Genomic DNA, 44,733 nt, shown 5'->3' on the forward strand with positions numbered 1-44,733 from the left:
TACAATTTCCATATGGCTATCGAGTCGGTGCAAGTTTTTTCTAATCAGCACCTTAATGGTTCGATAGCTTTCTTGTCTATTCCGTCAACTAAAAATTGTCCGGAGTATTGTTAATAGTTACTGGTGTTTTATACTGGGATTGTCTTTGATAGGTGTAGTATTCGTTAAACCACTCGTCACGTTGCTCTGCTGATTGCAGAAAGTTGTTTAGTCCAATGTGGTAATCAAGGTTTAACTGCTTGTAGAAATCAATTATAGTTTTATCCCAGCTGATACCATACTCTACCTGCACATCACGGTTAAAGAAAAGTTTGGGTTTATATCCTGCAATGATTAACTGCCTAGTCAACTTTTGCACGATGTCTGTAGAATTACCTTCAAATAAGCACAACCGACTACCTAACTTTTGCAGATTTGAGTTGAGATTTTCCAAGCTTTTCATCACACAGCAGATGGTCAATTAGAGTCATTTGCTCATCCATTTCACCACCCAGGAGCAAGATAATGTTGAACTCTCGGTCAATGTGATATTTTTTCTGTAACACTTATTGTCTGCCTTACGATTGAGTACATTTTTCCCTATCTCAATCACTGTAAGGCTTTGGGTTTCGCACTCCTGACTAGTCTAAACTAGAAATAACCGCATCTGTGACTGCAACAAATTGAATTTTTCTTTAGTCTTTTGAACAGTCGTTTGATTTTTTAAGAAGGTATCTACTATGAATCGAATTCTCAAACGCGCATTTCTACCCAGTTTCATGGCTGCCAGTTTAACTGGAATCTCCTTAGTTCCTCTTCAACCAGCAGCAGCTAACGACCGGATTTTAGGAGATGCAGCCCTTGGTGCTGGTACTTGTGTAGTAACTGGAGCTGCTAGAAGACGCGGTACTGTTTTACGCAATGCTGCTAAGTGTGCTGCGGCTGGTGCTGCCGTCAATTTGGTTGGACGTAAGAAAAAACGTAACTTAGGTAGAGATGCCGCAGTCGGTGCAGCAACTAGCGCCGGGGTTCGTGCTATTCTTGGCGGGCGCGAAGATGTGGCTGGCGATTTATTAGATGGCGCAGCAGCAGGTGCAACTATTAATATATTGAGGAGATAAACTCTCAATTCGTAATCTCTAATTCCGACTTTAGAGTTTACGAATTTATCTTGCAACTTCTCTAGCAGAATTAGAGAAGTTGCTCCCACTAGATAGGTAGTTAGAAACCGCATCTAGACAAAGAAAACTCAGGGAGGTGGGTTTCAAAAGCCTAAAGTTAGACCTCGTATTAGTGTCTGAAGGAAAAGAGGCTCCAGTTGCAAAGATTCTGAATTATGGCAAGCTTCAGTATCAAAAGAAAAAGCGTCAGGCACAAAGTGCTAGACCAGTAGTAAAAGAAGTTCGGTTTGGTTTGAATATAGGTATAGCTGATTATAAGTTACGTATTGAACAAGCAGTTGGGTGGTTGAGTAAAGGCGATTCGATGAAGTTTGCCGTTCGTTTACGAGATCGGGAACATCAATATCGTGAGCAAGCTGGAGAATTATTAGATCGGGTTGTAACTGATCTCAACTCTGTAGGAAAAGTTCAATCACTTGATAAGCGTTCACTAATTGCTTTAATCATTCCTGCCTAAATTACTTTTTAAGAGATATCTTAACTCTAGAAGTGTGATCGCTCTTGACTGCTGGCGAGTAACACTACTGTAATTAAACACTTTTAGTGTAAGTCTACTGCACAAACAGTGTCTTATCGCTGCTTTTTTTATCTGAAGGTTCTTTTTTAAATTTCTTTTATAAATAGTTTCTCACTAATGGGAATATAAATTACAAATTCTGTTCCTTTTCCTAAAACAGAATTAACTTCAATTCTACCACCATGTATTTCTTCCACAATTTGTTGTGCGATCGCTAGTCCTAATCCTGTGCCTTTTCCCACTGCTTTTGTAGTAAATAAATGGTCAAATATGCGTGTTTTGACATCTTCGTTTATTCCTGTACCATTATCAGCAATTGATATTTTTAAGGTATTATTTTCAATGATAGCTCTCACTCTAATTTTATGTGGATTTAGCTTAAAATGCTCAAAGCTCCGACCTCTACTTGACTCATCTAAAGCATCAATAGCATTAGCTAAAATATTCATAAATACCTGATTTAACTGTCCAGGAAAACACTCGATTGGTTGTAAATTATCGTATTCAGTTACAACTATAATTTCTGGACGTTGCTCATTCGCTTTCAGGCGATGTTTGAGAATTAAAATTGTACTATCAATGCCTTCATTGATGTTAAATGGCACTTTATAATCTTTATCGCCCCGGGAGAAAGTTCTTAAGCTGGTGCTGATATTTTTTAATCGCTCAGAAGCTATAACCATTGCGTCAACCATGTTTGGTATGTCTTCTAAGTTATAGTCTAAGTCAATTTCTTCAGCATGTTCGAGAATTTCTACTTCTGGATTCGGTAGAGCTTTTTGATATAATTTTAAGTGTTCAGTCATATCAGCCAAGATAGGTTTAGCTTGTTGGAGGCTAGTCGAAATAAAGCCGAGGGGATTGTTCATTTCGTGAGCTACTCCAGCAACTAAGTTACCAAGTGCAGACATTTTTTCATGTTGTATCATTTGCAGTTGGGCTTGTTGCAGTTCTTGCAGAGCATTTTCCAGTTCTTGAGATTTTTGCTTAATGGCAGCTTCAGCACGTTTGCGTTCACGAAGTGCAGCTTGCTGTTCGCTAATATCAATTAAAATTCCATCCCATACCATTTCACCATCCTCGCCGCGTTCTGGCTGAGAAGCAGCTTTTACCCATTTGATATTCCCATTGGGTGTAACAATGCGCCACTCATGCTGAAATGGGGTAAGATTTTGTGCTGACTCAACAACTGCCTGAAATGCCTCTGCTCCATCGTCGGGATGTTCAAAATCACGCAGGCTACATTTCCCTGACAAGAAATCTTCTGCTGGGACTTCGTAAAGAGTTTGACACCCAGAACTGACATAGGGTACAGAAGCTGAACCATCGGCTTTAATTCGGATCTGATAAATCATGCCAGGAACATTATCTGCTAGTTTCTGAAAGCGGGCTTCACTGAGCCGTAATTTTTCTAGAGATTGTTCTAACTGTTGAGTATAAATTTGTGCATCTTCATAAAGACGGGCATTTTCTAGAGAAATGGCCGCTTGGGTACAAAGAAAGTTGAGAATGAGGATGCGATCGCTTGTAAACACACTACTAGTAGAACGATTCTTTAAATACAAAATTCCAATTAAGCGTCCTTGATTGAGAATTGGCAAGCACAACAAACTTTTTGGTTGTCGTTGACTTAAATATTCATCAATTACAGGTAAATTGGTTTTGAGTTCGTCAATCATCACAATTTCTTCGGTGTTTTTGACGTACTGTATCAACTTAAGTGGTAAGTTGGGGTTGCCCTCTAAAGGTTCGGCACAAAGTTCTGTATTTTCGGGTGTAGCAATGGCTCTTACCAACCATTTTCCTTGAGTATTAGGTAAGATTAAAGCACAACGTTCGCCCCCAGAATGTTGTAGAATAATCTGTGTTAATCTGTGCAGTAGTTCGTCTAGTTGAATCGTGCCGGAAATGGCTTGGGAGGCTTTGAGGATAGCAGCAAAATCAAAGCTACTAATGTCAGTGCTAGAAGAACGACCCAAAAGAGTGGAATTATGAACCGAGAGCGGGTGACTTACACTGCTCGATATCGTTTCCAGCATGTGCAGTGATTGTACTCTCTGCTGGAGAATAACGCGTACTAAATCGGGATAGCGGTTTTCCAAATCCTCGGTTTTGGCTTTTGCGCCCCAACGAGCGTAACAGTAGTACGCCTCCTGCATATAGCCTGCTGCCACCTTCTGTTTGCCCCAACTTAGATAAAATTTAGCAGCCAGTTCATTGCTGAGTGCTTCATCTTGCACATAACCATGTGTTTTGGCTTGGGCAATAGCTAAATCGTAATGTTCCATCGCCTCAGTAAATTGACCAAGCACTCGATAGCGTTCTGCTGCTACAAGTTGCCAACGATGTTGATGATTGAATGGGGCATGAGTAGCCCAAATTTGTAGTTTTTCTTGATGGGCATTGATTCGCTCTAAAATGGCTGATTGTTCTTGGGCATTAACATCGGTGTAGCGTGCTAGATGAATTAAAGCATCATAAAAAACTCGGACAACTACCACGAAGTAGCCAGTTACAGCATTACTATACTGTTCTGCTAAGGCTGCTTGTTGTGAGGCTGCTTCGTATTCTCCGAACAAATAACAGAGAACAGCTTGATTGAGATGAAGATAGAATAACCCCGTGCGATTGCTGGCAGCTTGGAAGCTGGGTAAGATTTGGGCAGCATTGAAGACTTTGCCCTCTAAACAATAGGGAACTTCCGCTTCTCCTAATAAATTGAGAATCGCTTGCTGGTAGCATTCATAATATTTTATCGTTGCTTCTTGTTTGGCTTGGCTGATGACTTGCCGATAAGTCTCCATTTCTTCAGCCAAATCATTTAATTCTCGACCACTCCAATAGCTACACTGACTATATGACACTAAGTTCAACGCCATACATACCCAATCTCCGGTTTCTAAGCCGCTCTGATAAGCTTCTAACAAAGATGGGATACTGTGATTTAATGGTTCTTTCCAATGCCGAATAAAACTGTTGACAATAAAGTAAGCTCTGCTTTTAAAAGCGTTAATCTGGTGTTGTTCTAGTAACTTTAATGAAAGCTGTCCAAACTCATACCCAGCATCAATATCTCCAATAAAACCACAAAGAGTCACTCCATAGTCTGCATAAGAAAAGATAGCAATAGATGAATTGCCAAACTGGATAGCCATCTCCACTTGCTTAGATGTAAGTAATGGTAACAGTGTCGGTTTACCAATGTACGCAGAGGAAACCAGTGTAGTCATTATTTGCATGGCTGCAAGTTGATGCGGATCGCTCATTGCAGGCAAATCCAGCAAACTTAAGGGTGCGCGCCCCATCCATAGTTGTCTTGTCTGTTGGACTGCTGCGCTAATATCTGCCATCATTGGCTGTTCGGGAAATTCCACACCGAGTAATTTCAACACTTGCAATCCAGTCTCAATTACTTTAGCAAATTGACCTTGAGACCGAAATGCCGTCATTCGGGTTTCATAGACTTTAATAGTATCAAGTAAAGAACTAGCAGATTGCAACACAACATCACCCCATCCTGCCAGCTTGTCAAAGTCTGTATTGAGGCAGGCAGCTTCTAAACGCTCATTATGCAGATTCAGAGTTAATCTGTAATGTTCTGTCCAGCCATCAAAGGGCAGTAAGTCAATACCTTGAGTACAATATTTGACAGCAGCATTATAGGCGATCGCTGCTTTGGCTTTGCACCCCGCTAGCAAATTCAGTTGTGCTAACTCTAGTTTTTTGTCAAGCTGAGTTATCAAATCAATGCCTTTATTCAAGTGATTGACAATTTCAAAGATATTGTCTAGTTGAGTTGCAGGCGTGTTAGTGTGCAATAATTGACCGATCGCCAAATGAGTAGCTTGTTTTTGGTCTTCGGGAATTAAATAATAAGCAGCTTGTTGGACGCGATCGTGCAGAAAGCGATAAGCAACATTTTCAATATTGTTAGTATTAACTTCTTGCTCATGGCTGAGATAAAACTTATAAACTTGACTTTGCGGTAAAATCAATCCTTCTTGCAAAGCCTTCCACAAAGCATCTGCCACTTTTTGTGACGACTGTTGTGAAACAATTGCCAAAGTAGTTAAATCAAAAGAGTTCCCAATACAAGCAGCTAGCTTCAGGATATTTTGCGTTTGCTGGTGCAATTTCTGTAACTGAGTAGCCATAAATTCCACCACATCATCAGTCACAGATAGCGCATTGACTTGAGCAAAATCGCATTCCCAGTAACCTTGCTCGCGATTAAATTTAATTTGTTTATTTTCGTATAAAGCTTTGAGAAACTGCGTGATAAAAAAGGGATTGCCTTTAGTTTTGCGATTGATTAATTCTGTTAGAGGGCGCGATATATGTGTCGTACAATGTAAAGTATCAGCCACTAACTGATTAGTATCATTCAAGTCAAGGGGGGCAAGAGTAATAGTATTAACAGTCTTGCCAGCCTTCTTGAGTTCTTCCACCTTCAACATAAATGGATGTGCGGCTGACACTTCATTATCTCGATAAGCACCTAACAAAAGTAGATATTTTTGGTTTTCCATCAGCAGTTTAATTAACTGTAGCGAAGCCAAATCTGCCCACTGTAAATCATCCAGAAACATTACTAGTGGATGTTCCCTTATGGTGAAAACAGCAATAAACTTTTGAAAGAGTAAATTAAATCGATTTTGTACCGCCGTTCCCGATAGTTCTGGTGGAGGCGGTTGTTTACCAATTACCTGTTCTAATTCTGGAATTACTTCAATCAAAACTTGCCCATTATCTCCAAGAACTTGAAGAATTTGATTGCGCCAGTGTACCAATTGTGCATCTGATTCTGACAACAATTGCGCCATTAAGTCGCGTAAAGCTTGCACAAAGGCGGATAAGGGAATATTACGATTGAATTGGTCAAACTTACCTTTGATAAAATAACCCTGCTGACGGGTAATTGGTTTGTGGACTTCATTCACAACAGCAGTTTTCCCAATCCCGGAAAATCCCGCTACTAGCACGATTTCTGATGTGCCGTGAGCCACACGCTCAAATGCTTGTAATAAGCTAGCTACTTCTGCTTCTCTGCCATATAACTTTTCCGGGATCGAGAAGCGATCGCAGACATCCGACTGACCGATTTCAAAATCTCTAATTTTTCCTGTATCTTGAATTTGGGCTAAACAAAGTTCTAAATCATGCCTTAATCCCAAGGCACTTTGATATCTATCTTCGGCGTTTTTCGCCATTAACTTCATGACAATATTCCATAAAACCTTTGGTATTTCTTTGCTTCTGCCTTCTAGCTGCGATGGCATTTTTGCCAGATGACAATGTACCAATTCCATCGGGTCATCACAATTAAATGGTAACTTTCCAGTTAATATTTCATAGAATGTTACACCCAGAGAATAATAATCGCTGCGGTAGTCGATACCACGGTTCATTCTGCCTGTTTGTTCTGGGGAAATATAGGCGAGAGTTCCTTCTAAGACATTTGGATTTTTAATTTCTTGGGTTTCTTTAGGTAATAATGAAGCAATACTAAAGTCAATGAGTTGAATTTGTCTTGTATGGGGATGAATCAGAATATTTGCTGGTTTAATATCTTTATGAATAATGTGACTTTCGTGTAAATCATGGATAATACGGGTTAGTTGAATAGCAATATTTAAAACTTCTATTAAGGATAAAATTGAGTTTTTAATGTATTCTCTTAAAGAAATTTCTCCGATATCTGCCATCACCAAAATATAGCTATTGCCATAGGTTTCTAGCGATAAAGGATAAATAACTCCAGCAATATTGAGATTTTTACTGATCGTATACTGATGGCGAAATTGTAGTAATTCGTTAAAGCTGGGATACTCTAAGGTCAGAAATTTAATAATGACTGGAAGTTGATCTGATTGGCGGATAGCTCGATATACATTGGTTCTGGAGCCAGCGTACAGTTGAGAGTTAATTTGATATCCTGGAATGATGGGGATAGAGTTCACAGTCGCCATCTCTACATACCTTATGACAGAATTTTGTTTTCCTTACTGACATTAGTATTCCCATCAACTTGATGTTATATAACGCTATCGAGAGGATTTGATGGTTGTTTTCGGCAAAACCAATACTTTTTGGTCAGAAGCAAATCATAGCCGCAATGAATTAACTCAAATTATTTAGGGAGGTGGAGAGTGAAAAAGGAGTACGATTCTCCCTATCAGTAATTTATGCGCTCGACGACAGTGGGCGTTTACACCGAGGGCAAAGACGCAAAATAGTCCCTCATAACAATTCGCTGCTTTTCCCAATTCGCAATACCAGAAATTTATACCAAGTTGAAGTCAAAGATATTAACTTCAGTAGATCGAAATGATTTCTAGAAGCCTTACCAATTGCTTATTTGAGCCAGTGTATAGAATTCACTGGAATCCTCTTCTAATCTGCTGTTCGAGTAATTCTGTTGTCAATTAACTCTGCTGCTATCGCAAATGAACGTTTGTGTTAGTCCCAAACCATCGGCTAAAATTCTTATTATTCCGCCAACTTACCAAAGTTTTCGATCTACTGAAAGTCGCTACAGCAGTAGCCGTGCATTGTTAATTTTCGTATGCTGCTTGATTGTTATTCATTTTCCCCTTTCCTAACTAGGGGTAGTAATGCTAGATTTTCTGCAATACTTCAGGGTGATTTATGAACAAAGGTGAACTAGTGGATGCTGTAGCAGCAAAGGCCAACATCACAAAAAAGCAAGCTGATGAAGTAATCACTGCTTTTTTGTCAGTCGTTACTGAGGCTGTAGCTAATGGGGAGAAGGTAACGCTCATTGGTTTTGGGTCATTTGAGAGACGCGAACGTGCCGAGCGTGAAGGGCGTAATCCGAAAACCAATGAGCCAATGACTATCCCAGCGACCAAAGTACCTGCGTTTTCTGCTGGGAAACAGTTTAAAGAAAAAGTAGCGCCATAAAGCATAAGTAAGCCACCCTATCCAAAAGGTTGCCCCCAGCGCTCCCAGTTCTCCTTATTAAATGGACTGCGCCACTTCAAAATAAGGTTTAACTCCAACTCTTGCCGTGTGCGTCGAGCAACCGGAGCATCCCACCAAAATGCGGCGTTGACTGCTGGAGAGTAACCCATAGCGATAATGTAAATCCTGGTAGCTGGCGATGTAATCTTTGCAGGCGTGTATACCCTGCCATCGCTTGTTACTGCGGCAGGTTTCGCCCACGTACAACACAACACAAGCCGCCGAGTCTATGATGAAATACAGACAAGCTTCTCCAGGACTATCAACTGGCATTCGATAAAACGACATTGGCACAAGCCGCAGCAAGAGTGGATCAATTTGGTCTGGATTGCAGTGTTTAGGGGTAAGGTCAAATAACGCCGTCTGGTGTGGTGGTTTGTTCTCTCTTACCTTCTGCTGATATTCAAAAATCTGAGATTTCCACTTCAACAACGCCTCAAGGCTCATTACCAGTGTCTCTGCTGTGCGTGCTGGTGTGACGGTCAAATCAGAAAATAAATTTAGCTGGTTAGGTTCCAAGGTGATTAATGGGAATGTACAAACCAGTAGATTATCCCTTACAACTCGAGGGAGTTAAACTGTTAGCAGCTTACGATAGCGATCGCTGCATTTATTTTGGGCATTCTGAAAAGATAGCCTTTACTGAAGAAAGTCATGTTTAAAGGATTCGGTGGCCCAAAGAAAAAATCAGTGCTTGAAGAAAATGAACTGACTTAATTGTATTGTGCAGCACCCAGTTACTCTTCGTTGGCAGACTTGGATATCATTTACTGGTCATGATATACAGTGTGTCACTGCCCATAATCAGCGAGAGGATGCTGGTAGAGTGGCTAAACAGATGGCTGATGCTTGGAGTGAAGGGAAATACAAAACTGGGTAAGAGGTAACAGCTTTTATTAAATCTCTGCCGACTGATGCTGTCATAGATCCATTGCCCCAAAATATTGTGATGCAATTGAGTCAACAGGCATTAAGCGCAAGGAAATAAGAAAGAGCGAACGCTCTAAATTGAATCATCTAGAAAGCCGCATTCACAATCCCAATGCACTCTTGAGGTGTAGTCTCGGTCAAAGGATGCACCGCACTGGGGGCACTTGCCAGTAAACATTGGATGCCAATCAAGTAACTCCAGCTTTTGCTGTTGCGTCCACCTCTGTTGTGGTTGCAGTATTAATTCACTGTTATAGTAGCTTGCCCCCTCCGGTTGCCATAACTCCTCTGCTTTGGCGTTGGGGTCTAATCGAAAGTCCAAGCAGGTACCACCGTCTACCCCATCAGGGTGAACGAGACAGACGAGGTGGGGGTTATGTGAACAGAGGAGACAGTTATCGCACTGGAGGAAGTTTTGGCATAGTACCAGTGTACTGCTTCATCACAAGCGAGCGCTTGGCTGAAATTGGGAATGTTAAAAGAAGAAATTAAGAGTGATTTTTAGTGCAAATGGTTTTTAAATTTCGCTTGATTGGTGTTGCGGCTTTGCTTCTAGCTCAAATGTCGTTACCCGTATTTGCCAACAATCTTCCGCTACAGTTTTGAGCGTAGGTGACGGTGATACCATACGTGTCTTGACTGGCAAGAAAACTGTGACTGTCCGCCTCGCTTGCATTGACGCACCAGAGATGAAGCAAAACTTTTGGGGACAGCAATCATCAGCAAGACTCAAACAACTCCTACCAGTAGGACAAGCCATTACCCTACGCCCTGTTGAAACTGATAAGTATAAGCGATTGGTAGCAGAGATTTATGTAGGGAATCGCAGTATCAATGTGAATATGGTGCAAGAGGGACAGGCTGTAGTGTATCGCCAGTATCTCAAAGGCTGTCCAGAGTCTAAGGATAGTTTGTTGCAGGGTGAAAACACCGCTAAACAACAGCGTTTAGCATTTTGGAGTCAGGCTAATCCTGTGATGCCTTGGGACTTCCGCCACAGAACTACCCAAAAGACAACTTCACAGGCGATTCAACCGCAGCAACAGAATAACTGTGATCCTGCTTACCCAGATTTTTGCATTCCAAAGAATTCACCAGACCTAAATTGCCGAGATATTAGCCAAAGAAGGTTTAAAGTGCTGCCACCAGATCCTCATAGGTTTGACCGAGATGGGGATGGGATTGGGTGCGAACGGTAAAACCACACTTAATGTGATAACCCAGCATCTCCTCTTTTGAGAAGGACTGTAGGGAGACGCACTGCTTGAGACTACGCACTCATGGATTCAGAAGTCAGTACACCAGACATATCTAATACTCGCTGTGACCAAGTAGACGCGATATCTGCAATATTTGCGATTTCTGTTGAATTGTCCCAAGTGTCAACCCAGTTTTGCTGACAATCTTGCAGCAAGCCAAGAAGTTGAGCTAATTCACCATTAATTTGACTTTCTCGTTGAAGCAGGGACAAGTACAGCAAACTTTCTGACAACAAAACCGGAACTACTTCTTCTCTTGCACTTTTTTGTGACCAAGAGTTAAGACGTGCCAAACTAGCGGCCAACTCTCCCAATTGTTGTGCATGGGGTAGGCTTAGAAAACTAGCTTCAATTGTACTCCAGTTGGGCATTATAATCCTCCTAGCAATTGCTGGGTAATCTGGGTGACGCGTTCTCGAATTTTGGGGGATCTAATTACCATACTACGGTTATTTTGGCTGGGGCGGATGTTGATGATTGACTCAAAGACAATTTCCGGAGTCGAAGGAGACCAATCAGCACCCCAAATATCTCGTTGTCTGCTACCGTCTTTGAGTAACTCTTGTTCACATTCGTAATGGCGAACGCCACCACCTGCAATAACTTTGCGTTCGATGTCTACTGCTATTTTAATAAAAACCTCCCAAGTTTTCAGCATTTCTTCTATCTCTTCACTCGTAGCAGGCTCACGGATGATTAAAATCAATTGAAATTAGTCCTAATTAGCAATTAACAACGTCAACTTATACACTACTTGGTCATGTCAAACAAATGAAGTAGGCAATTGGTAATTTTTAGTTGCGCGTTGAGAACTCGGCTTAAAACACTGAGAATTTTTAAGACAAATAGATATCTCTTAAATGTTGGCTATTTCTTAAATGAATCTACCTATAATAATTTCATCATTCATAATCTGTTTTTATAAATCATGGCAATACTTCAACTGATTGAACCCGAAGTTAAAGATTTAGGTGGGTTTACTGCTCGCCGCAGTTTGCCATATCTTAATCGCCAAATGGTCGGGCCATTTATCTTCTTTGATCATCTTGGCCCGTCTGTTTTGCCCCCTAACAGAGGTATTGATGTACGACCACATCCTCATATTAATCTTGCAACGGTAACTTACTTGTTTAATGGTGCTTTGATGCACCGCGATAGTTTGGGTACTGTGCAGTCAATCCAACCGGGTGAAGTAAACTGGATGACGGCGGGGAAGGGGATTGTACATTCAGAACGATCTCCGGATTATGACCGACATAATGAAGCCAGCATTCATGGAATTCAAACCTGGGTTGCCCTGCCTGTAGAATATGAAGAAACAGATCCAAGTTTCACTCACTATCCTGCTGAAACTCTTCCGACCTGGGAAGAAAATGGCGCTGTCATCAAACTCATTGTTGGACAAACACGCTTCTATACCTCACCTGTCAAAGTTTTCTCACCTATTCTTTATTTAGATGTGGCGCTATCTGCCAATGCTCACTTCACTGTCCCCAATGGTTATTCTGAGAGGGCAGTATACAGCGTCACAGAAGGGTTGAAGATTAATGGTGAACTGCTAGAGCCATATCGGTTCGCCATTTTGGAGGCAGGTTATGAGATAAAGGTTTCTGCTGTCGCCGCTGCTCAATGCATTATCATTGGTGGTGAGCCAGTGGGTACACGTTACAAATGGTGGAATTTTGTCTCTAGCCGAGCAGAGCGAATAGAGCAAGCTAAAGCTGATTGGCGCGATCGCCGCTTCGCAAGCTTACCAGATGAAACAGAGTTTATTCCATTACCAGAAGTGGTAACAGAAGCTAATCCTTTCTCCTAGTAGCAGGTCTGATTTCCTGACTTTTTTGTTCTAAATTTTGAATTCTTTTTCAATCTTGTAGCTGTTCATCTGAAGCAAAATGCTCATGATCCCGATGACCAAACCAAGTCTGAAAACTGGTTGCAAAAAACTTCAATCGTTCCAGAATCAAGACGCTCAAATAAAGGTATTGCCCAGATCCGCAATCGTGTACAAGCAATCTTATTTCTACGGCAATGAATTCTTTGTGAGTTTCACTTGGTCTTGAGAAAATTAACCGTAAGAGTTTTTGAACAGGTGTTGTGTTTCTCCAGTTGACGCAGGCTGAAATAATCGCATTGCTAATGAGCAAGCGATCGCTTTCACCTTTGCTTGGTGTAGCCTTATGGTTGACACCAGTATATTAATAGTATTACCATGTCAACTGGCGAGCGCAGTGAAAATAAAATTAAAGTAAAAATGAATATCACAGTAGATGTAACACCCATCGCTGCGTTTAGGTGGAATGAAGAAAATGCCCAAAAACTCAGGGAGCTAAGAGACAAAGCTGGATATAGTAGACAAAAGCTATCTGATGCTGTGGGAGTTTCTGTGGCTTATATTCAGCAGCTAGAGACTCCTCACGTCTTTATTAACAAACCAAAAAAACCAACTCAGATGACTGTTAGTACAGAAATTCTAGAGAAACTTTGTGCTGCTTTAGATGGGGATATCACTTCACTTATTTGGAACATAGATTACAACAGCTAAGAGAATTATCTACTACGCCTACCAGTGAAAATTATTTGACAAACACTGGTGAGCGTAGTAATATATTAATCATAAGAGAGGAGACGAGCGCGATGCCTCTTTTGAAAAACAAAGAAGCGCTCAAAATTCAACCCTTACAAATCGAGTTACTGATACCAAACCAATAAAACTAGTAGCCGCCGGGACTAGCAGCCGGAAGCCTTAAACTTGTAATGGTCAAGCCGCCGCGAGATGATTCCGATGACCTACCACGTCTAAAAACTGGTTGAAAAATCCGAATGTCAATTGTCAAATTTAGAAGTGCGATCGCTTTTCCTTCGGTAAGCGATCGCCTTTTTTGAGAGCTTTTAGTTGTAATCAAGAATGTAGTCGCACTCTTGAGAGAATTCATCTAGCGACATCGGAGGAGTATATTGGCTAAGAATCCGATTACAAATTTGAATGAAGCCAGAAACAAATGGGTACAAGTTACTGGTTATTCAGCCAGAGCAAGTATTGTTAAGAGATACTTGCCTGATTTTCGGGACTTTGACACAGAAAATCCAAAACACTGGAAAAAAGCAATTGACTTTTTCTATCAGAAATACATAAAACCAAAAGAACAATTATTATTGCGTCCACTAACACCAGCACGTCAAAAATGGGTTGAGACAACCGGACTGAAAGCTTCGCTTCAATCTGTAATGGAGGTATTACCAAAATGCAACTTTACATTAAACACAGAACGTGGTTGGTTGTTAGTAACATCCCTTTATTCACAGACGTATCCTGAAAAAATTTTAGGGCAGTATTCAGCAGTTGAGACAATCGAACAAGAGGATGAAGTTACTCAAACCAAGCCTTTCAATAAAATACAGCAAGACTTTAGGCAAATTGAACCAATTTCTCAACCACGACCTCTAACACAGCCTCCAACTCCATTAGCCCCACCATCACCTCCAAAAGACCCAGCTGAACAGCGAATGTCTAACCAGTTGGCAGAAATATTAGGAGGAATTCGAGAAGCTACTAATCCGTCAGGACGAGTTGATGTGTTGACCAAGCTTTATGTGATTGAGGTCAAAAAAGCTTGCAATTGGAAGCATGGCATTGGTCAAGCACTGGTTTATCAGTTCTATTATCCCGATAAAAAGCCCGTCCTTTTTCTGTTTGGTGAAGATATGAGTTTGTATCGGGATTTGGCTCAAAGCCATTGTGATCGCCTCGGTGTCCTGTACCGTGAAGAATCACCGCGCATCAGTAAAGAATTTTGAGCTATTGGCATTTGAGTAAGAAATATAAGGCTTCGCCAAATCTAGATTGAGAGTGTTGTGCTGAAAGCACAACAAACTAACTAATAAAAATAGGGTGATCGCCGTCCCTGGAAAGTCTGCGATCGCCCTTTTACCCATTTAGAGGTATTTCTAATGATGACACAAACTTCAGCCCCTACACCAACAAAAGATCCGCTAACGAACAGCGATCGTCAAATCATTGCAACCATCGTCAATCAGTCAGACTACTCAAAAGAGTGCCAGCCTGAAGATGTAGTTACCATCTGGATTACTGAAGATGACACTACGGTTTGGGTGAAAATGACTCACGGTTATGCTCGATATCACAAAGAGCAGTTCAAACGCGCAGTAGCAGAGGTTAAGACAAGTCTTTCTGCTCCAGTAAAGCGCAATCAGCAACTAGATGAAGAATTAAAACAAGCTGCTGACAAAATTGGTTTGTTGGGTGATTGTGATTGGTTATCGTCGAGCGTTCAATACTATCCTGACAAGGTAATCGGTTATGCTGGCTGCTACACCTCACAAAAGCCTCAATTATTTTCCCCGCCTGCTGAATGGGACTTCACACCACTCAAATGGAATACTCCTGCTGCCATCTGCCCCGACTGCGATGGTCATGGCTGCGGTAACTGTGGGTATCGCGGTACTCGTGCAGAAGACTTGTGTACGCCAGTGGACAGCTACCGACTGACCTATGTGGGCAAGACTGACCTTCAGACGGCTGAAAACGTATATCTGGATGGTGAGTTTTTGGGGATACTCTTCAAGGTTAGAAACCCTGATGAAGTCTGGGAAAACGACCCCAAGACTTACTATTGGCGGTGTAGCAATGGCATGAAATATTGGAGCGTCAGGGAAGCTGTAGAGGCGCTGTCCAGGGCAACTGCTCCGATTGAACTGCCGCAAGTTCGTCGGGAGTTAGTAGCGGCGTAAATAGAATGGTGGGTATGAGAACCCACCACACAAGCTTTTCTCAACCCTTGTAAAATAAAATACAGTTCGCCCTTACAAAATGACCCAACAACCTCACCAACCTCACGACAAATTTGCCAAGGAATTTTTAGAAGAGCTACTGGCTCCTCTGGGTGAAGTGAAAATTAACAGGGAAGTAACAGATGCAACAAGATTTGTAGATGTATTATTTTTACCTTCCCCACAAGCCCAAGCGGAAAATCTAGGATTGCTGGGAAGAATTGCTCTACTCAATACAACGCTACTGGAACCATTTCGGAATCAGCCCAGCAGGACGGAAGTACGTAACTGTTTCATGAAGTTGTTCACTGTGATTGCGGATTCTCAGCGCAAAGCCAAAAGAGAAGAAACTACCATTAGCGAAGATGATTTAGCTCGTTTGTGGATTTTGACACCTAGTGCTTCAGCCTCTCTGTTAGCAGATTTAGAGGTTAAGCTAGACTTAGAAAAGTGGATGACTGGAGTTTACTTTTTTCAAGAATGTTTCAGAGGCGCGATAATAGCGATCAACGAGTTACCCGTCACAGAAGAAACTCTATGGTTCAGGCTTTTAGGAAGAGGGACAGTACAACAGCTTGCAGTAAGTGAACTGCTTGCCCTTCCACCAGAGAATATTGTCCGCCGTAATGTTCTTGAAATGGTTTACAGGTGGCGTATCAGTGTAATGACACAAACAGATTTAACTGAAGATGACCAGGAGTTAATTATGAATTTAACAGAAGCTTACCAAGAAGCAAGAGCGCAAGCGGTACAAGAGGGAGTAGAGCAAGGAGTACAACTTGAACGTCGTCAAGTTGTAGAAAACTTGTTGAGATTTAGGTTTGGTTCTGTGGATGAAGAATTAGCGAGAGTCGTCGATAATTTGTTGCAGTTAGCACCATTCAGCTAAAGAAAAGTACAAAATCTGCCGCTCCTAAATGGGCAGATGTACTAGTGCGATTCGTTGCTTAGGAATCGCGGTATCCAGTCCGTACATAACTAAGCCAACCTGACAGCAGATTACTGTCATTAAAGGTTGAACTCTCGGTCAGATGTAGGTGAAAGCCCTACCATTCAGACTCAGAATTGACTCCTTATCTGCCCACACCGAACAAGCTCGGTTCTTGTAGAGTGAAGCTGGGAACAGGGCGCAATCAGACGACCGTTGCGGGTTGACACTGGCGCTAACAGGGAGTTCCTATGATGAAACAGAGCCTAGAAAAGTGACTTATCTGCGGAAAAGGGCGCAACTCTAAATCCCTTATCTCACTGGAGTTCATTCCCGCCGTAGACTTTAGTACAGTAGCGGTAAGAGTCTGGGGAATCCAGTAGTCAAATTGGCTACATCTAACGGGACAACGCCACATGCTACAACGGGGGGAACCCCGCAACGCAGTGGCTCATCAATCTCTCCGAGGGAACGAATAAAAACGATTTGTGAGTCTTGGGACAGTCGAACCCCAGGTAGGCTAGACGAGAAGCGGAACTCTCACAAGTCGGGTAGGATAGACCGTAATTGGTCTGAGGTGTTCAGAAAATACAACCCAGAGAAGAGAAAATGATTAGACACAGTTATAAAACTAGTGAATCTTGGAAAGCCCTACCGTGGAAGAAATTCCGCCGAAATCTTTTCCGCCTTCAAAAGCGCGTATTTAAAGCGGTTCAAGTTGGAGACAAGCGGAAAGCTCGGTCACTCCAAAAGCTTATTCTAAAATCCACCTCGGCTCGATTTCTTGCAATTAGACTTGTATCTCAGCTAAATGCTGGTAAAAAGACGGCGGGTATTGATGGTAAGAAATCCCTCTCATTTGAAGAACGCTTCAACCTTGAAGAACTACTGAAAATGAATAGTGGAAATTGGAAGCATCAAGGATTACGGGAAATCCCCATCCCCAAAAAGGACGGGACTACCAGAATGCTTAAGATACCAACAATTGCGGATAGGTCTTGGCAATGCCTAGCAAAATACGCACTCGAACCAGCATACGAAGCCACCTTCCATGCCAGGAGTTACGGGTTTAGAACCGGGCGCTCTGCCCATGATGCTCAAAGATACATCTACAATAACCTACGCTCTTTCTGCAACGGAATAGAAAAACGAGTAATCGAACTCGATATCGAAAAGTGCTTCGACAGGATTAACCACTCAGCAATAATGGATGAACTCATTGCCCCCAAAGGTTTAAAACTCGGTATCTTCCGATGCCTCAAGGCAGGGGTAAATCCAGAATTTCCCGAACAGGGTACGCCTCAAGGGGGAGTGGTCAGTCCAATACTTGCTAATATTGCGCTCAACGGGATTGAAAGTATACACAGATACCACTACGATTACAAACGAGGTAGCGAGGTACACGATAAGACCCCAAATGAGTCAATCGCAGAACCATCAGTCCGATACGCGGACGACATGGTTATTATACTCCGACCCGAAGATGATGCGACAGAGATACTTGAAAGAATCAGCGAGTTCCTCCGCAAACGCGGAATGAATGTAAGCCAAAAGAAAACCAAAGTTACCGCCACGACAGATGGGTTTGATTTCCTCGGCTGGCACTTCAAAGTCCAGAAAAACGGAAGTTTAGAAGTACTCCCTCAGTGGATAACTTCAAAGCATTCCGCAAGAAAGTAAAACACATCGTCAACAACTCGAATTATGGTGCTAAGGAAAAAGCCACAAGGCTGGCTCCAATAATTAGGGGATGGAGAAACTACCACAAGTTCTGCAAGATGGACGGAGCAAGAAACTCTCTTTGGTTCCTAAATCACAGAGCATACACGGTATTTAATAAAGAACCCAAACAGACATGCCATACTAGCAAAGAGTTAGTTAAAAAGGCATTCCCGGCAGTTCCTTACTCCGAAAACAAACACGTCATGGTTCAAGGAATAAAATCCCCCTATGACGGAGATACAGCCTACTGGAGCGAACGCAACAGCAAGCTCTACGATGGTGAAACCTCTAAAGCTCTTAAAAAGCAAAACCATAAATGTGCATCCTGCGGCTTAAAGTTCATCGATGAAGAACGGGTTCACTTGCATCACATCGACGGAAATCACGCTAACTGGAAGAAAAATAATCTTGAAGCAATTCATGAGAGTTGCCACGATTACAAACACATGAGCAAAAGCGCAAGCTGAGAACATCGGAAGCTGGGTGCGGTGAAAGTCGCACGCCCAGATTTAACAGAGAGGTGCCCCGGATAATACCGGGCATCGACTCTACCAAAGCTGAAGTTTCTGAAATAGAATCAGACCTTGTGAAAGTTACAAATTCCGAAGTCGGTCTGCGGGGTATCAAGGTCTTCAAAAAGCTAGATGAAGCTGCTGCCCAATTGCGTCAAGAGATTGCTTCGGTTCAAGAGTGGATGTCTGCTGATACTGGTGATTGGGTCTGTCCGATTGATTTAGCTCCCCTGGTATGGAATCAGTTACTCAATATTAGAGACAACATTGCCCCTGGTTTACGCAATCAATTAAAAGCTGATTACGAAACAGGACTCGAAGATTATCAAGAGCGAATTGATCAGTTCCTCTCGCTTAACACTTGGGAATTACCCCACGATAAGCAAGAATCTGTAAAAGCCAACTTGCTAAGAGCATTCCCGACTCTGACCGACCTTGAAGACTATTTGCAAGTTGTTATTGGTCGTCCGGTGATTATCCCGGCATTGTCCGAACAACTGAACCAGCAGCAAGCCGAATGCCTAGACCAGATTACCAAGTTCATCCAACAGTATGACCAAAATCTGGAGCAAAGGCTACGGGAATCTGCGATCGCTGGTGGTGAACAACTTGCCGCGCAGTTGCTTGAAGAATTGAGCGACTGGGAACCAGGACGCAAGCCAATCCAGTTTAAAAAGAAGATGCAACGCCATCTTATGAAGGTTCAGGTTTTGCTAGCGAATGCTGACCCGGAGGCAGGCAGCAGCTTGGAGGCGATGATGGCGCACTTGGACTCTATCGTTAACGATCCAGCTATTGAGTCTAAGAATCTTGGTTCTGATACACGCACTCAATTACAGCAAAAAATGCAAGAGATCCGCATCAAGTTGTTAGATGAACAACGCAATCTACAATCACTTGCGACTGACGATGTGGGCTTATCGAAAGCTACAGTCATGTCTTTCAAGTTCAGGTAAAAAAACAGTCTTGGGCGAGGGTGCATTCGTCCAAGACTAAGTACCTTAAACGAAAAATGCATATACACGTTTCAAAAGAATAGCGCACTTCTACTGTTATAGGAGCAAAATTCTCATGTCACATTTCTCAACTGTTAAAACCAAACTCGTATCCCTTGAATGTTTAGTACAAGCCCTCACGGATCTAAACCTATCACCGCAAGTACATGAAACAGCACAGCCACTAAAAGGATACTACGGTGGTTCACAAGGACAAAGTGCTGAAATCATCGTATCTGGTCGCACCATAAAAGCCCGTGCAGATATCGGTTTCAAATGGAATCAGTCAAGCGGCGTGTACGACGTAATACACGACGGTTATGAAACAGTTCCGAAGTTGGGACAAGACTTTTTCAGCAATAAGCTAATGCTGGCTTATGGACAACGGATGGTTCGCGCTAAAGCCGCCGAGTTACAAGAAAAGTTTGGTGAATGTGCGATCGCAGAATCTACTGATGGCAATGTGCAAACTCTACGTCTTACCTTTGCCGGACATCAGGAAGTTCAACAATATGTAAGGAGATAATTATGGAACGTTCAGTTTTGATTCATTTCGATTCAGCTACAGGTGAAGTTCGAGTGGAAGCTCTTGGATTTGAGGGATTGTCTTGTTTGTCAGCAACCCAGCCATTTGAAGAGGCGTTGGGGGTTGTACAGGGCGAACGTGAATTTAAGCCGGAAGCTCAAACACAACGAATACCAGCAAATCATCAACAATACCAGCGCCAATAATTAGTCAGTCAGTAGTCAGTTATCGCTTAAAACTGACTACTGATTTTATCACAATGGCTTCGCCAAAACTAATTGAAGTTATTTGAAATCCGCCATGAAACTCTCAAATCTGCTCTCCACACTAGATTCACAAATCCCGATCGCAGCACTTGATGTCCTGTCCCCCGATGAGGCAACTATCATTCAGTGGTTGACAACCGAAGCAAACAACAAACTAAACAGTCCTGTCTTCTTCTGGAATCTGGGAGTGTCCACCCTGGAGCAATGTTTAATTGCAGCAGATGGGGGATTGGTGTTTAAGCCAGTGCCAGAGTACAAAAGACCTCCACAGGCTGACCCACTACTATTTGTATTCGACTACATTGCTAACTTTAGTGGGAATGGTGTATTTATCCTCGGAGATATTCACCCCTTTATTGCTAAGAACTCACCTCAATTATCATGGGAGATTTTAAGCAAGGTAAAAAACCTTTACCACAGGTTAAAACCCACAGATAAACGCATTGTTCTGTTAGGTCAGAACATACAACTACACGAATCTCTAGTCAGATTGATCCCTTACTGTGAAGTGCCGTTACCTAGTATTGACCAAATACTACTTCATATCAATTCTTATTTGCATGACTTACAACAGTCTGCTATTGAACAAGAATTGACTTTCACTATTTCCTTAGAACATGCTGAAAAAGAAACTCTTTCTCGTGCAGCACTGGGTTTAACCCTAGAAGAAATCAGTGATTTTCTGCGGTTAACAGTCAAAGAAAACTTAACTAATGATGGTGTCGTTGTTGATGCTAATTTCATCCCCAAAGCCGTCGAGTACAAAACTCGGTTACTTGCTCAAATGGGTATCGAATTGGGTAAACCTGCAATAATCGCATTCGGCGGTTTGGATCTACTGCGCGAATGGCTGACTCGGCGGCGGCGGCTATTCACACAAGAGGCGCGTGAGCTTTCCTTACCCCAACCTAAAGGTGTATTGCTTGCAGGGCCGCCCGGTACAGGTAAAACATTATTGGCTAAAAACATTGCTAACATCCTTAATTTACCATTGCTCCAGCTAGACATTGTATCCCTTTTGGGCAGTCTGGTAGGCGAGTCTGAGGGCAATGTACGCCGCGCATTAAAGACTGCCGAAGCGATCGCACCCTGCATCCTGTGGATTGACGAAATAGAAAAAGCACTTTCGGGAACTGGTGACACGAGTGGAGTCTCACAGAGGATTCTGGGCAATCTTCTCACGTTTATGTCGGAATCACAGTGTGGTGTGTTTGTCGTGGCAACTTGTAATGACCCCTCTGCGCTGCCAAGTGAACTAAAAAGGAAAGGCCGATTTGATGAAAATTTCTTCGTCGATCTGCCGACAGAACCGGAGCGAGTACAGATTTTAGGAATTCATCTGCAACGCTTTGGCATTCACCTGGAATCCGAATATCTCGAAGCGATCGCTGCCAACACCGCAAAGTTTTCAGGAGCAGAACTGGAAACCCTTGCATCTGAAGCTGCACTGCTAGCATTCGATGAGGGTAGACCGCAGCAGGTAACGCTTGCTGACCTGGAAACCTGTCGTCAAACCATTACCCCGCTTACCATTCAGGATGCGGCGGCAGTTGAGCGAATGCAGGTGTGGGCATCGACCTCACGACGGGCTAGTAGTCCTGTGGTTGCGGCGAAAACTCAATCGCTACGTGCTGCTAAGTTTCGGAATATGAACTGATATTAATTGCAGTTGCTCCCTAATCTTATGGGGGCAATCACACTTTTTTTTAGAAATTAACACCAGTTTCTTAATAATTAGATAGACCAAAGAAAATGACGACAGACTTAGTTACATATTACGGGCAGACTCCAATCATTGATCAACTGGTTGATAAATATGGTGTGTATTTAGAGAAGTTAGACAGAGAAACAAAACTGTTATTACGAGTAACTCTGTCTACATATATTGTTATGCAGCAAGAGTACACCCCAACTGAATATCCAGTTTCTACAGCCCTTGAAGACGCTTTGTGTGAGCTAGTAATTCCTGATTCTATTCCACAGGATTTGTACGATGTCTGCTCTACTTTAAATGGATTAACAACACACGAAGCGGAAATAATACTTGAAGCACTACAACACCAAATCCGATGGGGCAATGCCCAAAAGTTAGCGAGTTGATTGGGTAAAAAATATGGAAATTTATCTAGTATATGTAAACACTCTTCAGAACAGCAATAAATTCTGGTCGGCCATTGTCGAAGATGGTAACTTAACAGTGCAGTGGGGCAGAGTCGGTTATCAAGCACAAACCAGAGTCCACACGTTAGCCAATCATCAAAGAGCAGTTAGCAAATTCAACAATCTGGTAGCAGAAAAGAAAGCCAAAGGTTACAGCGAAAGTCAGCCAGAGATTGATGCTAGCCGTAGTGTTGCAGACATTAGACGAGCTATTCAATTATTGAATATTATCCGTCCTTGTATTGCTAATAGGATTTTTCACGATGGCTATATTAACGCCCTAAATGAATATCTGAAAATAGTACCAACACCTTTAGGGATGCAAATTGACTACCACAGAGTTTACCGCACAGTAGCAGATATTGACTATCAGCGAGAGTTACTCAATTCTCTCTTAACGACATCTGCACCAATTGTCGCTGCGATAGCTGTTGGTCATGCCCCTGAAGCGACAGCAGAACCCAAGGTAGTCAGTCTCAAGACTATCAGTAAAAACTTCTGGCGACATTTATGAACGAATTATCACCAAGCTATTGATTGGCTTGGTGATAATTTTTAATCGCTTTGTAAAAAATATTAATGTAAGTACTTAAACTCTTACGACTGAACCTTTGGTGATGAATTTACCTACAAGATTATCAAGCTTGATAAACTTATTTGAATCCTCTTCAGGTGTGTCAAAGTTACAAGCGACGGTGCTGTAGTCTAATGTGGCAGTGGCATAGCTAGAGTCAGAGTTGTAAATCCCGCCACCCTTGCCAGACTCGAATTTACCAGAACTGAGTTCGATGCCGAAAGCTTTATTGTGTTTGATAATGCTGTTGCCAACCGTTAGGGTGCTGCCATTATTGTAGATGCCACCGCCAAAGTGTGCTTGATTGCCAGTTATACTGCTATGGCTCACGATAACGGTGCCGAATAGATTGTTACTGTACCCAAAGTTGTAGATGCCACCGCCAAAGTATGCCGTGTTGCCACTGATGGTGCTGTAATTCACCGATAGAGTGCCATAATAAGCATTGACAATGCCGCCGCCGCCGTAGATGCTACCGTCGTCGTCGTTGTCACGGTATCCGTAAAAGACAATGTTGTCACTAATGGTGCTGTGACTCAGCGATAGAGTGCCATTATTGTAGATGCCACCGCCAATGGTACTTGCAGTGTTGCCACTAATGGTGCTGTAATTCACCGATAGAGTGCCATTATTGTAGATGCCACCGCCGCCAACGAGGTCGTAGGCGGAGTTGCTGTATTCTTTATTGTTACTGATGGTGCTGTAGTTCAGTGTGAATAGACCTCTATTCCAGATGGCGCCGCCGTTATCATGGTTTGCCAAATTGCCACTAATAGTGCTATAATTTACTTTGACTTGTACTGATGCACCTGGGTTAAAGATGGCGCCGCCGTTATAAGTTGCAGTGTTGTCACTAATGGTGCTATTTTCCACAAGGATGCTTAATTTGTAGCTGACATATCCTATATGGATACCGCCGCCGTTATCTGCCGAATTGCCACTAATGGTGCTGTTTTCCACTGTCAGGTTGCCAGTGCTATAAATGCCGCCGCCCTCGCCCAGACCTAATGCTGCGAAAAAGCTGGCTGATGTTGCAATGTTGTCACTAATGGCGCTGTTTTCCACTGTCAGGTTGCCAGTGTTATAAATGCCGCCGCCCTCGCTTATTTGATTCTGATAGCTATAAATTACATTGTTGCCACTGATAGTGCTGTGGTTGAGTGTAAGGTTGCCAGAGTTGTAAATGCCGCCGCCCTCGCTGGTAGATTGATAACTATTACTGTTGGCGACAGTGTTGGTGGCGGTGTTTACATTGTTGCCACTGATAGTGCTGTGGTTGAGTGTAAGGTTGCCAGAGTTGTAAATGCCGCCGCCCTCGCCGCCAACTAGTTCTCCATTGAGTATGATGTTATTGGTTACAGTGTTACCGGCGATGATGGTATTGTTCAAGGTCAGGATGCCAGCATTTGAGATCGCACCGCCTCCATTTGCGCCATCGTATGTATTGGTAATAGTCAGCCCGTTGATTGCAGCTGTTACGCCACTAGAAATGTCAAAAATGCGAGCAGCAGTATCATCCTTAATAGTTAGTTTGCTCGGATTTGTACCAACAATTATCAGGTTGTCGGTGATACTCAGACCACTAACAGTCAGATTGATGGTATGAGCCAGCCCATCTGTAAACAGTCCCCTAAAATTGATGATATCTTTTCCTGAAAGAGCATTGGCATTTAGAACTGCCTGCCGTAGTGAACCTGCGCCATTGTTGTTAGTATTAGTGACGGTAAATGTAGACATTCCGATTACTCCTATTTTTTCGGTGTATAAAAATTGATATCAATACAACTGATGTCGCCCTACTGGTTTACCAACCCCAAAATGCGCTTTTTCAGATTGGGGTGCATATTAGAGGTTAAAACAATTTCCCAAATAGCCAAGTTTACTCTCGTCAACTACTGAGAGCATTTTGAGATTGAAGTCTTAATTTTTTGACTTAATTGTGATGAATGTAAGTAGATTAATTCATTAATCAACACTTCTTCTTTTTTAAAGATTTTATTTATATCTATGTCAATACTGTGTCATTAATATGTCAAATATGTATTGACAAGTTCCACTAAAAATCTTTCTAAGGATAGATGAATTTCTCAAGTAGAGGGTATTGAAATCTTCGTTAAAGAATAGCATTTTACTTTGCTTAAAGAATATAGCTGTGGTAGTTTACTTATCGCCTTGACATCTCCAAAAACTATCGAAGCTTTGCTGTGGCTAGCTTACAAGACGTAAATGGAAGCATCAAAAACTAGCTGAAGCAAGAATAATATAAAGTTTTGTCACACAACACGTAATTTTCAAAAATCAACCTGAATCACTAATTAACAGTAAATTTTTTCACTTGGGGGAACAGTCATGGATGAAGAGATGAATCTGAATCTTACTAAGGCAAAACAATCTTCTTTACAAGAAGAGATCACAGAACCTAATGAGAGTGAAATAAATAATACAACCTTTATTGAATCAGAAAATAACTTAATGCCGTCAAGCGAAGCAACATTAGGTGCAGGGATGAACCCTCCGCCTCCACCTCCCCCACCGAAATTTCCTTAACCTCAAGTTAATGAAAATAGCTAACGGAGAAATCAGGGCTTGAGAAAGCATCAAAATGACCTTTTCCACGTACCGTGAAAAGTCAGAATGCTTCATGTTCCAGTTGACTCGAAATTTTTTCATAATTTGTTTATGAAACAGCACTTTTATATCTTGCTGAGTGCTTGCGGTATCTCTCTGTGTTTAGTAACTGCGACCAGTACCGTCCGGGCACAATCTATCAAGATAGATGGAACTACCCTAACCACACCAGCCACATGTAGTGAAACTTGTAATATTGGAGGTGGGCTTCAACGTGGGAGCAATCTTTTTCACAGTTTTTCCCAATTTAATGTGGATGCAGGAGCAAGAGTTATATTCGTTGATCCGGGAGTCAGGAACATTCTGACTCGCGTAACAGGGAATGAGCCCTCCAACATTCTTGGGACATTAGGCGTATCAGGAGGTAGAGCCAATCTATTTTTGATCAATCCTAATGGGATTATCTTTGGAGAGAACGCCAAACTGGATATTGGGGGGTCATTTGTCGGAACTACAGCTAATGCTATTCGATTTGGCAATCAGGGCTTTTTTAGAGCTTCTGCTTCTGAGGTTCCATTATTGACAGTCAATCCTTCAGCCTTGTTCTATCAAAGCGCTAACGGATCAATCGAAAACAGATCAAATAATAATAATCAATATGGGCTGAGGGTTCCTGATGGACAGAGTTTGCTACTTGTTGGTGGAAAAGTGAACTTAAACGGAGGAATATTAAACGCTTTTGGCGGTCGAGTGGAATTGGGAGGATTAGCTCAGAAAGGAGAAATAGGGTTAGATGTTGATAATAACAATTTGCGCTTAAGTTTTCCTGAAAATACTGCATTAGCAGATGTATTTCTGACCAATGGAGCTAGAGTTGATGTTACTACTAATGGTGGCGGTAGTATCACCTTCAATGCAGGAAATATAACCATTTCAGGAGATAAAACTCGCCTTTTGAGCAGCATCAAGGGAAGAGGAATTGGCGCTCAAGCTGGAGATATTACGCTCAATGCCACGGGAGCAGTTACACTTGACGCAAGTCAAATTTTCAACGTAGTGCAACCGGAAGCACAGGGCAATAGTGGCAACATTAATATTAATGCTGGCTCTCTCTCCTTAAGCAACGGTGGTCAACTGGTAGTCGCCACTTATAGTAAAGGAAATGCCGGGAACCTAAACATTGATGTTGGTCAGGGAACAGTTACACTTGACGCAAGTCAAATTTTCAACGTAGTGCAACCGGAAGCACAGGGCAATAGTGGCAACATTAATATTAATGCTGGCTCTCTCTCCTTAAGCAACGGTGGTCAACTGGTAGTCGCCACTTATAGTAAAGGAAATGCTGGGAACCTAAACATTGATGTTGGTCAGGGAACAGTTACACTTGTTCATGGCAATTCTAGTCTATATAGCAGTGTGGCATCAACAGGAATAGGTAACGGTGGCGACATCAAAATCACGACGAAGCAACTTTTTTTAAGGGATGGCGGTTTTGTCAATACTGGAACCTATGGAGTGGGAAATGCTGGAAACATATTCGTGCAGGCTTCGGATCTTGTCTCTCTCGAATCCAAATCTGCAATCAACACTGGCATTTTTAGTAATGTGGCAGTAGGAGCAGTAGGTAATGCTGGTGAAATTAATATTAAAACTCCCTCACTCTTCTTAAGTGGCGGTGTTCAAATAAGTGCTTCCGTTTTCGGTAACACCCAAGAAAACCCTGGAGGTATCGGTCATGGGGGAAATATCCTAGTCAATGCTGATTCTGTAACTATCTCAGGGGCCAGTCTGGATACAGGCTTTTCTAGTGGTTTACTTACACTTACTGACAAAGGTGCAGAGGGGGCAGCAGGAAATATTACAGTCAATACGAGGGATTTTCGGATCACAGATGGTGCTACTTTAAATGCCCAAACTCGTAATTCTAGTCGGGGAGGTAATATTACTATTAACGCGACTACCTTTGAAGCCATTAATGGTGGACAAGTTCTTACCACCGCCAGCAATTCTGGTAATGCTGGCAATATTAGTGTCAATGCTGACAGCATTACACTTTCTGGTAAAGACCCTAACTTCAATAACCGAAGCAAGCAATTTGGGGATATTGTTCAAAATGAAGGAGATACTAGTGGGCTGTTTGCTACCACCCAAAACAACTCTACAGCTTCAGGAGGGAACATATCGATCGTAACTCAACAATTAATTCTCCAAGATGAAGCTCAAGTCAGTGTTAGCAGTAATGGAAAAGGAGATGCGGGCAATCTTGATATAAATGCACATAATATCACTTTGGACAACCAAGCGAAACTCACATCTGAAAGCGCATCAGGTCACGGTGGAGATATTGCCCTCCAAGTGCAGGACTTATTACTGATGCGCCACAACAGTCAAATATCCACTGATGCAGGCATCGTCCAGACATTTGGAGATGGCGGTAATATTACCATTAATGTTCCATCAGGCTTTATCGTCGCCGTACCGAGTGAAAATAGTGATATCACTGCCAATGCCTACAAAGGAAACGGCGGTAGAGTTGATATCACTGCCAGAAGTCTATTTGGTATTCAGAGTCGAAAATCCAATACACCCGAAAGTGACATTACTGCAAGTTCCCAGTTTGGACTCAATGGAACTGTACAAATTAACTCTCCAGATGTTGATCCAACTAAAGGATTAGTGCAATTACCCATAAATCTGGTTGACGCTTCCCAGCAAATTGTTGCTGATTGTAATTCTGCTGGAAAAATAGGAAGAAGTTCGTTTATTGCTACTGGGCGTGGAGGATTAGTAGACGATCCCACACAACCATTAATCGCTGATGATGCGGTCATAGTAGATTGGATTACACTCTCTCCAGAAATGAAGAATCGTGCTGACGCTATTCAGAAAAGAGCCGTTGTTCACAAGCAGCCAAACACAGAACAAAAATTACAAAAGCTTAATTCTGTCAATCAACCTACTCAAATTGTCGAAGCCCAAGGTTGGCTAATCGATGCCAATGGGAACGTGGTTTTGGTTGCTCAACTACCCACTATAACGCCGCACAATTCTTCCCTCACTAGTACTTCTTGCATTGCTCATTAGAATATCATTACAGCAGATCCGCGACGCGAAGAAAACAAAAAAAGAGACGGCTTGCCCTTGGCAGTGCGAACCAGCATTGGAGCTAGTAGCCAAATTTATTTGGCATTATTTATGCTAGACCTGATATTGTTATTCCTGAATTCGATTCGGTACAGATGCTAAACTTGAGCGCACTGGTAGGACTTGTAGGATTATTCGGCATTGCTATTCACGCTCACTGGTAGGACTTGTAGGATTATTCGGCATTGCTATTCACGCTTGGTCAACATTACCGGATACTATACCTGTCCACTTTAGATTTGATGGACAAGCCGATGGTTGGGGCAGCAAAAAAGTTCTGTGGTTGTTACCAATTATCGGTTTAGCAATTTATGGACTTTTAACATTTATTAGTCGTTATCCCAATACATTTAATTATCCAGTTGTAATTACTGAACAAAATGCTTCGCGGCAGTATCAAATTGCTTGTTCAATGCTGAATTGGTTAAAAAGTGAGATGGTTTGGATATTTGTTTATATTGAATGGCAAATATTCCATTTAGCGACTACAAAAAATCCCAATTTAGGGGTATGGTTTATGCCTGTAACATCGATAATTATATTTGCGACAATTGGATATTGGTTGAGTCAATCTTTTTTGGCACGTTAACGCCATACAAAATAGTCCCGAATGCCATTTTGATTCGAGCCTTACAACAATAGTGGAATCCTCTTGCATGGAGTAATGAGTACATTGAACTACCCTGAGTTAGAGTCACCAGGGCAAAAATGGTAGAATGGCGCAGCTTCCAAGTAGGGGTATGATGTACGTAACCGTCTCGTTGCTGAGTTTCCAAGTCCATTGCTTTGAGTTCCAATCCAATGGCATTTGAACGACAATTATGAGTAACCCTCTTTCTCATCCCGAAGATCCAGACTTCCATTCATCTATTCAGGAGAATTTAAAACAGCTTTCTGCTCAGTTGGGATCTCCTTTAGACGAATTATCAGTCATGGAAATATACCAGAATGCGTGCGATCTACTGAGCCACGTTTCCCCATCACCTCTTACTCTTGCCCGTGTTGCAGGAACATTACTGGTCTACCGAGTCACGGATACAGAACCGGAAGAATTTGAGTGGTTCAGCACTCAAGTGAAACAATGTTTGGATGAAGAAGAAGTTGAGGAGTTGATTGAATCCATACATCGCACGGATGCTTTGTAATCTTTTTCGTAATTGTTGCAATACCAATTGGCTAATTAAGTTTTCAAACAATCCAAGCTGACTCAATCACTGACGACGTTTAGCGTGACGTTCATAATCCTCAAAACGAATCTTAGCGATCGTACTTCGAGAAAAAGTTCTGGCAACAATACCCTCGCCTCGACCACCAGCACCCTCATCCAGAGCTAACAAGGTTTTTGGCAACAAAGCTTTGAGAAACTCATAAGTTTCCTCAATACTTACGGGCAATGCCTCAACAGTTGCAAGTCGCGGTGTTAGTTCAAATCCAAAATCAATAGATGCTTTCTTGAGTTGGTCTTCATCTAGAAATGTCTGCCCACCGTTGTCTCGCCATGATGCTAATTGTTGTACGGACTTCGTAAACAGCATGGTAATATCAGTGATCACCGCAATATCAAATAGCCGCCAAGCAATACTTTGCTTTGCTGTATACTGCTTACTAGCAGCCGTGACTTTGCCACCGTACAGTTCAAGATAGACAACAATAATATTATGCTCTGGCTGCGGTAGTAAATCTGCAACACTATGAAGAGCATCTACAATTCCCAGTGCCGGATTACCAATGAGATCACCTTTAGCAAAAAGCAATTCTTCCCTACTGCCTAGAACGTAGTTACCATCAGGCAAAATAATAATGCGAGAGTTAGTACCATCTACTTTCTCAGTTAAGATAACCTCTCCATCGAAACTAACGAAGGGAGCTATGCGGTTTCGTCAGATCCAGTAAAAAACAAGCGATCGTTAAATCATTTTCCCAGTAGTACAAACAAATTTATACTTTTTAAACAGTATTAACACTTAAAAAGGAAAGATGAGTTTGAGTCACAAGTTGCAAGACTCTCTTTTTTGACCCCAAAAAAGCTAGTATTCCCTTTGAGCAATAATTTCAAGACAGGGATTATCTACCTTAATGGAAAAAAATATATGTGCAACTCTAGATTTAAGCAAATCATTATCAAATTTTTCTTTAGAGGTGTCAAAATGTTTGGAATTGACGAATATCACGGAGTGGAATGGAAAAGTTTTTGAAGAAAGAGAAGAAAAAATTAGAGAAATTGCACTTATTTTAGCTGGTCAATGTATTGCTATTTTGTTGTATAACCTTTCACAATCTCAATCAGCTAATCAAACAGCTATGGATAAAACAAAAGGTTGGTGGAATGGCAGTATGCAAAAGCACGGTTATAGAACGCGGCAAATATTAACAGTTGGAAACGTTTTAGTTACTTTAAAGTTGCCATACATGGTAAAAATAAAGTCAATAAGCAAGGCTACAAATAAAATCGATATTCAAGAATTTTGTCCCCTATTAAAGTGGTTGGGAATGTCATCTGAACCTATCCCACTAATAATATTTTGTTAATCCAGATGTGGATTGTAGCAAGGTCAATGAATGCGTCAAAGTAAACTTTTTGACGTTCCCATATTCCGACGAGACGACGGTATTTGCGCTGATACCAAGCAAAACACCGCTCTTGCTGAAATCTAGGAACAGAGATTTTGATTGGTCTCCCTCTATTTTTCTTGGTTTTCCAAACTCGTTTTGGGATTTGAGGCCGAATACCTCGTTTGCGTAGGTCAGCGCGTTTTTGTTTCGAGTCGTAGCCTTTGTCAGCAGCTAGTACTTTGATTCGTTTACGTGGTCTGCCACGTTTTAATGTTTTAAGTTTAACTTTATCGAGTAGAGGTATTACTTGTTCTCTCTCGTTCCCATTGGCTGGGGTAGTGCAATTAGCCAATGGCATTCCACCACCAACAGTCAAGTGTGTGAATAAGAACACCTTTCCCTTTGCCCCCGTAGGCAACTTCTTCACCTCCTCCCTTTCCAGGGGGAAAAAGAGCCGTCAACAGCTCCAAAATCCCAATTTATAAGTCCTCTCTCGTTAGCGATCGCTAATACACGTCCTTGTATATATTCAAATGTTCCATCTGAGCGCCATCGCTTTAACCATCGGTGGGATGAACTTTTTGATGCCCATGTATCCCCATGTGGTAAGTCACACCATCGACACCCTGTAATCAGTATGTATAACAAACTATTTAATACATAGCGATATGGTGCATGAGGCATTCCTTTTCCACGTTTGGACGATTCTTCAGGAAATATATTCTCAAATAGTTTCCATTCCAGGTCACTCAATCCTTCAAAACGCCCAGCCATAAACAGATATACCCTTCTCAATATGAGAAGTAAGTTACCACATTTCGATATTAGTGGGATAGGTTCATAAGAACCACGTCAGGTTTTCCCATCAATTGCAACTACTTCACCTTCAGTTATCTTCTGTATTGATTTCATCCAGCAAAGAAAACATTCTTGAAACTGTTGAGGATAAATTTTAAGCAAAAACTCGTGCAAATGTATCGTGTGATGGAATGCCATTTGGTAGTTCTAAAAATGTTTTCAACCACTCATATTTTGCACATCCGTATGTTTCAACTGCCACCCAGCCATCCGCACCACAAATCACTGCTATTATTGCAATCGTCATGATATCGATTAAGTTATGCCGCTTTGTGCGATCTATTCGTGGGTCTTCTATTCCCAAAAAATGGTCAGCAATTGTGATTTTTGGCTTTAGCTTCATAGAGAGGAGAATCAGAATGAAATTCTTTTTTGGAGTTCCTGTAAGAATAGCATGTTCCTTGACAGGCAGCCGTCCTGGCTTTTCACGCCATCTGTAAAAGTCACTTTGAAGAGTTTTCGATGGTGTAACCTTCCTTTCCTGTGGCGATCGCATAAATCGAGTTTTTCTTTGCGCCGATCTTCTCGTGATTCCTAGTCATTAATCTAAAACTATTGAGAATCAGACTGTGAGAAAACCTACGCTAGAAGAGTGGAGAACTGACCGTGAAAATTCAGGCAGCCGACGGCTGCCTCTAACTCCCCCTCACAATGATTATCATTTTCATAACGAGGTAGTTTTGCGTGACTCCTAAATTTATGTTTTGGAAATCTTTAATTAAACAACCACAAAATTGTTGTTGGTTAGTGACAATCCAGTTGATAATTGAGCAAATTTTACCTGAGTAAACCCAGATTCACTGCCATCTTGGTCAAAGAACAATCCACCTGTAGAAAAATCATAAATGAATCGTTGATCGCTTGTCGTTGCAGATGTGCCGATGGTAAATTGATTAGCTGAAAGTGAACCGATTGATAACCCGCCACCAAAACCAATAGCTGATACCTGAATCAGTTCATTAGTGGCATTGAAATCATAAATAGTGTCAACGCCTTGATTGTAACTATTAAAAGCAAAAGTATCAGTACCAGATCCTCCAATTAGGCTATCATTACCTTTGCCACCTGTAAGGATATCATTGCCATTACCACCATAGAGGGTATTATTACCAGATGCGTTAAAAGCGCTAAGAGAATCATTCCCATCCCCCCCAAAAAGCAGATTAGCACCTGATGAATAATCAACAATCAAGCGATCATCGCCAGCACCACCGTCGAGCGTATTATTGCCAGAGACAGTATAAACTTTGTAGAAAGAGTATAAGTCGTCTGACCCGGAGGCATTAAGAAAATCATTCCCATTGCCCCCAGAGAGTTGGTTATTGCCTGATGAATAGTTGGTAACTAAGGTATCATCACCAGCCCCACCATTGAGGGTATTATTTCCAGAGATAGCATTGAGATGCAACTGATTTCGGTAGGTGTCGTAGTAGCCAAAGGCACTAAGAGAATCATTGCCATCATTGCCATCCACCAGGGCATTACCCTTTAAACTGTTAGCACTCAAATTATCATCACCATTACCACCATTGAGAGTGTCATTGCCATCATTGCCGGAGAGTGTATCGTTGCCATTACTCCCCACAATGTTATCGTTGTAACGTGTACCTATGATGTTTAATTGTTCAATATTCTTGTAGTTAAGCCGATTTGTGCCTTGTGTAATCGAGCCAATGTTAGTAGTAGCATTAAAAGCTGAAGTAATTCCCTCAGTCAGAGTGGTGTCATAATAGAAAGACTCCAATGTATCGTCACCTGTTCCTCCATCTACAGTTGTAGTCACTAAGGAGGAAGTATTTCGGGCACTGAACAAGAACGAGTCATTGCCATCGCCCCCATAAAAGAAATTATTGCCTAATATATACTGAGCATTGAAATAATCATCACCACTGCCACCGTTAAGGGTGTTATTGCCATAGGAGCGAGAGTCGTTGAAGTCGATAGTGACGACGAAATAATCATTGCCATCGCCACCATTGAGTAGGTTATCACCTGTTGAATTCCTAGCACTCAAGTTATCGTTACCTGCACCACCGTTAAGGGTGTTATTGCCATCGGCAGAAGAAATAACCAAACCATCATTGTCATTGCCACCACAGAGCAGATTATTGCCGGGTGAATTATCAACAATCAATCTATCACCACCAGTACCACCAATCAGAGTATCATTACCAGTACCGCCAATCAGAGAATCATCACCAGTACCACCACTCAGAAAATCATCACCAGTATCACCAATCAGAGTATCATTACCAGTACCACCAATCAGAGAATCATTACCAGTACCACCAATCAGAGAATCATTGCCTGCACCACCTCTAAGTATGTCATCACCACTCAATCCGTCGATGATATCATTACCCCCCTGACCATTGATGACATCATCTGAGTCATCAAAACCGCTAACATTATTGTTCAGGTCATTAAGGAAGGTGACTGTATTTTTGTTGAAGATAGTGCTTTGGGTGGAGTCGGCATTGAAGACATCAAAGCTGTCTGTAGTGCTAGTTTGTCCATAAAATACGATATTGTCCAAATCTACAGTGGCTCCTGTAGATGTGCTAAGGTTATCCAGGTTGGACAGGGCAAAGTTTTGCAGGGTGACTTTACTATTGGAATCATTTTCAAAGGTGATTTCCAGATTGCTGCCATTCTGGGTAAGCAGCAGATTTCGAGCAGTAGCACTAGAATCTTCTCGGAATATTAGGGTATCCACTTCAGCGATGACTCCTGCTGTCGGATTTGTTCCTTGACCTATGCCACCAAAATCTGTAATAGTGTATCCCCCACCATACCCAATGTTGTAAATATCATGACCACCTCCACCAGTCAAGATGTCGCCGCCGTTACTGCCCGATAGCGTATCGTTACCGTTGGTTCCAATGATACTTGCCATAGATTTTACCTACCTAAATTGATTTTTTGAGTAACTTCAGTTCTTACAATGTTGCAAGTGATGTTTCAGGGCACGAAAATTCCCCAAAACTTGAGGTTGTTGATCCTCTTGAAAAACAGTCATGTTTCTCGAATATCCACCTAGAGAATGGGATTATACTTGACAAGTATCTAACTTAAAGCTAGTAAAAAGACAGTGAAAACCTTGATTTTCTAGAGGTTCAATTCATGAATTGACCTACATTTGTTGATGCCTGAGTCCCATAACTATTCTCTTACTATCTAAGCCTTAAGCACTATACAAATTAATCAAGCTGTGAATTCTAGATAATTGTTCAGTAGAAATCCGTGAACAATCATCAAAAAATAAACCTTGAATCCCTAAAAACCACCTTCTATATTTGGTTTTTTGCCAGTGCCTAAGTCCTACAAGCTTCAAAGTGAGAAACAGTTAATTTTTGAGCGGGAAAGATAGTTTTATACTTAGCTTATGGACTATTCTCCGTAGATGTCGAGTCTGAATATAGAGAATATCTTAATTGCCTCAAAATAACTACATACTCAATATCTTACTTAGATGTGTATTTTTAAAAAACCGTCTTTGCATACTCTTCACATTATTTGCCGATAGATGTACACAGCAATACTGAGCTTTATCTATTCTTCATACTCTTTTAGTTCTAAGTAACAAAAAGCCAGAAAATAGTAAAATAAGTTTGAACAATACTTTGGACAAAATTAGGCAGCAATAACGCCGTCAGCTCGTAGGTTTTGGTAGTTAGGATGGGATTTAATTACAGTCGGCGATGGTTTGACTCGGGCCTTCACCCCATTTAAAAAGGCAATCATTCCTAAGATGGCGAAGCCTGTAATAATTACCCAGAAAGGGAAAAGGGGGAAAGGGCAATCGCTACTCCTCCCAATCAACCAGCACCCCATCCACAACTGCAATCCCCCACTGCCCAAACTTCGCCAGCAATTTCTTGAGCACAATCTGCAACGCCGGATCATCCCAACACTCCTGCAAAAAACCAAACCCCGGATTCTCGCCCGAATTCGCCGCTCGATTCAGTTTCTCCCTTCTTACAGGTCGCGCATTTGACCTCGCTACAATCGCCTCATGCGACCACTTTTCAGTTTGTGACACGGGCGGCGCGGAACTTTCACCTTCATGAACTGCTTTGATTTCTACACCCGAAACTGAATTTTCAACTAACAACGAAGTGGGATTACTTTGTTCTACCTGCCCCTGAGTTTGATTAGCGATCGCTTCCTTGCCAGAAAATTCATTTTGAGCAACGGGGGTTTGAAGATGAACAATCCACTTTCAGCTAGAATTTTCTTCGCAGAGATAAAAGTACTGTATCCTAAAGCTGAGGTCAAAGGCATCCACCGAGAACCATAGGGGTCAGCCGTCCAGCACTCCTGCCACAATTGCGTAACTGATGGCTTTTGCTGCGAAGCCCACAGCATATCTGTAATCGGAATAATCACATGAAGCCGCTTATACGGTGACTGTGGTTTAGTGGCAGCCTTTTTGGGTTTGGGTCTTGTAATAGTTGCAGTCATTGTACAATCTCCTGTTATATTGACGCACGGAAATTTCCCCCACTGTCATTGCGGGGCTTGGTACTTCGTATTTGATTGTCTAAAAAGTCACCGATACACTGAAGACCTATTGAGGTTGCCAGAATCGCAACTCGTCTCGTGAATACCTATCAGCTTTTTTCGATTGCTCTTTCCAGTGATCCCAAGCAACCACCAACTCTTCGCCTAAATCCTCTACAACTTCACCTCTCTCGACATACAAAGTACGATACGGGTCATCATGGGCAACAATAGAGCCGATGCCAATGATTTCCGGTTGAGAGGATACTTTCTGGAGAGCAGCTATTAAATCTGTTTCCTCTGTGCTTAATTCCGCCCAGTAGTCTGCTTTTATAACTTCGTACTCTTGCGCCACTGCCCAGTAATCCTGCCAAGTACACCCAGGTTTTCCAAGCACTGCCCTAATATCGCTAACTGCTTGGGGTAATATTTCCAATTGCTCGGCACGGTATGCGATCGCGGATTCTGTCGCTTCACTCCCCAAGATTATGGCCGCAGCTTCGAGCGCTTGGGTATTGTTCATTGCGCTGGCAAGGTTTTTCAGTGCCATGCCCATCAGCCGCAGACATTCTTGGGCATTTTCTTTGGGGGGTTCCTGGGCCAGCGATCGCAGATCAATGGTTTTCTCCAGTGCTTGCTTCACCTGTTTATTCAAAGCTTTGGTCGCTTGCTGGGTCATGGTATTTCCCCACTGTTGCGAAGGACGTTGCTCTACGGCGTGTTCTAGTTCCTGAATGCGAGAAAGGAGTTGCTGATTCTCAATCTCTAACTTTCTCAACCCCTCCATCTCATCCAATCGCTGCTGCAATTGAACGTTTTGCTCCCTTTGTTGCTTGTACATCTGCTGTAAGGATTGGATTTGCTCTTGTACCTGGGCTTCGGCTCTGGTAGCTGCTTCTGTTTGTAAACCAATCCTCAATTCCTGGGAAAGTCGCTCTAACTCTTGCTGATGCTGTTCTTTAATTTGGGCAATTGCCTCAGTGTATTCTGGTGGATAGTTCTGTTCTCTGGGGAATGGGACACTGGGGGCATCTAGATCCCCATTATTGACTAACAGCCTCTCGCCATCAGTAAAGGTGACAATCTGCTGCCAGTGGTTAGGTGCGTCTGCTTCAATCACTCCTGACTCCCCATAACGAGGATGCGAAAGGGAAGAAACAGTGACAGAATTACACAATTGCGTTTTAGGGTTTTCGGCTTTTGTGGCGCGTTTTTTTGTTGGTGCAACTTGCTGCACTGCTTTGGCGAAGTCGGCAGCAGTAGGGAAGGGTTTTTCTTTGGCTGCGATCACAACAGCTTCATGTAACTTATCGGGAGTTTTGACCAGCCGAAGTAAGGAGCGTGTCTGGGATGGTTTAGTGATTTTTTCCCTGAGTTCTCCTGGCAGAGTATCAACTACTTTTTTCGCAGAGAGCAAATCTCTGACCCGGCGATATCCACCGTGTTTGGTTAGCTCGTTCTCGCAATATTCTTCAAAGCTCTTGTGTCCACCATCTTTGTAATAGTGGTCATCTCGCATAACGCGCAGTTCATCTATTGCTTGCCACTCAAAACGGTCGATGGCGGTGAAGGTTTCCTGGATGCTGGCCTTGACAACACTGTAATCAAGTGCTGTTGTCTCTTCTCTGTCTAGTGTCAGCATATTTATTGCTCACTACGGTAAATGCTTGAAATGTTGGGGTGTTGCAGTTTAACCAAAGTGAACCAGGTAGCTGTCAGATGGATTTTCCAAAAATGTGGCAGCATTATAGTTAGCTCACTTTGTGGTAAACGGATTGAGCAGGCGATCGCATTGCTGTGACGGGCGGCGATCGCTTTTGCTATGCAGCCGTTAAACAGGCTTGATTTTCAGCATCAATTGCTGAAGACTTTCGGCCTTGACTTAGTGCGCTACTCTTACTGCTGTTAGGGTTTTCAGAAGAGGCAGAAGTATCTGAATCTTGGGTGTAATCAATTAAATCGAACGGAGTAATCTGCCTATCTAAATCGTGCGCTAGACGATTTAGTGCGTTACAGAGATTATTTAGGGAATGACCATCCAAGCGTGGCATTGTTTTGGCTTTCCGTAAATTTGATACTGAATTAGCACTGAGATTTAACTCATTGGCAAGATCACCCGCCTTGATGTCATATCTTGCCATTACCTCTTTTAGTTTCCACTTAATCAAAGTCTGATTCACAAAAATCAACACCTTAAATGTACTCCGCTACCTAACACTAGTACAAATGTTAGCAGTTAGACTTTGAAATATACAAAAATAATAAATATATTTACAAATTAAACTTATAAAAATACAAGTTTACCTCTTGACATCAGGCTGTATTCCAAGTTAGACTTGTAATTAACAAGGAGGAAAAAGTGTTATGCCTCTTCAATAAATAAAGAAGCACTAAAAACTACAGAACTTTGACAGCACAATCCAAAGTGACCGCTTGATGAGTAACCGAGGCACTGGCGCAACCAGAGAAGGCGATGGGTACACAGCCGGGAAATGGATTTGCACTGAATAAGAAATTACCAGCAGGACGGCAGTTGAAGCGTTTGAAGCCGTACACGTCGCCTGATACGCTGTATCTCCTGTTTTGGTATCACTCAAGTGCCACTGGCTTTGAGTCACAAATATATGGCTACGCCAAATCTATTTGAGAGCGTTGTGCTGAACCACAACGTTCTTTGCACACATAACAAAGGCGACCGCCCACCCTGGAAAGTTTGCGATCGCCTTTTACCCAAATAAATTGGAGATTTTTATTATGACGTATGCAACACATACACAGCAAGCAATTCCTAGTTCTTCTGTTGATGAGCAAGCCCTAGCCCAAGCAGAACTATACACCCACCTCGAATCCCAAGCCGAAGCTGTAGCCCCAACCCAAGATCCTCTCACCAGCAGAGATCGCCGCATCATTGGTGAGATTATCGAAGTCGAACCCGAAACAGTTCGCACCATCTGGATTGAAGGCGGAATCACCGTATGGGTGCAATTCTTTGATGGTGGACGACTACCCTTCGATAGGGACTGGTTTGCTACAAGAGTTGCAGAAGTCAAAGCGACTCTCCCAGAAACACCTCTGGAGCGCAACGAGCGATTGAGCGATGAACTGGAGGAAGCTTGCACTGCTTTTGGTCTGTACCACGGTCAGATTGACTGGCTTTCGTTCAGCACCAAACTCTACCGAGACGGGCATTTGGTTGGCCTCATCGGGTGCAATCACCAAGGTTGGTACGCAAGACCGAGACAGTACGGGGTAAATCGGGTTGCTGGAAGTGCAAAAGATGTGATTGCGTCGTTGGGAGTCCGAACGGCAGTAGCGGCGTAAGTTGCTGTTGTGAGAAAGGGCGATTGCTTCCCAAGACAAAAGCAATCGCCTTCAAAGCTCAATCGCTGCTTTAAAAATAACAATCATGACATAAAGTACAGCAAGTAACTTCTTACTTCAAGTAGATGACTGCCACGAGAAAATTTTCCTATCTGCTACAGATGCGAATGCAGATGTGTAAGGAATCCTTAGTACTGCAAGTAAGAAAAGCGATTGCTGCCCCAAGACAAAAGCAATCGCCTCTACAACGAAATTTATGACAATTTAAATCGTCATGGCATATTGCAATATGATTAGCCTATTTTCTCTTCAAGCAGCCCAGTTGCATGATCCAATAGAGAAAATTCTCCTACCTCCAACCGACCCCAACGCAGAGGTCATCAATATTCCCGGCTACAAACTGGTCTATGTTAACGGAGCTTGCCCCAGAAATTATCGAGTGTACAAAGGTGATTCTATGTTGGGAGTAATTTTTCAACACATTACCCACTGGTCTAACAGAGTTGATTCCCTTCAATACGCCGAGCCGATTGATGCAGCAGTTGGGCTTGATGAATTTTTGAAGGTGGTGAGGATATCAACAACGGCTACGGAACAACCACATACAGAAGAGGAATTACTTGATAAAGAGTTTGATTCACTGACTTCTGAAGAATGGGAGCGATTGAAGAAATATGTGCCAACGCCAGAAACTAGGGATTTGGTAGCAGCTTAAGGAAAAAGGTGGATCTTGACAGCCCACCTCCTCAATAAAACTATTTAGCTTCATAAATAATACCAATGGAAACCACAGAAATACTGAACCAGTTCAATTCGTGCTACCAGAAAATTCAGGCGATCGCTCAAGATGAAACTTGGCTTTTGTTGATTGCGGATAAAAAGATTGACCCAGAAGCAGCAACACACTTGGGTGATGTTCTGCACTATTTGAGTGAGGCAATGGGTTGTGTGGAAGAAGTCGTTGAAGTCAAGTTTAATCAGGAGACTTTCTGATACACAACTTTGATAAAAAAGCTTTGGAGTTTCAAGGAAGTATGAAATTTGAACTGAATCAAATTATTGAGATAATGGATTGGTAATAATTCAAACCACCGAAATCTTTGAAGGTAAAACCGTACTACGGACTCATATTTTTCATGAATCTGGAGAGAGTATCACCAGCACTTATCCTTTACCTGAAATTAGTGACTCTCAAAAGTTTAGTGCAGCTTTGACCTATGCACGGCGATATGCGGTCTGTGCAATTTTATCGGTGACTGCTGATGAAGATAATGATGCTGAAGGTGCAACTCCTCAAAAGCCTGAACAACCACACAATAACATTAGACCTCGAAAAGACAATCAACAGTATAGAGTCCAGTCACCAAAACAAGCTGTAACTCCATCATCAATCAGCCCAAAAGATTTGCGAGTTAAAGAAGTTCGCACACTTTTAAATTATCCGCTCGATTTGGTGAAAGAGTGGCTGCGTTTTCAGAGTGTTAGTAGTCCCAGTGAGCTTGATTCTGTCCAGATTGACGAACTAGTGAAAACTATGTGTTTGGCTTGGGCTGGTAATAAATTTAGGAATCCAAATCATGCTGCTAATTCATATCAGAAACACGTAGTTGATGCAGTATTACGAGGTGTTTCTGAGATGGGATCAATTCAAGCATGGATGGAAGGAGCGCTTGCACAAATGCCTGAACTGAATTGAAGTAAACATTTCTTCTCATAATATCAATAGGAAAAATATCATGCCGAGAAAATCCACTCACCCCACCCCTACTGACCAGTCCTCACTATGCCTTCAGTACCTCCGCCGTTGCGGTGGCAGCGCTCGATTATGCACTATCAATTTTAGTCTGGAGGTGATTCAAACGTTAGTCAATCGTAAGTTGGTGAAAGTGACAAATACTCGTGCAGGTTTTTTTGTGGAGTTAGACGAAGCGAAATGAAAATCCATAAAATGACTCATCAATCGTCTTTGCCTTCAAACACTCGTAACAAATTAGTTCTTCGTCGGACTCGAAAAAGATTTAGCCCCAAAGTATTCATTGATCGCACCATAGAAACAACTGCAATTATCTCTCTGCTAATTACTGGATTCTCTGGAGTAGGGGCAATAGCTTGCTGGGGAATGGAGATTATTGAGACGAATGCTAACTCCAACATCATCATCTCTGGTTGGCAGCAGCAGAAAAACATTTGCTTGGGTGCAATGTTGGTTAGTTGTTCAGCTTTTTTGGGTACTGCCTTGGTTGGAGCAAGTTTTAGTGTTCAACGAGATAAATTTTAGGGAGATAAACAGCAATGAAAGAGTACAAAACCAAGCATGGCGGCTACAAAATCGAGACTACTGAATCATCAGATGGCAGTGTAGATGTTCATGTGGGAAAAACAGGACTGCTAAAAACAACTTGGGCTACTCCTACGACTCAAACATTTGACAATCATACCCAAGCTGTTAGCCACGCCAAGAACGCTATTGATAACGGCGAGATCGATTCAGTTTTTCAAGGTTAAAACACTAATGGAAATTAAGCTAACTACACCAGAGATTCGGGCTATATTGCAGGGTTGTCAACATACATTGCGGCTTGTTGGCAGTAGCCGAGATTATCGTAACATTCAGTCATCGCAGTATTTCTCTACTACTAATGATGTGGTGTTAAACGATGCTGTCAACATTTTGTTTGAGTTAGTTGAAGCAATTGATGGCGTAGAGCAGATGTCCCAGAAAGGAGAATTTTGAAATGGAGCAAGAAATAAAAAATGCAGTCGGCTTGGGTAGCCCAGAACTGGTAATCGAGTCAAAACCAAAACCAGAGCCGGAATCAAAACCAACAGTAACGATTTATGATTTTGCCGCTCTGTTATCTAAACACGAACCACCCAAAAAGCAGCAATAAATATGAAACGACCAGTTTTCATCTCTTGTATTAGTGCAGCAGCAGCAACAATTAAACTCCAGAATTCATGAGTTAGAGCAGCAACATCAAGACTATGTGCATCAGCAACAGAATTTGATTAGTGCCATTGCTGAAATCTGTGTTTCTCCGATGCAGGAAATAGAGGCGCTGCAGATTCTGATATATCGGGGAGAGGGGGAGTGCCGACGGGAGAGAGCGATCGGTGTTGGTCAAACAAAGTCAGGCTTCAAAAATGACTACAGAACAAATCAAAAAACCCACTTCAAATAAAACAACTAAAAACCGGGATTTTCTGCAAAATTCAAAAAAATGAATTTTCTTTCTTATAGAGGCGCAGAATCCGTCAGGGCAAGGGATTAAGCAGACCATGAGACAGTTATTTTAACGGGATTACTAGAGTGCAGAGCCTCATCTAAATCATCCGCGTGTCCCAAAAGCTTAATGCTACTTTGTTTGAGATCGAGCCTCACTTATGGTCTGCTTGCTTTTTACCGAAGGTACAAAAATTGTGCCTTCGGTATCACTGCATCAAAACGCATCAGATGAAAGATTTTATAAGTAATTGCATTATGTCAAACAAACATTTATTGAAGGTGAAACGGATTCATCCTAAAGAATTTAAATTGAAGCACGGATTATCGGTATCCGAGATTCATGAACTAAGCGATTATCCACCAGAAACTCTTAAGCACTGGTTGGCTGACGAGCATAGTAGTCGTTACCAACAACCAAAAGAATCTGTCTTAAATCATTTTGGTTTATTAGATTTATATTTAAGCGCTTTTTAAATCCAAAAAGGTCACACAGACACTACCCGCTTCGACATAGTTTTTTTATTATAAAAGAGCAAGGTCAATAGATAGTCAATAGTTGTTTGTCATGGACATCAATATTGATACAGATATTGACAATGGTCTTGATACAGAGATTGATACGGAGCTTGACACAGATATTGACTATCTTTTTGAGACTATTGACACGGATTTGACTAAGTTCATGAAGTCACAATGGAGAGAACAACTTTTTCATCAAAAACCAAGCCAATCGGGAGTCAATTTCTTGCTTTTACCGATGTCAAAAGCCAAAGCAACTAAAATTTTAGGCATCTGCCCCCGTACATTAGAACGGTGGACAGAAGTAGCCCAACTTGTTCCAGAGTATAGATTAATACTTTTAAGAATGAAAGCTTTTGCTCAAGAAAAGAGACTACGTGCGCCATTAATGACAACGTACCAAGTATGGGTAGTAGGAAAGATTGGCGAATTGTTTTCTGACATTGTTCAAGGCATTGATAAAAAGCCCCTTGTTGAGGCCATTATTGAAGCTAACAAAGGTGAATATACTCGCAGCAACTTTGAACAAGAACAACTTAGATTCACATCGCATGGTTTAGGAGAGATACATCATGTCGAATAGTACATTTACTCGCGCAGAATTGTTTGAATTATTAAGTGCTAGTTATAGCCCACAACAAATTATTGCTGGATTAGAACAGCTTGCCGCTTCAGACTCAACAGTTGATCCAAATGCAGAAGAATTTCCTGTAGAAA

General features: G+C 42.1%; 50 protein-coding genes and 3 pseudogenes. 36 read left to right on the forward strand and 17 right to left on the reverse strand.

What is annotated here, in order from left to right:
• Window positions 1–88: 88 nt before the first annotated feature.
• Complete coding sequence (locus tag HWQ39_RS26275) at window positions 89–442, reverse strand: deoxyribodipyrimidine photo-lyase (protein ID WP_292851857.1); 354 nt, start codon at window positions 440–442, stop codon at window positions 89–91.
• Between the two features lie 277 nt (window positions 443–719).
• On the opposite strand from HWQ39_RS26275, the gene HWQ39_RS26280 reads away from it, so the two are divergent.
• Together HWQ39_RS26280 and infC are read left to right on the forward strand one after the other, a co-directional pair.
• On the forward strand, window positions 720–1,100 hold the full coding sequence (locus tag HWQ39_RS26280; RefSeq protein ID WP_174709045.1) for a hypothetical protein: 381 nt from the start codon (window positions 720–722) through the stop codon (window positions 1,098–1,100).
• Window positions 1,101–1,236: 136 nt separating this feature from the next.
• The gene (gene infC, locus HWQ39_RS26285; RefSeq protein ID WP_292851740.1) at window positions 1,237–1,617 is read left to right on the forward strand and encodes a translation initiation factor IF-3; all 381 of its coding nucleotides are present in this window, start codon (window positions 1,237–1,239) and stop codon (window positions 1,615–1,617) included.
• 146 nt (window positions 1,618–1,763) lie between these two features.
• Here the strand turns inward: infC and HWQ39_RS26290 are convergent, their stop codons facing one another.
• Window positions 1,764–7,646, reverse strand: coding sequence for a trifunctional serine/threonine-protein kinase/ATP-binding protein/sensor histidine kinase (locus HWQ39_RS26290; protein ID WP_292851743.1), 5,883 nt, complete (start codon window positions 7,644–7,646; stop codon window positions 1,764–1,766).
• A 679-nt stretch (window positions 7,647–8,325) separates the two neighbouring features.
• Between HWQ39_RS26290 and HWQ39_RS26295 the strand changes: the two genes are divergently transcribed.
• Window positions 8,326–8,601: an HU family DNA-binding protein gene (locus HWQ39_RS26295; RefSeq protein ID WP_292851746.1), complete on the forward strand. Its 276-nt coding sequence runs from the start codon at window positions 8,326–8,328 to the stop codon at window positions 8,599–8,601.
• Window positions 8,602–8,658: 57 nt separating this feature from the next.
• Here the strand turns inward: HWQ39_RS26295 and HWQ39_RS26300 are convergent, their stop codons facing one another.
• Window positions 8,659–9,180, reverse strand: coding sequence for a GIY-YIG nuclease family protein (locus HWQ39_RS26300; RefSeq protein WP_366932302.1), 522 nt, complete (start codon window positions 9,178–9,180; stop codon window positions 8,659–8,661).
• A 14-nt stretch (window positions 9,181–9,194) separates the two neighbouring features.
• On the opposite strand from HWQ39_RS26300, the gene HWQ39_RS26305 reads away from it, so the two are divergent.
• Window positions 9,195–9,323, forward strand: coding sequence for a hypothetical protein (locus HWQ39_RS26305; RefSeq protein ID WP_292851749.1), 129 nt, complete (start codon window positions 9,195–9,197; stop codon window positions 9,321–9,323).
• A gap of 62 nt (window positions 9,324–9,385) precedes the next feature.
• Window positions 9,386–9,541, forward strand: a complete 156-nt coding sequence (locus HWQ39_RS26310) for a hypothetical protein (protein WP_292851752.1) — start codon at window positions 9,386–9,388, stop codon at window positions 9,539–9,541.
• A 123-nt stretch (window positions 9,542–9,664) separates the two neighbouring features.
• Here HWQ39_RS26310 and HWQ39_RS26315 read toward each other — a convergent pair whose 3' ends face one another.
• Window positions 9,665–9,913, reverse strand: a complete 249-nt coding sequence (locus HWQ39_RS26315; RefSeq protein WP_366932303.1) for a hypothetical protein — start codon at window positions 9,911–9,913, stop codon at window positions 9,665–9,667.
• Between the two features lie 280 nt (window positions 9,914–10,193).
• Between HWQ39_RS26315 and HWQ39_RS26320 the strand changes: the two genes are divergently transcribed.
• Complete coding sequence (locus HWQ39_RS26320) at window positions 10,194–10,790, forward strand: thermonuclease family protein (protein WP_292851755.1); 597 nt, start codon at window positions 10,194–10,196, stop codon at window positions 10,788–10,790.
• Window positions 10,791–10,861: 71 nt separating this feature from the next.
• On the opposite strand, the gene HWQ39_RS26325 is transcribed toward HWQ39_RS26320, so the two are convergent.
• Window positions 10,862–11,221, reverse strand: a complete 360-nt coding sequence (locus HWQ39_RS26325; protein WP_292851757.1) for a hypothetical protein — start codon at window positions 11,219–11,221, stop codon at window positions 10,862–10,864.
• Window positions 11,221–11,556 carry a DUF5674 family protein gene (locus HWQ39_RS26330; RefSeq protein WP_292851760.1) on the reverse strand — a complete coding sequence of 112 codons (336 nt, stop codon included), beginning with the start codon at window positions 11,554–11,556 and terminating at the stop codon, window positions 11,221–11,223. The genes HWQ39_RS26325 and HWQ39_RS26330 overlap by 1 nt, the downstream gene beginning before the upstream one ends.
• A 222-nt stretch (window positions 11,557–11,778) precedes the next feature.
• Here HWQ39_RS26330 and HWQ39_RS26335 point away from each other — a divergent pair, with 222 nt between their 5' ends.
• Window positions 11,779–12,666 carry a pirin family protein gene (locus HWQ39_RS26335; RefSeq protein ID WP_292851763.1) on the forward strand — a complete coding sequence of 296 codons (888 nt, stop codon included), beginning with the start codon at window positions 11,779–11,781 and terminating at the stop codon, window positions 12,664–12,666.
• A gap of 396 nt (window positions 12,667–13,062) precedes the next feature.
• Window positions 13,063–13,395 (forward strand): helix-turn-helix transcriptional regulator, encoded by a 333-nt coding sequence (locus HWQ39_RS26340; RefSeq protein WP_163937968.1) that lies wholly within the window; start codon window positions 13,063–13,065, stop codon window positions 13,393–13,395.
• Between the two features lie 169 nt (window positions 13,396–13,564).
• Here HWQ39_RS26340 and HWQ39_RS26345 read toward each other — a convergent pair whose 3' ends face one another.
• Window positions 13,565–13,786: a hypothetical protein gene (locus tag HWQ39_RS26345; protein ID WP_292851767.1), complete on the reverse strand. Its 222-nt coding sequence runs from the start codon at window positions 13,784–13,786 to the stop codon at window positions 13,565–13,567.
• 22 nt (window positions 13,787–13,808) lie between these two features.
• Between HWQ39_RS26345 and HWQ39_RS26350 the strand changes: the two genes are divergently transcribed.
• The 10 genes and pseudogenes from HWQ39_RS26350 to HWQ39_RS26395 all read left to right on the forward strand — a co-directional run bounded on the left by HWQ39_RS26350 (window position 13,809) and on the right by HWQ39_RS26395 (window position 23,264).
• A complete protein-coding gene (locus tag HWQ39_RS26350) occupies window positions 13,809–14,648 on the forward strand; it encodes a hypothetical protein (protein ID WP_292851770.1) in 840 nt (279 codons plus the stop codon).
• A gap of 153 nt (window positions 14,649–14,801) precedes the next feature.
• Window positions 14,802–15,602, forward strand: a complete 801-nt coding sequence (locus tag HWQ39_RS26355) for a hypothetical protein (RefSeq protein WP_292851773.1) — start codon at window positions 14,802–14,804, stop codon at window positions 15,600–15,602.
• A gap of 79 nt (window positions 15,603–15,681) precedes the next feature.
• Window positions 15,682–16,530: a hypothetical protein gene (locus tag HWQ39_RS26360; RefSeq protein ID WP_292851776.1), complete on the forward strand. Its 849-nt coding sequence runs from the start codon at window positions 15,682–15,684 to the stop codon at window positions 16,528–16,530.
• 648 nt (window positions 16,531–17,178) lie between these two features.
• Window positions 17,179–18,758: pseudogene (locus HWQ39_RS26365) on the forward strand (reverse transcriptase domain-containing protein).
• The gene (locus tag HWQ39_RS26370) at window positions 18,719–19,759 is read left to right on the forward strand and encodes a hypothetical protein (protein ID WP_292851779.1); all 1,041 of its coding nucleotides are present in this window, start codon (window positions 18,719–18,721) and stop codon (window positions 19,757–19,759) included. Before HWQ39_RS26365 ends, HWQ39_RS26370 begins: the two are co-directional and overlap by 40 nt.
• A 115-nt stretch (window positions 19,760–19,874) precedes the next feature.
• Window positions 19,875–20,324 carry a DUF1257 domain-containing protein gene (locus HWQ39_RS26375; RefSeq protein WP_292851781.1) on the forward strand — a complete coding sequence of 150 codons (450 nt, stop codon included), beginning with the start codon at window positions 19,875–19,877 and terminating at the stop codon, window positions 20,322–20,324.
• Window positions 20,325–20,326: 2 nt separating this feature from the next.
• Window positions 20,327–20,530, forward strand: coding sequence for a DUF2997 domain-containing protein (locus HWQ39_RS26380; RefSeq protein WP_292851784.1), 204 nt, complete (start codon window positions 20,327–20,329; stop codon window positions 20,528–20,530).
• Between the two features lie 94 nt (window positions 20,531–20,624).
• A complete protein-coding gene (locus tag HWQ39_RS26385; protein WP_292851787.1) occupies window positions 20,625–22,247 on the forward strand; it encodes an AAA family ATPase in 1,623 nt (540 codons plus the stop codon).
• A gap of 95 nt (window positions 22,248–22,342) precedes the next feature.
• On the forward strand, window positions 22,343–22,690 hold the full coding sequence (locus tag HWQ39_RS26390) for a hypothetical protein (protein WP_292851790.1): 348 nt from the start codon (window positions 22,343–22,345) through the stop codon (window positions 22,688–22,690).
• Between the two features lie 13 nt (window positions 22,691–22,703).
• The gene (locus HWQ39_RS26395; RefSeq protein ID WP_292851793.1) at window positions 22,704–23,264 is read left to right on the forward strand and encodes a WGR domain-containing protein; all 561 of its coding nucleotides are present in this window, start codon (window positions 22,704–22,706) and stop codon (window positions 23,262–23,264) included.
• Between the two features lie 75 nt (window positions 23,265–23,339).
• Here the strand turns inward: HWQ39_RS26395 and HWQ39_RS26400 are convergent, their stop codons facing one another.
• Complete coding sequence (locus HWQ39_RS26400) at window positions 23,340–25,061, reverse strand: right-handed parallel beta-helix repeat-containing protein (RefSeq protein ID WP_292851796.1); 1,722 nt, start codon at window positions 25,059–25,061, stop codon at window positions 23,340–23,342.
• A gap of 612 nt (window positions 25,062–25,673) precedes the next feature.
• Here HWQ39_RS26400 and HWQ39_RS26405 point away from each other — a divergent pair.
• From HWQ39_RS26405 to HWQ39_RS26420, 4 genes are all read left to right on the forward strand, one after another.
• Entirely contained in the window at window positions 25,674–25,871 is a 198-nt protein-coding gene (locus HWQ39_RS26405; protein WP_292851798.1) for a hypothetical protein, read from the forward strand.
• Window positions 25,872–26,003: 132 nt separating this feature from the next.
• Complete coding sequence (locus HWQ39_RS26410; protein ID WP_292851800.1) at window positions 26,004–28,976, forward strand: S-layer family protein; 2,973 nt, start codon at window positions 26,004–26,006, stop codon at window positions 28,974–28,976.
• A 217-nt stretch (window positions 28,977–29,193) separates the two neighbouring features.
• Window positions 29,194–29,625, forward strand: a complete 432-nt coding sequence (locus HWQ39_RS26415; protein ID WP_292851859.1) for a DUF1648 domain-containing protein — start codon at window positions 29,194–29,196, stop codon at window positions 29,623–29,625.
• 232 nt (window positions 29,626–29,857) lie between these two features.
• Window positions 29,858–30,181 carry a hypothetical protein gene (locus HWQ39_RS26420; RefSeq protein ID WP_292851802.1) on the forward strand — a complete coding sequence of 108 codons (324 nt, stop codon included), beginning with the start codon at window positions 29,858–29,860 and terminating at the stop codon, window positions 30,179–30,181.
• Between the two features lie 66 nt (window positions 30,182–30,247).
• Here HWQ39_RS26420 and HWQ39_RS26425 read toward each other — a convergent pair whose 3' ends face one another.
• Window positions 30,248–30,907 carry an RNA ligase family protein gene (locus tag HWQ39_RS26425; RefSeq protein ID WP_366932304.1) on the reverse strand — a complete coding sequence of 220 codons (660 nt, stop codon included), beginning with the start codon at window positions 30,905–30,907 and terminating at the stop codon, window positions 30,248–30,250.
• A gap of 205 nt (window positions 30,908–31,112) precedes the next feature.
• On the opposite strand from HWQ39_RS26425, the pseudogene HWQ39_RS26430 reads away from it, so the two are divergent.
• Window positions 31,113–31,529 (forward strand): annotated as a pseudogene (locus tag HWQ39_RS26430) (ISLre2 family transposase); the annotation flags it as partial.
• Between the two features lie 10 nt (window positions 31,530–31,539).
• On the opposite strand, the gene HWQ39_RS26435 reads toward HWQ39_RS26430, so the two are convergent.
• The 8 genes and pseudogenes from HWQ39_RS26435 to HWQ39_RS26470 form a co-directional block, all read right to left on the reverse strand.
• Window positions 31,540–32,016, reverse strand: coding sequence for a transposase (locus HWQ39_RS26435; RefSeq protein WP_292851804.1), 477 nt, complete (start codon window positions 32,014–32,016; stop codon window positions 31,540–31,542).
• Complete coding sequence (locus tag HWQ39_RS26440; protein ID WP_292851806.1) at window positions 32,013–32,363, reverse strand: transposase; 351 nt, start codon at window positions 32,361–32,363, stop codon at window positions 32,013–32,015. The genes HWQ39_RS26435 and HWQ39_RS26440 overlap by 4 nt, the downstream gene beginning before the upstream one ends.
• Window positions 32,364–32,444: 81 nt before the next feature.
• Window positions 32,445–32,790 (reverse strand): annotated as a pseudogene (locus HWQ39_RS26445) (ISAs1 family transposase); the annotation flags it as partial.
• Window positions 32,791–33,165: 375 nt separating this feature from the next.
• Window positions 33,166–35,343 carry a calcium-binding protein gene (locus HWQ39_RS26450; RefSeq protein WP_292851808.1) on the reverse strand — a complete coding sequence of 726 codons (2,178 nt, stop codon included), beginning with the start codon at window positions 35,341–35,343 and terminating at the stop codon, window positions 33,166–33,168.
• Between the two features lie 909 nt (window positions 35,344–36,252).
• Window positions 36,253–36,561 carry a hypothetical protein gene (locus HWQ39_RS26455; protein ID WP_292851811.1) on the reverse strand — a complete coding sequence of 103 codons (309 nt, stop codon included), beginning with the start codon at window positions 36,559–36,561 and terminating at the stop codon, window positions 36,253–36,255.
• Between the two features lie 20 nt (window positions 36,562–36,581).
• Window positions 36,582–36,911 (reverse strand): hypothetical protein, encoded by a 330-nt coding sequence (locus tag HWQ39_RS26460; RefSeq protein WP_292851814.1) that lies wholly within the window; start codon window positions 36,909–36,911, stop codon window positions 36,582–36,584.
• A gap of 106 nt (window positions 36,912–37,017) precedes the next feature.
• Window positions 37,018–38,592, reverse strand: a complete 1,575-nt coding sequence (locus HWQ39_RS26465) for a hypothetical protein (protein ID WP_292851817.1) — start codon at window positions 38,590–38,592, stop codon at window positions 37,018–37,020.
• 178 nt (window positions 38,593–38,770) lie between these two features.
• Window positions 38,771–39,130, reverse strand: coding sequence for a helix-turn-helix transcriptional regulator (locus HWQ39_RS26470; RefSeq protein ID WP_223278596.1), 360 nt, complete (start codon window positions 39,128–39,130; stop codon window positions 38,771–38,773).
• A gap of 293 nt (window positions 39,131–39,423) precedes the next feature.
• Here HWQ39_RS26470 and HWQ39_RS26475 point away from each other — a divergent pair, with 293 nt between their 5' ends.
• The 13 genes from HWQ39_RS26475 to HWQ39_RS26535 all read left to right on the forward strand — a co-directional run bounded on the left by HWQ39_RS26475 (window position 39,424) and on the right by HWQ39_RS26535 (window position 44,599).
• On the forward strand, window positions 39,424–39,597 hold the full coding sequence (locus HWQ39_RS26475; protein ID WP_292851820.1) for a hypothetical protein: 174 nt from the start codon (window positions 39,424–39,426) through the stop codon (window positions 39,595–39,597).
• A gap of 107 nt (window positions 39,598–39,704) precedes the next feature.
• Entirely contained in the window at window positions 39,705–40,271 is a 567-nt protein-coding gene (locus HWQ39_RS26480; protein WP_292851823.1) for a hypothetical protein, read from the forward strand.
• A gap of 289 nt (window positions 40,272–40,560) precedes the next feature.
• A complete protein-coding gene (locus tag HWQ39_RS26485; RefSeq protein ID WP_292851826.1) occupies window positions 40,561–40,986 on the forward strand; it encodes a hypothetical protein in 426 nt (141 codons plus the stop codon).
• Window positions 40,987–41,051: 65 nt separating this feature from the next.
• Window positions 41,052–41,264: a hypothetical protein gene (locus tag HWQ39_RS26490; protein ID WP_292851829.1), complete on the forward strand. Its 213-nt coding sequence runs from the start codon at window positions 41,052–41,054 to the stop codon at window positions 41,262–41,264.
• 79 nt (window positions 41,265–41,343) lie between these two features.
• The gene (locus HWQ39_RS26495; protein WP_292851832.1) at window positions 41,344–41,967 is read left to right on the forward strand and encodes an ERF family protein; all 624 of its coding nucleotides are present in this window, start codon (window positions 41,344–41,346) and stop codon (window positions 41,965–41,967) included.
• A 40-nt stretch (window positions 41,968–42,007) separates the two neighbouring features.
• Window positions 42,008–42,208: a hypothetical protein gene (locus tag HWQ39_RS26500; protein ID WP_292851835.1), complete on the forward strand. Its 201-nt coding sequence runs from the start codon at window positions 42,008–42,010 to the stop codon at window positions 42,206–42,208.
• 11 nt (window positions 42,209–42,219) lie between these two features.
• A complete protein-coding gene (locus HWQ39_RS26505) occupies window positions 42,220–42,549 on the forward strand; it encodes a hypothetical protein (protein ID WP_292851838.1) in 330 nt (109 codons plus the stop codon).
• 14 nt (window positions 42,550–42,563) lie between these two features.
• Window positions 42,564–42,776, forward strand: a complete 213-nt coding sequence (locus HWQ39_RS26510) for a hypothetical protein (RefSeq protein WP_292851841.1) — start codon at window positions 42,564–42,566, stop codon at window positions 42,774–42,776.
• 7 nt (window positions 42,777–42,783) lie between these two features.
• A complete protein-coding gene (locus HWQ39_RS26515; RefSeq protein ID WP_292851843.1) occupies window positions 42,784–43,005 on the forward strand; it encodes a hypothetical protein in 222 nt (73 codons plus the stop codon).
• 1 nt (window position 43,006) lies between these two features.
• Complete coding sequence (locus HWQ39_RS26520) at window positions 43,007–43,162, forward strand: hypothetical protein (RefSeq protein ID WP_292851846.1); 156 nt, start codon at window positions 43,007–43,009, stop codon at window positions 43,160–43,162.
• A 33-nt stretch (window positions 43,163–43,195) separates the two neighbouring features.
• Entirely contained in the window at window positions 43,196–43,453 is a 258-nt protein-coding gene (locus HWQ39_RS26525; RefSeq protein ID WP_292851849.1) for a hypothetical protein, read from the forward strand.
• Window positions 43,454–43,752: 299 nt separating this feature from the next.
• Window positions 43,753–43,971, forward strand: a complete 219-nt coding sequence (locus tag HWQ39_RS26530; RefSeq protein ID WP_100903457.1) for a hypothetical protein — start codon at window positions 43,753–43,755, stop codon at window positions 43,969–43,971.
• A gap of 91 nt (window positions 43,972–44,062) precedes the next feature.
• Window positions 44,063–44,599 (forward strand): hypothetical protein, encoded by a 537-nt coding sequence (locus HWQ39_RS26535; RefSeq protein WP_292851854.1) that lies wholly within the window; start codon window positions 44,063–44,065, stop codon window positions 44,597–44,599.
• Window positions 44,600–44,733 lie beyond the last annotated feature (134 nt).

Source organism: Nostoc sp. NMS8 (assembly GCF_017115045.1).
GTDB lineage: Bacteria > Cyanobacteriota > Cyanobacteriia > Cyanobacteriales > Nostocaceae > Nostoc.

Bases quoted from the DNA above. Each gene is read 5' to 3' on its own strand.
- HWQ39_RS26275 (WP_292851857.1), bottom strand. From the start codon at position 442: ATGAAAAGCTTGGAAAATCTCAACTCAAATCTGCAAAAGTTAGGTAGT.
- HWQ39_RS26280 (WP_174709045.1), top strand. From the start codon at position 720: ATGAATCGAATTCTCAAACGCGCATTTCTACCCAGTTTCATGGCTGCC.
- HWQ39_RS26290 (WP_292851743.1), bottom strand. From the start codon at position 7,646: ATGGCGACTGTGAACTCTATCCCCATCATTCCAGGATATCAAATTAAC.
- HWQ39_RS26295 (WP_292851746.1), top strand. From the start codon at position 8,326: ATGAACAAAGGTGAACTAGTGGATGCTGTAGCAGCAAAGGCCAACATC.
- HWQ39_RS26305 (WP_292851749.1), top strand. From the start codon at position 9,195: ATGTACAAACCAGTAGATTATCCCTTACAACTCGAGGGAGTTAAACTG.
- HWQ39_RS26325 (WP_292851757.1), bottom strand. From the start codon at position 11,221: ATGCCCAACTGGAGTACAATTGAAGCTAGTTTTCTAAGCCTACCCCAT.
- HWQ39_RS26335 (WP_292851763.1), top strand. From the start codon at position 11,779: ATGGCAATACTTCAACTGATTGAACCCGAAGTTAAAGATTTAGGTGGG.
- HWQ39_RS26340 (WP_163937968.1), top strand. From the start codon at position 13,063: ATGTCAACTGGCGAGCGCAGTGAAAATAAAATTAAAGTAAAAATGAAT.
- HWQ39_RS26345 (WP_292851767.1), bottom strand. From the start codon at position 13,786: ATGAATTCTCTCAAGAGTGCGACTACATTCTTGATTACAACTAAAAGC.
- HWQ39_RS26355 (WP_292851773.1), top strand. From the start codon at position 14,802: ATGATGACACAAACTTCAGCCCCTACACCAACAAAAGATCCGCTAACG.
- HWQ39_RS26360 (WP_292851776.1), top strand. From the start codon at position 15,682: ATGACCCAACAACCTCACCAACCTCACGACAAATTTGCCAAGGAATTT.
- HWQ39_RS26375 (WP_292851781.1), top strand. From the start codon at position 19,875: ATGTCACATTTCTCAACTGTTAAAACCAAACTCGTATCCCTTGAATGT.
- HWQ39_RS26380 (WP_292851784.1), top strand. From the start codon at position 20,327: ATGGAACGTTCAGTTTTGATTCATTTCGATTCAGCTACAGGTGAAGTT.
- HWQ39_RS26385 (WP_292851787.1), top strand. From the start codon at position 20,625: ATGAAACTCTCAAATCTGCTCTCCACACTAGATTCACAAATCCCGATC.
- HWQ39_RS26390 (WP_292851790.1), top strand. From the start codon at position 22,343: ATGACGACAGACTTAGTTACATATTACGGGCAGACTCCAATCATTGAT.
- HWQ39_RS26395 (WP_292851793.1), top strand. From the start codon at position 22,704: ATGGAAATTTATCTAGTATATGTAAACACTCTTCAGAACAGCAATAAA.
- HWQ39_RS26400 (WP_292851796.1), bottom strand. From the start codon at position 25,061: ATGTCTACATTTACCGTCACTAATACTAACAACAATGGCGCAGGTTCA.
- HWQ39_RS26405 (WP_292851798.1), top strand. From the start codon at position 25,674: ATGGATGAAGAGATGAATCTGAATCTTACTAAGGCAAAACAATCTTCT.
- HWQ39_RS26410 (WP_292851800.1), top strand. From the start codon at position 26,004: ATGAAACAGCACTTTTATATCTTGCTGAGTGCTTGCGGTATCTCTCTG.
- HWQ39_RS26420 (WP_292851802.1), top strand. From the start codon at position 29,858: ATGAGTAACCCTCTTTCTCATCCCGAAGATCCAGACTTCCATTCATCT.
- HWQ39_RS26440 (WP_292851806.1), bottom strand. From the start codon at position 32,363: ATGGCTGGGCGTTTTGAAGGATTGAGTGACCTGGAATGGAAACTATTT.
- HWQ39_RS26450 (WP_292851808.1), bottom strand. From the start codon at position 35,343: ATGGCAAGTATCATTGGAACCAACGGTAACGATACGCTATCGGGCAGT.
- HWQ39_RS26460 (WP_292851814.1), bottom strand. From the start codon at position 36,911: ATGACTGCAACTATTACAAGACCCAAACCCAAAAAGGCTGCCACTAAA.
- HWQ39_RS26465 (WP_292851817.1), bottom strand. From the start codon at position 38,592: ATGCTGACACTAGACAGAGAAGAGACAACAGCACTTGATTACAGTGTT.
- HWQ39_RS26475 (WP_292851820.1), top strand. From the start codon at position 39,424: ATGGGTACACAGCCGGGAAATGGATTTGCACTGAATAAGAAATTACCA.
- HWQ39_RS26480 (WP_292851823.1), top strand. From the start codon at position 39,705: ATGACGTATGCAACACATACACAGCAAGCAATTCCTAGTTCTTCTGTT.
- HWQ39_RS26485 (WP_292851826.1), top strand. From the start codon at position 40,561: ATGATTAGCCTATTTTCTCTTCAAGCAGCCCAGTTGCATGATCCAATA.
- HWQ39_RS26490 (WP_292851829.1), top strand. From the start codon at position 41,052: ATGGAAACCACAGAAATACTGAACCAGTTCAATTCGTGCTACCAGAAA.
- HWQ39_RS26500 (WP_292851835.1), top strand. From the start codon at position 42,008: ATGCCGAGAAAATCCACTCACCCCACCCCTACTGACCAGTCCTCACTA.
- HWQ39_RS26505 (WP_292851838.1), top strand. From the start codon at position 42,220: ATGACTCATCAATCGTCTTTGCCTTCAAACACTCGTAACAAATTAGTT.
- HWQ39_RS26510 (WP_292851841.1), top strand. From the start codon at position 42,564: ATGAAAGAGTACAAAACCAAGCATGGCGGCTACAAAATCGAGACTACT.
- HWQ39_RS26515 (WP_292851843.1), top strand. From the start codon at position 42,784: ATGGAAATTAAGCTAACTACACCAGAGATTCGGGCTATATTGCAGGGT.
- HWQ39_RS26520 (WP_292851846.1), top strand. From the start codon at position 43,007: ATGGAGCAAGAAATAAAAAATGCAGTCGGCTTGGGTAGCCCAGAACTG.
- HWQ39_RS26530 (WP_100903457.1), top strand. From the start codon at position 43,753: ATGTCAAACAAACATTTATTGAAGGTGAAACGGATTCATCCTAAAGAA.
- HWQ39_RS26535 (WP_292851854.1), top strand. From the start codon at position 44,063: ATGGACATCAATATTGATACAGATATTGACAATGGTCTTGATACAGAG.